This window comes from Sphaerisporangium sp. B11E5 (assembly GCF_039871875.1).
Classification (GTDB): Bacteria; Actinomycetota; Actinomycetes; order Streptosporangiales; family Streptosporangiaceae; genus Sphaerisporangium.
The window spans coordinates 230437-288107 of sequence record NZ_JBDPMD010000006.1 but is presented as its reverse complement, the minus strand read 5'-3'; the positions used below and the strand labels follow the sequence as shown (position 1 = coordinate 288107).

51 protein-coding genes and 1 pseudogene (2 of these 52 only partly in view) are annotated in these 57671 nt (G+C 73.2%); 17 read left to right on the top strand and 35 right to left on the bottom strand.

Annotated features, from left to right (window positions below):
- A protein-coding gene (locus tag ABGB17_RS09125) for a DUF349 domain-containing protein (protein WP_347627380.1) crosses the window boundary here: on the top strand, nucleotides 1-5 show its 3' portion. Its footprint begins 1240 nt before the window's first position; 5 of the gene's 1245 nt are visible here — the last part of the coding sequence; the start codon falls outside the window, past its left edge; the stop codon is at nucleotides 3-5.
- Nucleotides 6-192: 187 nt separating this feature from the next.
- On the opposite strand, the gene ABGB17_RS09120 is transcribed toward ABGB17_RS09125, so the two are convergent.
- From ABGB17_RS09120 to ABGB17_RS09055, 14 genes and pseudogenes are all read right to left on the bottom strand, one after another.
- A complete protein-coding gene (locus tag ABGB17_RS09120) occupies nucleotides 193-2379 on the bottom strand; it encodes a bifunctional (p)ppGpp synthetase/guanosine-3',5'-bis(diphosphate) 3'-pyrophosphohydrolase (RefSeq protein ID WP_347627379.1) in 2187 nt (728 codons plus the stop codon).
- Between the two features lie 239 nt (nucleotides 2380-2618).
- The gene (locus ABGB17_RS09115) at nucleotides 2619-3137 is read right to left on the bottom strand and encodes an adenine phosphoribosyltransferase (RefSeq protein ID WP_347627378.1); all 519 of its coding nucleotides are present in this window, start codon (nucleotides 3135-3137) and stop codon (nucleotides 2619-2621) included.
- Nucleotides 3138-3210: 73 nt separating this feature from the next.
- Nucleotides 3211-4278: a protein translocase subunit SecF gene (gene secF, locus ABGB17_RS09110; RefSeq protein WP_347627377.1), complete on the bottom strand. Its 1068-nt coding sequence runs from the start codon at nucleotides 4276-4278 to the stop codon at nucleotides 3211-3213.
- Entirely contained in the window at nucleotides 4278-6038 is a 1761-nt protein-coding gene (gene secD, locus ABGB17_RS09105; protein WP_347627376.1) for a protein translocase subunit SecD, read from the bottom strand. Before secD ends, secF begins: the two co-directional genes overlap by 1 nt.
- A 42-nt stretch (nucleotides 6039-6080) precedes the next feature.
- Nucleotides 6081-6431 carry a preprotein translocase subunit YajC gene (gene yajC, locus ABGB17_RS09100; RefSeq protein ID WP_347627375.1) on the bottom strand — a complete coding sequence of 117 codons (351 nt, stop codon included), beginning with the start codon at nucleotides 6429-6431 and terminating at the stop codon, nucleotides 6081-6083.
- A gap of 381 nt (nucleotides 6432-6812) precedes the next feature.
- Nucleotides 6813-7862, bottom strand: coding sequence for a Holliday junction branch migration DNA helicase RuvB (gene ruvB, locus ABGB17_RS09095; protein WP_347627374.1), 1050 nt, complete (start codon nucleotides 7860-7862; stop codon nucleotides 6813-6815).
- Nucleotides 7863-7869: 7 nt separating this feature from the next.
- Entirely contained in the window at nucleotides 7870-8490 is a 621-nt protein-coding gene (gene ruvA / locus ABGB17_RS09090; RefSeq protein WP_347627373.1) for a Holliday junction branch migration protein RuvA, read from the bottom strand.
- Nucleotides 8491-8750: 260 nt separating this feature from the next.
- Nucleotides 8751-9245: pseudogene (gene ruvC, locus ABGB17_RS09085) on the bottom strand (crossover junction endodeoxyribonuclease RuvC); the annotation flags it as partial.
- Between the two features lie 118 nt (nucleotides 9246-9363).
- Nucleotides 9364-10539: a GNAT family N-acetyltransferase gene (locus ABGB17_RS09080; RefSeq protein WP_347627372.1), complete on the bottom strand. Its 1176-nt coding sequence runs from the start codon at nucleotides 10537-10539 to the stop codon at nucleotides 9364-9366.
- Nucleotides 10540-10613: 74 nt separating this feature from the next.
- Nucleotides 10614-11363, bottom strand: coding sequence for a YebC/PmpR family DNA-binding transcriptional regulator (locus ABGB17_RS09075; RefSeq protein ID WP_347627371.1), 750 nt, complete (start codon nucleotides 11361-11363; stop codon nucleotides 10614-10616).
- Nucleotides 11364-11366: 3 nt separating this feature from the next.
- Nucleotides 11367-11957 (bottom strand): pyridoxal 5'-phosphate synthase glutaminase subunit PdxT, encoded by a 591-nt coding sequence (gene pdxT, locus ABGB17_RS09070; RefSeq protein ID WP_347627370.1) that lies wholly within the window; start codon nucleotides 11955-11957, stop codon nucleotides 11367-11369.
- 65 nt (nucleotides 11958-12022) lie between these two features.
- Nucleotides 12023-13525, bottom strand: coding sequence for an alkaline phosphatase D family protein (locus ABGB17_RS09065; protein WP_347627369.1), 1503 nt, complete (start codon nucleotides 13523-13525; stop codon nucleotides 12023-12025).
- Between the two features lie 484 nt (nucleotides 13526-14009).
- Nucleotides 14010-14924: a pyridoxal 5'-phosphate synthase lyase subunit PdxS gene (gene pdxS, locus ABGB17_RS09060; protein WP_347627368.1), complete on the bottom strand. Its 915-nt coding sequence runs from the start codon at nucleotides 14922-14924 to the stop codon at nucleotides 14010-14012.
- 156 nt (nucleotides 14925-15080) lie between these two features.
- Nucleotides 15081-16094: a DUF3048 domain-containing protein gene (locus ABGB17_RS09055; RefSeq protein WP_347627367.1), complete on the bottom strand. Its 1014-nt coding sequence runs from the start codon at nucleotides 16092-16094 to the stop codon at nucleotides 15081-15083.
- A 164-nt stretch (nucleotides 16095-16258) separates the two neighbouring features.
- On the opposite strand from ABGB17_RS09055, the gene ABGB17_RS09050 reads away from it, so the two are divergent.
- Entirely contained in the window at nucleotides 16259-17191 is a 933-nt protein-coding gene (locus ABGB17_RS09050; protein WP_347627366.1) for an SDR family NAD(P)-dependent oxidoreductase, read from the top strand.
- Here ABGB17_RS09050 and ABGB17_RS09045 read toward each other — a convergent pair.
- Together ABGB17_RS09045 and ABGB17_RS09040 are read right to left on the bottom strand one after the other, a co-directional pair.
- On the bottom strand, nucleotides 17188-18612 hold the full coding sequence (locus ABGB17_RS09045; protein WP_347627365.1) for a M20/M25/M40 family metallo-hydrolase: 1425 nt from the start codon (nucleotides 18610-18612) through the stop codon (nucleotides 17188-17190). The genes ABGB17_RS09050 and ABGB17_RS09045 overlap by 4 nt on opposite strands.
- A gap of 65 nt (nucleotides 18613-18677) precedes the next feature.
- Nucleotides 18678-19421, bottom strand: a complete 744-nt coding sequence (locus tag ABGB17_RS09040) for a hypothetical protein (protein ID WP_347627364.1) — start codon at nucleotides 19419-19421, stop codon at nucleotides 18678-18680.
- Nucleotides 19422-19896: 475 nt separating this feature from the next.
- Here ABGB17_RS09040 and ABGB17_RS09035 point away from each other — a divergent pair, with 475 nt between their 5' ends.
- The 5 genes from ABGB17_RS09035 (at nucleotide 19897) to ABGB17_RS09015 (ending at nucleotide 25966) form a co-directional block, all read left to right on the top strand.
- Nucleotides 19897-20433 carry an ATP-binding protein gene (locus ABGB17_RS09035; RefSeq protein WP_347627363.1) on the top strand — a complete coding sequence of 179 codons (537 nt, stop codon included), beginning with the start codon at nucleotides 19897-19899 and terminating at the stop codon, nucleotides 20431-20433.
- Nucleotides 20434-20523: 90 nt separating this feature from the next.
- Nucleotides 20524-21228 carry a carbon-nitrogen hydrolase family protein gene (locus ABGB17_RS09030; RefSeq protein WP_347627362.1) on the top strand — a complete coding sequence of 235 codons (705 nt, stop codon included), beginning with the start codon at nucleotides 20524-20526 and terminating at the stop codon, nucleotides 21226-21228.
- Nucleotides 21229-21381: 153 nt separating this feature from the next.
- The gene (locus tag ABGB17_RS09025) at nucleotides 21382-24234 is read left to right on the top strand and encodes an AAA family ATPase (protein WP_347627361.1); all 2853 of its coding nucleotides are present in this window, start codon (nucleotides 21382-21384) and stop codon (nucleotides 24232-24234) included.
- 95 nt (nucleotides 24235-24329) lie between these two features.
- Nucleotides 24330-25160 carry an alpha/beta hydrolase gene (locus tag ABGB17_RS09020; protein ID WP_347627360.1) on the top strand — a complete coding sequence of 277 codons (831 nt, stop codon included), beginning with the start codon at nucleotides 24330-24332 and terminating at the stop codon, nucleotides 25158-25160.
- A gap of 14 nt (nucleotides 25161-25174) precedes the next feature.
- Nucleotides 25175-25966 (top strand): MBL fold metallo-hydrolase, encoded by a 792-nt coding sequence (locus ABGB17_RS09015; protein WP_347627359.1) that lies wholly within the window; start codon nucleotides 25175-25177, stop codon nucleotides 25964-25966.
- Here the strand turns inward: ABGB17_RS09015 and ABGB17_RS09010 are convergent.
- The 10 genes from ABGB17_RS09010 to pgsA all read right to left on the bottom strand — a co-directional run bounded on the left by ABGB17_RS09010 (nucleotide 25956) and on the right by pgsA (nucleotide 34549).
- Nucleotides 25956-26897: a hypothetical protein gene (locus tag ABGB17_RS09010; protein ID WP_347627358.1), complete on the bottom strand. Its 942-nt coding sequence runs from the start codon at nucleotides 26895-26897 to the stop codon at nucleotides 25956-25958. The two genes, ABGB17_RS09015 and ABGB17_RS09010, sit on opposite strands and share 11 nt — an antisense overlap.
- On the bottom strand, nucleotides 26894-27385 hold the full coding sequence (locus tag ABGB17_RS09005) for a hypothetical protein (RefSeq protein ID WP_347627357.1): 492 nt from the start codon (nucleotides 27383-27385) through the stop codon (nucleotides 26894-26896). Before ABGB17_RS09005 ends, ABGB17_RS09010 begins: the two co-directional genes overlap by 4 nt.
- A gap of 3 nt (nucleotides 27386-27388) precedes the next feature.
- Nucleotides 27389-28603: a macrolide family glycosyltransferase gene (locus ABGB17_RS09000; protein WP_347627356.1), complete on the bottom strand. Its 1215-nt coding sequence runs from the start codon at nucleotides 28601-28603 to the stop codon at nucleotides 27389-27391.
- A complete protein-coding gene (locus ABGB17_RS08995) occupies nucleotides 28600-29466 on the bottom strand; it encodes a patatin-like phospholipase family protein (protein ID WP_347627355.1) in 867 nt (288 codons plus the stop codon). The genes ABGB17_RS09000 and ABGB17_RS08995 overlap by 4 nt, the downstream gene beginning before the upstream one ends.
- Before the next feature lie 282 nt (nucleotides 29467-29748).
- Nucleotides 29749-30513 (bottom strand): nitroreductase, encoded by a 765-nt coding sequence (locus ABGB17_RS08990; protein WP_347627354.1) that lies wholly within the window; start codon nucleotides 30511-30513, stop codon nucleotides 29749-29751.
- Between the two features lie 133 nt (nucleotides 30514-30646).
- Nucleotides 30647-31132: a MarR family transcriptional regulator gene (locus tag ABGB17_RS08985; protein WP_347627353.1), complete on the bottom strand. Its 486-nt coding sequence runs from the start codon at nucleotides 31130-31132 to the stop codon at nucleotides 30647-30649.
- A gap of 87 nt (nucleotides 31133-31219) precedes the next feature.
- A complete protein-coding gene (locus ABGB17_RS08980) occupies nucleotides 31220-31762 on the bottom strand; it encodes a hypothetical protein (RefSeq protein ID WP_347627352.1) in 543 nt (180 codons plus the stop codon).
- Nucleotides 31759-32976, bottom strand: a complete 1218-nt coding sequence (locus ABGB17_RS08975) for a glycosyltransferase family 4 protein (RefSeq protein ID WP_347627351.1) — start codon at nucleotides 32974-32976, stop codon at nucleotides 31759-31761. Before ABGB17_RS08975 ends, ABGB17_RS08980 begins: the two co-directional genes overlap by 4 nt.
- A gap of 7 nt (nucleotides 32977-32983) precedes the next feature.
- Nucleotides 32984-33886, bottom strand: coding sequence for a phosphatidylinositol mannoside acyltransferase (locus ABGB17_RS08970; protein ID WP_347627350.1), 903 nt, complete (start codon nucleotides 33884-33886; stop codon nucleotides 32984-32986).
- A gap of 63 nt (nucleotides 33887-33949) precedes the next feature.
- A complete protein-coding gene (pgsA, locus tag ABGB17_RS08965) occupies nucleotides 33950-34549 on the bottom strand; it encodes a phosphatidylinositol phosphate synthase (protein ID WP_347627349.1) in 600 nt (199 codons plus the stop codon).
- A gap of 289 nt (nucleotides 34550-34838) precedes the next feature.
- Between pgsA and ABGB17_RS08960 the strand changes: the two genes are divergently transcribed.
- From ABGB17_RS08960 to ABGB17_RS08950, 3 genes are all read left to right on the top strand, one after another.
- On the top strand, nucleotides 34839-36998 hold the full coding sequence (locus ABGB17_RS08960) for an elongation factor G-like protein EF-G2 (protein ID WP_347627348.1): 2160 nt from the start codon (nucleotides 34839-34841) through the stop codon (nucleotides 36996-36998).
- A 181-nt stretch (nucleotides 36999-37179) separates the two neighbouring features.
- The gene (locus tag ABGB17_RS08955; protein ID WP_347627347.1) at nucleotides 37180-38757 is read left to right on the top strand and encodes a family 10 glycosylhydrolase; all 1578 of its coding nucleotides are present in this window, start codon (nucleotides 37180-37182) and stop codon (nucleotides 38755-38757) included.
- A 135-nt stretch (nucleotides 38758-38892) separates the two neighbouring features.
- Nucleotides 38893-41043 (top strand): hypothetical protein, encoded by a 2151-nt coding sequence (locus ABGB17_RS08950; protein WP_347627346.1) that lies wholly within the window; start codon nucleotides 38893-38895, stop codon nucleotides 41041-41043.
- Here the strand turns inward: ABGB17_RS08950 and ABGB17_RS08945 are convergent, their stop codons facing one another.
- From ABGB17_RS08945 to ABGB17_RS08935, 3 genes are all read right to left on the bottom strand, one after another.
- Complete coding sequence (locus tag ABGB17_RS08945; RefSeq protein ID WP_347627345.1) at nucleotides 41044-41586, bottom strand: HIT domain-containing protein; 543 nt, start codon at nucleotides 41584-41586, stop codon at nucleotides 41044-41046.
- Nucleotides 41587-41721: 135 nt separating this feature from the next.
- Nucleotides 41722-43689 carry a threonine--tRNA ligase gene (gene thrS / locus ABGB17_RS08940; RefSeq protein WP_347627344.1) on the bottom strand — a complete coding sequence of 656 codons (1968 nt, stop codon included), beginning with the start codon at nucleotides 43687-43689 and terminating at the stop codon, nucleotides 41722-41724.
- 125 nt (nucleotides 43690-43814) lie between these two features.
- The gene (locus ABGB17_RS08935; RefSeq protein WP_347627343.1) at nucleotides 43815-44423 is read right to left on the bottom strand and encodes a glycoside hydrolase family 25 protein; all 609 of its coding nucleotides are present in this window, start codon (nucleotides 44421-44423) and stop codon (nucleotides 43815-43817) included.
- Between the two features lie 254 nt (nucleotides 44424-44677).
- On the opposite strand from ABGB17_RS08935, the gene ABGB17_RS08930 reads away from it, so the two are divergent.
- Nucleotides 44678-46267 (top strand): bis-aminopropyl spermidine synthase family protein, encoded by a 1590-nt coding sequence (locus ABGB17_RS08930; protein WP_347627342.1) that lies wholly within the window; start codon nucleotides 44678-44680, stop codon nucleotides 46265-46267.
- Nucleotides 46268-46298: 31 nt separating this feature from the next.
- On the top strand, nucleotides 46299-46559 hold the full coding sequence (locus ABGB17_RS08925; RefSeq protein WP_347627341.1) for a dsRBD fold-containing protein: 261 nt from the start codon (nucleotides 46299-46301) through the stop codon (nucleotides 46557-46559).
- A 432-nt stretch (nucleotides 46560-46991) separates the two neighbouring features.
- Here the strand turns inward: ABGB17_RS08925 and ABGB17_RS08920 are convergent, their stop codons facing one another.
- Both ABGB17_RS08920 and ABGB17_RS08915 read right to left on the bottom strand, forming a co-directional pair.
- Entirely contained in the window at nucleotides 46992-47816 is an 825-nt protein-coding gene (locus tag ABGB17_RS08920) for a universal stress protein (RefSeq protein WP_347627340.1), read from the bottom strand.
- A gap of 21 nt (nucleotides 47817-47837) precedes the next feature.
- The gene (locus tag ABGB17_RS08915) at nucleotides 47838-48512 is read right to left on the bottom strand and encodes a CBS domain-containing protein (RefSeq protein WP_347627339.1); all 675 of its coding nucleotides are present in this window, start codon (nucleotides 48510-48512) and stop codon (nucleotides 47838-47840) included.
- Between the two features lie 183 nt (nucleotides 48513-48695).
- On the opposite strand from ABGB17_RS08915, the gene ABGB17_RS08910 reads away from it, so the two are divergent.
- Together ABGB17_RS08910 and ABGB17_RS08905 are read left to right on the top strand one after the other, a co-directional pair.
- Entirely contained in the window at nucleotides 48696-49142 is a 447-nt protein-coding gene (locus ABGB17_RS08910; RefSeq protein ID WP_347627338.1) for an Hsp20/alpha crystallin family protein, read from the top strand.
- 80 nt (nucleotides 49143-49222) lie between these two features.
- Entirely contained in the window at nucleotides 49223-49549 is a 327-nt protein-coding gene (locus tag ABGB17_RS08905; protein WP_347627337.1) for a MerR family transcriptional regulator, read from the top strand.
- A gap of 46 nt (nucleotides 49550-49595) precedes the next feature.
- Here ABGB17_RS08905 and ABGB17_RS08900 read toward each other — a convergent pair whose 3' ends face one another.
- The 4 genes from ABGB17_RS08900 to ABGB17_RS08885 all read right to left on the bottom strand — a co-directional run bounded on the left by ABGB17_RS08900 (nucleotide 49596) and on the right by ABGB17_RS08885 (nucleotide 55225).
- On the bottom strand, nucleotides 49596-50759 hold the full coding sequence (locus ABGB17_RS08900; protein WP_347627336.1) for a zinc-dependent alcohol dehydrogenase: 1164 nt from the start codon (nucleotides 50757-50759) through the stop codon (nucleotides 49596-49598).
- Nucleotides 50756-51223 (bottom strand): hypothetical protein, encoded by a 468-nt coding sequence (locus ABGB17_RS08895; protein WP_347627335.1) that lies wholly within the window; start codon nucleotides 51221-51223, stop codon nucleotides 50756-50758. Before ABGB17_RS08895 ends, ABGB17_RS08900 begins: the two co-directional genes overlap by 4 nt.
- 121 nt (nucleotides 51224-51344) lie before the next feature.
- Nucleotides 51345-52451, bottom strand: a complete 1107-nt coding sequence (locus ABGB17_RS08890; RefSeq protein WP_347627334.1) for a M12 family metallopeptidase — start codon at nucleotides 52449-52451, stop codon at nucleotides 51345-51347.
- Nucleotides 52452-52555: 104 nt separating this feature from the next.
- On the bottom strand, nucleotides 52556-55225 hold the full coding sequence (locus ABGB17_RS08885) for a CHAT domain-containing tetratricopeptide repeat protein (RefSeq protein ID WP_347627333.1): 2670 nt from the start codon (nucleotides 55223-55225) through the stop codon (nucleotides 52556-52558).
- Between the two features lie 110 nt (nucleotides 55226-55335).
- Here ABGB17_RS08885 and ABGB17_RS08880 point away from each other — a divergent pair, with 110 nt between their 5' ends.
- The 3 genes from ABGB17_RS08880 to ABGB17_RS08870 all read left to right on the top strand — a co-directional run.
- The gene (locus tag ABGB17_RS08880) at nucleotides 55336-56874 is read left to right on the top strand and encodes a S8/S53 family peptidase (protein WP_347627332.1); all 1539 of its coding nucleotides are present in this window, start codon (nucleotides 55336-55338) and stop codon (nucleotides 56872-56874) included.
- An 86-nt stretch (nucleotides 56875-56960) separates the two neighbouring features.
- Nucleotides 56961-57536: a sigma-70 family RNA polymerase sigma factor gene (locus tag ABGB17_RS08875; protein WP_347627331.1), complete on the top strand. Its 576-nt coding sequence runs from the start codon at nucleotides 56961-56963 to the stop codon at nucleotides 57534-57536.
- Nucleotides 57533-57671, top strand: partial view of a hypothetical protein gene (locus tag ABGB17_RS08870; RefSeq protein ID WP_347627330.1) — the start only. The gene runs 368 nt beyond the window's last position; only the first 139 of its 507 coding nucleotides appear in the window; the start codon lies at nucleotides 57533-57535; its stop codon lies beyond the right edge, outside the window. Before ABGB17_RS08875 ends, ABGB17_RS08870 begins: the two co-directional genes overlap by 4 nt.

Here is a 57671-nt window from a genome sequence, read left to right as displayed (position 1 = left end):
CCTGACGCCCCCTCGGCACGGCACCCGCCGTGCCGAGGCCGCGTCGTCACGCCTGCGCCGCGCCATCGATACGCCGGCCGTACGCCGGTGTCTCGCCAGTGCCGGGCCGCACGCGCCGGTACGCGGGCGGCGCGACGGCGGCCACGATCGGTGCCGCGGCGGGGCGTGACCTGATCGCCGGCGGCGGGTGTCTCAGTTGGTGACGCGGTACACGTCGTAGACGCCCGGGATGTTGCGTACGGCCTTCAGGACGTGGCCGAGGTGCTTGGGGTCGCCCATCTCGAACGTGAACTTGCTGACGGCCGTGCGGTCGCGTGAGGTGGTGACCGACGCCGACAGGATGTTGACGTGCTGGTCGGACAGGGTGCGGGTGACGTCGGAGAGCAGGCGCGGACGGTCGAGCGCCTCCACCTGGATGGCGACCAGGAACACCGAGTCGTCGCTCGGGGACCAGTTGACCTCGACCAGGCGGTCGGGCTCGGCCCTGAGCTGCTCGATGTTGGGGCAGTTGGTGCGGTGCACCGACACCCCGTGGCCGCGGGTGACGAACCCCACGATGTCGTCACCGGGCACCGGCGTGCAGCACCGCGACAGGCGCACCCACACGTCGGAGTCGCCCGCCACGATCACCCCGGCGTTGGTGCCGCTGCGCGGCCGGCCGCGCAGCCGCGTGGGGACGGCGGCCTCGGCGATGTCCTCCTCGGCGCCCTCCACCCCGCCGAGGGACTGCACGAGCTTCTCGACGACCGACTGCGCGCCCATGTGGCCTTCTCCGACGGCCGCGTACAACGCGGAGACGTCGGGGTAGCGAAGGTCCCTGGCGAGGGCCAGAAGGCTCTCTCCGGACATCAGGCGCTGCAACGGCAGGCCCTGCTTGCGCATGGCCCGGCCGATGGCCTCCTTGCCCGCCTCGATGGCGGTCTCGCGGCGCTCCTTGGAGAACCACTGCCTGATCTTGTTGCGGGCCCGGCCGCTCTTGACGAACTTCAGCCAGTCGCGGGACGGCCCGGCGTCCGGGGACTTGGAGGTGAAGATCTCGACCGCGTCGCCGTTGCTCAGCCGCGACTCGAGAGGCACCAGGCGGCCGTTCACCCGCGCCCCGATGCACCGGTGACCCACCTCGGTGTGCACGGCGTAGGCGAAGTCCACGGGCGTGGCGCCCTCGGGCAGCGCGATGACCTGGCCGCGCGGGGTGAAGACGAAGACCTCCGACACCGACAGGTCGAACCGCAGCGACTCCAGGAACTCCCCCGGGTCGGACGTCTCCTTCTGCCAGTCGAGGAGCTGGCGCAGCCACGCCATGTCGCCCGCGGCCTTCATGCGCACCCCGGCGGGGCCGCTCGCGCCCATCTCCTCCTTGTACTTCCAGTGGGCCGCGACGCCGTACTCGGCGCGGTGGTGCATGGCGCGGGTGCGGATCTGCAGCTCGACCGGCTTGCCCTCGGGACCGATCACCGTGGTGTGCAGCGACTGGTACATGTTGAACTTGGGCATCGCGATGTAGTCCTTGAACCGGCCGGGGACCGGGTTCCACCGCGCGTGGATCGTGCCGAGCGCGGCGTAGCAGTCGCGGACCGTGTCGACCAGCACCCGGATGCCCACCAGGTCGTAGATGTCGTCGAACGCGACCTCGCGCGCGATCATCTTCTGGTAGATCGAGTAGTAGTGCTTGGGGCGGCCCTTCACCATGGCGCGGATCTTGGCCTCGCGCAGGTCGGCGTGGACCTTCTCGATGACCTCCTGCAGGAACAGGTCGCGGCGGGGGGCGCGCTCGGACACCATGCGGGCGATCTCGTCGTACCGCTTGGGGTAGAGCATGCCGAACGCGAGGTCCTCGAGCTCCCACTTGATGGTGTTCATGCCGAGCCGGTGGGCCAGCGGCGCGAAGATCTCCAGCGTCTCGCGGGCCTTCTGCTCCTGCTTGTGCCGCGGGAGGTAGCGCAGGGTGCGCATGTTGTGCAGACGGTCGGCGAGCTTGATGACCAGCACCCGGATGTCGCGGGACATCGCGACGACCATCTTGCGTACGGTCTCGGCCTGGGCCGCGTCGCCGAACTTGACCTTGTCCAGCTTGGTGACGCCGTCCACCAGCAGGGCGATGTTCTCGCCGAAGTCGTTGCCGAGCTCGTCCAGGCCGTAGGCGGTGTCCTCGACGGTGTCGTGGAGCAGCGCGGCGCACAACGTCTCGTCGTCGGTGCCGAGCTCGGCGAGGATGGTGGCGACCGCGAGGGGGTGGGTGATGTACGGGTCGCCGCTCTTCCGCTTCTGGTCGCGGTGGTGGTAGGCCGCGACGTCGTAGGCGCGCTCGATCAGCCGTAGGTCCGCTTTGGGGTGGGTGGCACGGACTGTCTTGAACAGTGGTTCCAGGACCGGATTCATCGCGCCACCCCACTGGCCCCCGAACCGGGACAACCTGCGGCGTACGGCAGGCGCCGGTTTTTCCTCCGTGCTCGCGGACATGGCCGTACCCGTGTCGCCCGCTGGCGCGGAAACCGGCTCAGGGGTGTCGGTCACATCGGGCACGGTCATGTCACGGGGCACTCAGACTCCCTCACGTCGAGTCCAGATCCCCCAGTGTATCCACGCCGGGGGTACCGGACTCCCGGGCGGGGAGTCGTTCAGACGACCACCAGCGCCCGCAGGCCGGCGTGGCCGAGCCGCTCACGGCCCTTCAGGAAGCCGAGTTCCATGAGCACGGACACGCCCACCACTTCGGCGCCCGCGCGGCCGATCAGCTCCACGGTGGCCTCGGCGGTGCCGCCGGTGGCCAGCACGTCGTCCACGATGAGCACGCGGTCGCCCGGTGCGAAGGCGTCGCGGTGCACCTCGATGACGGCGGAGCCGTACTCCAGATCGTAGGAGGCCTCCAGCGTCTCCGCGGGCAGTTTGCCCTTCTTGCGGACCGGGACGAACCCGGCGCCGGCCCGAAGGGCCACCGGGGCGGCCAGGATGAAGCCCCGGGCCTCGATGCCCACGACCTTGTCGACGTCCAGGCCGTCCGCCAGCGCCTCCACCACGGCCGTGAAGACCTCGTGGTCGCCGAGCAGCGGCGTGATGTCCTTGAACATGATGCCGGGCTTGGGGTAGTCCGGCACGTCGCGGATCCGGGAGAGGATCAGCGCGGAGAGGTCCTGCATGGGGGTTCCTTCCCGGCACCGCGAAGCGCCCCCGCGATCCTGACGGATCACGAGGGCGCCGCGGGTGACTCGGCTAGCGCTTCTTCCGTTTGGCCGTGGCGACCGTACCGCCCCCGCCCTTGGCGGAGGAAGCGGCGGTGGCCGGGACCTTGCGCTTGGCTACCGCGTCCTGCACGGCCGCGCCGCGCTGGGCGGCGAGCCGCTTGGCGATGGCCGCGTACTTCGGCTCCCGCTCCTTGAGCAGGACCAGCAGCGGCGTCGCGACGCACAGCGAGGAGTAGGTGCCGACGATCATGCCGACGAACAGCGCCAGCGACAGGTCCTTCAGCGTGCCCGCGCCGAACAGCGTGGTGCCGATGAACAGGATCGCGGCCACCGGGAGGATGGCGACCAGCGAGGTGTTCAGGGACCGGATCAGCGTGTGGTTGAGCGCGTTGTTGGCGGCCTCGGTGTAGGTCATCTTGGAGGCCGTGCCGAGCTTGGCCGTGACCTCCTTGATCATGTCGAACACCACGACCGCGTCGTACAGCGAATATCCGAGGATCGTCAGGAAGCCCAGCATGGTGGCCGGGGTGACCTCGAAGCCCGACCAGGCGTACACGCCCGCGGTGATGACCAGGTCGTGGAACAGCGCGACCACCGCGGCCAGCGCCATCTTCCACTCGAAGGCCATGGTGAGGTACAGGATGATCGCGATCATGAACACGATCAGGCCGATGATGGCCTTGTTCAGCACCTCACCGCCCCAGGTGGCACCGATGATCTGCTTGTCGACCTGGTTGCCCGGGATGCCGAACTCCGCCGAGATGGCGTTCTGCACCCGGGTCACCTCGGAGGTCGGCATGGTCTCGGTGGTGACCCGCCAGCGGGAACCGGTCTCCTGCACGATGACCTGGTGGACCCCGGCTTCCTCGAACGTCGACCGCACGTGCTCGATGGTGGACGCCGGCGGCTTGGTGAAGCTGAAGACGGACCCGCCCTTGAACTCGACGCCGAGGTTCAGGCCCTGGATCACCAGGCCGAGCACCGAGATCAGCAGCAGCGCGCCGGACAGGATGGACCACAGCTTGTACCGCCCGACGAAGTCGATGTCGACCTCGCCGCGGTACAGGCGGCGCCCAAGTCTTCCGATGGCCGACATCAGCCCTCCTGCGAGACGGTCGTGCGGGCGGTGACGGGAGCGTTCTGGCTCATGCGCTCGGCGTCCAGGCCGGAGAGCTTGTGGCCCTTGGCGAAGAACTGCAGACGGGCGAGCACCGCCACGAACGGCTTCGTGAACAGGAAGACCACCGCGATGTCGATCAGCGTGGTGAGACCCATGGCGAAGGCGAAGCCCGCGACGCCGCCCACGGCCAGGAAGTACAGCACGACGGCCGCGATGAACATGACCGCGTCGGCGATCAGGATCGTGCGGCGGGCGCGCACCCAGGCCACCTCGACGGCGACCCGCAACGAGCGCCTGCCCTCCTTCATCTCGTCACGCATGCGTTCGAAGTAGACGATGAAGGAGTCCGCCGTGATCCCGATCGACACCACCAGGCCGATGATGTGCGGCAGCGACAGGCGGAAGTTGGCGTTGTGGCCGAGGATGACCACCGCCTGGTAGGTCAGGATGGTCGCCACCACGAGGCTCGCCACCGCGACCAGGCCGAGCCCGCGGTAGTAGAGCAGACAGTAGATGACCACGAGGGCCAGGCCGATCGCGCCGGCGAGCAGGCCGCCGCGCAACTGGTCGGCGCCGAGGATCGAGGACACCTCCTCGATCGAGCTCTGGATGAACTTCAGCGGCAGCGCGCCGTACTTGAGCTGGTTGGCCAGGTCGGTCGCGGTCTTCTGGGTGAAGCTGCCGGAGATGCGCGCCTGGCCGCCCGGGATGGGCTCCTCGATGACCGGGGCGGAGATGACCAGGCCGTCCAGCACCATCGCGAGCTGGTTGCGCGGCTGGGGCTGGCTGGTGATGGCGCCGGTGATCTGGGAGAACTGGCTGGCGCCCTTGCTCTTGAACGTGACCTGGACGATCCACTCGCCGGTGGTGGAGTCGACGCCGGCGCTGGCCCCGGACACCTCGGTGCCCTTCACCGCGGCCTTGTCGAGGATGTACTTGGCCGAGCCGTCGTCGCTGCAGGCGACGAACTGCTTGTCCGGGTTGTCCTGCACGCCCTGGCCGCGGTCCTTCTTGGTGCAGTCCAGGGTGCGGAACTGCTCGATGACGGCGGGGTCCACGCCGGTGGTGTCGACCCCGGCGAGGGGGTCCTGCTCGGCGGGCGGCGCGCTGCCGGACGCCGACGCGCTCGGCGCCGGGGTCGCCTCACCCGAAGCGGAGGCGGAGGCCGACGGCGAGGACGCGGGGCTCGGGCTGGTCAGCGCCGAGGACAGCGCGCGGCCCGCCGGGGTGGAGCTCGGCGCGGGCTCGGCGGTCGACGACGGCTTGCCTGACGGCTTCGCGGTCGAGGACGGCGCCGGCGTGCCGGACGCTCCCGGCGTGGCCGGCGCGGTCGGCATCTTGCCGGGCACCGCGGTGGCCGCCGCCACGCCGAGCACCTGGCGGAAACGGAGCTCGGCGGTGGTGCCGACCCGCTTCACGACCTCGTCCTGGCCCGCTCCCGGCACGGAGATGAGGATGTTGTCGCCCGACTTGGCGACCTCGGCGTCGGAGATGCCGCTGCCGTTCACCCGCTCGCGGATGATGCTCACGGCCAGGTCGAGACTCTCCTGGGAGGGAGTCTGGCCGCTCTGGGTGACCGGTGAGAGGGTCACCGTGGTGCCGCCGGCGAGGTCGAGGCCGTACTTGGGGACGAGTGCCTTCTGCAGGAACATCGCCGCGCCCATGGCGAGGATGAGCACCAGCAGCGCCAGGAGCGTGCGTCCCGGCCTGCTTTGGCTACTGGTCGATCGGGCCACTGGAGGTCAGTTCTTTCGTCAAGGGGTTTGCGATGATCCTAGTCAGGACTTCTTGTCGGTCGAACCCTCGTTCGCGCCGCGGTCGGCGTCCACGACAGGCTCGCCGAGCGCGGTGTCCTGTACAGCGTCACCATTGTCCACCGTCTCCTCCTCGACCGGCGTCAGCACGCGGCCGATGGCGCCCTTGACCCAGCGGGTCTCGACGCCGGGGGCGACCTCAAGGACGACGTCGTCGTCCTCGATCGCGGTGACCGTGGCGAACAGGCCGGTGGTGGTCACGACGCGCGTGCCCGGCACCAGGCTGTTCTGCATCTGGAGCTGCTCTTGCTGCCGCTTGCGCTGCGGGCGGATGAGCAGGAAGTAGAAGACCACGACCAACAAGATCAGTGGCAAGAAAGATCCAAGGCCCTGCACGGGGGCTTCCTTCCGGTTAAAGAACTGACCGGCCTGCGACCGGAGGTCTGGCGGCGAGCGGCACATGCGCCGAGCGTCTCAGCGTACACATGCAGCCAAGCCACGGAGTTTAGGCGAGCTTGTCAAAGCCCGGCAACGACCCCACGAACCGGCACACGGGAAAGTTCCCGTTGTCACCGATCTGTGACCGGTCCCTGCGGTTGATTTGAAAGTTTCAGTTCGAGCCCCTCCACCTGCACACGTACCCACTTCGGAGCCCTTACCACAAACCTTCCGGATATCTTCACAGGTCCCGGCGCCCCCCTGTGCAACGACCGTCCCGGAGGCCGCTGTAAACCCGCCTGTCAGGACGCGGAGCGCTCACGGGGCCGGGTCGTCGAACAACGAGGGGGCCGCGCCGAAGGCGTCCGGGGGCGGGGTGAGGCCGAGATGGGCCCACGCGGCGGCGGTGGCGACCCGGCCGCGCGGGGTGCGGGCGAGCAGGCCCTGGCGCACCAGGAAGGGCTCGGCGACCACCTCGACGGTCTCGGGCTCCTCCCCCACGGCGACCGCGAGGGTGGACAGGCCGACCGGGCCGCCGCCGAACTTGCGCAGCAGCGCGCCGAGCACGGCGCGGTCCAGGCGGTCCAGGCCCTCGCCGTCCACCTCGTACAGGTCGAGGGCGGCGGAGGCGACCTCACGGGTGATGACGCCGCCGGTGCGGACCTCGGCGAAGTCGCGCACGCGGCGCAGCAGGCGGTTGGCGATGCGGGGCGTGCCCCGGGAGCGGCGGGCGATCTCGGTGGCGGCCTCGGGGGGCAGATCGAGCGCCAGCAGGCGGGAGGAGCGGCGCAGCACCTGCTCCAGCTCCTCCACCTCGTAGAAGTCCATGTGGGCGACGAACCCGAAGCGGTCGCGCAGCGGCGCGGGCAGCAGGCCGGCCCGCGTGGTGGCGCCCACAAGCGTGAACGGCGCGATCTCCAGGGGGATCGCGGTGGCGCCCGGGCCCTTGCCGACCACGATGTCGACCCGGAAGTCCTCCATGGCGAGGTACAGCATCTCCTCGGCGGGGCGGGCCATGCGGTGGATCTCGTCCACGAACAGCACCTCGCCCTCCGACAGCGTGGAGAGGATCGCCGCGAGGTCTCCCGCCCGCTCCAGCGCGGGCCCCGAGGTGAGCCGCAGCGGCGCCCCGAGCTCCGCCGCGATGATCATGGCGAGGGTGGTCTTGCCCAGCCCCGGTGCCCCGCTCATCAGCACGTGGTCGGGCGACCGCTCCCGCCGCACCGCGCTCTCCAGCACCAGCGACAACTGCTCGCGCACCCGCCCCTGGCCGATGAACTCGCCGAGCCGCTTCGGCCGCAGCGCCGACTCGATCGCCTGCTCGTCCCCCTCGGCGTCCGGCGACACCAGATCGCGTCCCAGGCTCATCGCTCCCCTATCTCACGCTCAGGGCCCGCAGAGCGGACTTCAGCAGGACGGCGACGGCGGGGACACGGCCGGCGGCGGTCTCGGCGTCGGCCTCGGCGGAGACGACGGCGACGGCCTCGTCGGCGTCCCTGACGGAGTAGCCGAGGCCGACCAGGGCGGTGTGGACCTGGTCGCGCCACGGGGCGGGCCCTGGACGGCCGTTCAGGGCGGCGTCCACGGCTTCCGCGGGAGTGCCGAGTTTGTCCTTCAGCTCCAGGATGATGCGCTGCGCGCCCTTCTGGCCGATGCCGGGCACCATGGTGAGGGCCTTGACGTCGGCGCTCGCCACGGCGACCCGCAGGGCGTTCGGGGTGTGCACGGCGAGCATGGCGAGGGCGAGCCTCGGGCCGACGCCGGAGGCGGTCTGCAGCATCTCGAAGATGAGGCGCTCGTCGTCGGTGGCGAAGCCGTACAGCGTGAGCGACTCCTCGCGGACGACGAGGGACGTGGCGAGGCTCCCCTGCTCCCCCACCCGCAGCGTGGCGAGGGTGCCGGGTGCGCAGTGCACGAGCACGCCGACGCCGCCGACCTCCACCACGGCCGAGTCGGGCCCGAGCGCCGCCACCCGGCCCGCGACGGACGCGATCATCCGGTCACCTCTTCCCCGCTCCGGGCGCCTTCGCGGGCCTCTCGCCCGGCGCCGAGTACTTCGCCGGGCTCGTCCCCGGCCAAGAGCGCCTCCGCGGCCCTCTGCCCGGCGACGAGCGCCTCCGCGGCGTCCCGCCCGGCGGCGAGCGCCTCCGCGGCCTCTGCCCCGGCGCCGGGCGTCTCCGCTTCCCTGGCGCCGGGCGCTTCGCCGATGCCGGGGACCACGGCAGGCAGGCCGCCGCGGGAGCGGGCCTTGGCGAGTGCCTCGGCGAGGCGGTTCTGGGTGCCGCCGCGCCAGATGTGGCAGATGGCGAGGGCCAGGGCGTCCGCGGCGTCGGCGGGCTTGGGCATGGCGGGGAGGCGCAGCAGGCGGGTCACCATGGCGCCGATCTGCGCCTTGTCGGCGTTGCCGTAGCCGGTGATGGCGGCCTTGACCTCGGACGGCGTGTGCAGCGCGACGGGCAGGCCGCGGCGGGCGGCGCAGACGATGGCGACGGCGGACGCCTGGGCGGTGCCCATGACCGTGCGCAGGTTGCTCTGGCTGAAGACCCGCTCGACGGCGACGGCGTGCGGCCGGACCTCGTCCAGCCAGCGCTCGATCTCGGCCTCGATGGCCACCAGGCGCGCCCCGATGTCGTCGCCCGCCGGGGTGCGCGCCACGCCGACCTTCACCAGCGTGAGCGGCGCGCCGGCCCGCCCCTCGACGGCGCCGAGGCCGCACCGCGTCAGCCCGGGATCGACCCCCATCACCCGCAGCACCGGCAGCCGCACCAGCCCGCCTCCCGCCCGCCGAACACCTGTTCGGCGCATGACTGTACCCCCATCCGCCGCCCCGCGCACGCACCGCCTCCCGGCGCGGCACGGGCCGCCCGGATCAGAAGTAGTCGATCAGATAGGGCTTGGCGGCGAACAGGGCCGCGAGGGTCTCGTCGGTCTGCGGGGTGCCGCCGGCGAGCAGGCCGGTGCGGCGCAGGGTGGAGATCGGGACGCCGGCGAACAGGGCGGACAGGCCGTTGGCCGTGAGGCGGGGCGTGGCGTGGCCCTCGGGGGGCGCGGGGACGCGGGTGGCGGCGCCGGTGCCGCCGGAGGCGGACAGCAGCCAGGTGCCGGAGTTGGCGGGGCGCTCGGGGTCGTCCACCTCGACGACGGTCTCGGCGGTCACCGGCCCGGGGTAGCCGCGGGCGGCGATCGCCGCCGGGAGGTCGACGACGCGGAACATCCAGCGGGTGACGGAGATGTGGTCGTCCTTGCGTTCGCGCAGCAGCCACAGCAGCGGGTCGTCGGGCTCGACGGTGGCGGTCACCGAGCGGGCGACCGACGAGGAGGAGCCGACCAGCGACCACAGGGCCCGGGCGGTCGCCTCGGAGCCGGCGACGAGGTTGTCGACGTCCAGGTCGCCGCGGTCCCAGCGGTACACCAGGTAGCCGTCGTCGGCGAGGTAGCCGTACTCGGAGTCGTCCTCCAGCCAGTGGCGGATCAGCCGCTCCTCCCACGCGAGCGGGCCGGAGGCGCGGGTGGCGCCGTAGACGCGTTCGAGGACCTTGCCGATCTCGGGGGCGTCGCCGGGGGTGATCCTGCGCACCGCGACCCCCGGGGCGGAGCGGTCGCGCAGCAGCGACCGCAGGGCCTCGGTGGGGAGGGTGACGCGGTGCCTGGCGCCGGCGTGTTCCCAGCCGAGGCTCCGGTACAGCGGCGTGGTGGCCGGGTAGAGCACGGAGACGGCGTGACCGAGGTCGGCGCACCGGCCCAGCAGCCCCCGCATGAGCGTCCGGCCGACGCCCCGGCCCCGGTCCTCGGGCGCCACGGTGACGCCCGCGATGCCGCCCATGGAGATCGGCCGGCCGTGCCACCACTGGACGTACTTGTTGATCCTGCCCGCCCCCGTGAGGCGGGTGCCGTCGAAGACGCCGAGGTAGCGGCCCTCGGCGAGCAGTGGCGTGACAATGGCGCGCCAGGACTTGACGTCGTCCCCCGACAACTGCCCGAACGCGCGGGTACGGCAGTCGAGGACGGCGTCGAGGTCGTCCTCGGTCACGTCGCGAATCTCCACGACCGCACAACCTACGGGCAGCCGCCGGGCCGGGTCCACTGGTTTTCACCGCGTCCCGGCCGAGGCGGCCGCGGTCAGTCGAGCTTGGCGAGGACCTCGTCGCTGACGTCGAAGTTGGCGTAGACGTTCTGCACGTCGTCGCTGTCCTCCAGCGCCTCGATCAGGCGGAACACCTTGCGGGCGGCGTCCTCGTCCAGCGGCACGCTGAGGGTGGGCAGGAAGCTGCTCTCGGCGGAGTCGTAGTCGATGCCGGCGTCCTGCAGGGCCTTGCGTACCGGCACCAGGTCGCCGGCCTCGGAGACCACCTCGAACGACTCGCCGAGGTCGTTGACCTCCTCGGCGCCGGCGTCGAGGACGGCTACCAGCACGTCGTCCTCACCGAGGCCGCCCTTCGGGACGATGACGACGCCCTTGCGGTTGAACATGTAGGACACCGAGCCGGGGTCGGCCATCGAGCCGCCGTTGCGGGTCATGGCGACGCGGACCTCGGACGCCGCGCGGTTGCGGTTGTCGGTGAGGCACTCGATCAGCACCGCGACGCCGCCGGGGGCGTAGCCCTCGTACATGATGGTCTGCCAGTCGGAGCCGCCGGCCTCGAGGCCGCCGCCGCGCTTGCGTGCCCGCTCGATGTTCTCGACGGGCACGGAGCTCTTGCGGGCCTTCTGGATGGCGTCGTACAGCGTGGGGTTGCCGTCCGGGTCGGGTCCACCGGTCCGGGCCGCCACCTCGATGTTCTTGATGAGCTTGGCGAAAAGCTTGCCGCGCTTGGCATCGAGCGCGGCCTTCTTGTGCTTCGTCGTCGCCCATTTGGAGTGGCCGGACATCGGCTAGTGCTCCCTCACCATCTCGACGAAATAAGAATGAACCCGCGTGTCCCCGGTCAGCTCGGGGTGGAAGGACGTCGCGAGCAGCGGTCCCTGCCGGACCGCGACGATCCTATCCCCCGGTTCGGCCACACCCAGCACCTGAACGTCCGCGCCGACGGATTCGACCCAGGGGGCGCGGATGAAAACGGTGCGGACCAGGCCGCGTCCGGCGAAATCGAGGGTGGTCTCGAACGAGTCGACCTGCCGCCCGAAGGCGTTGCGGCGCACCACCATGTCGATGCCGCCGATGGTCTGCTGGCCCGCGATGCCGCCCTCGATGCGGTCGGCGAGCATGATCATGCCGGCGCAGGACCCGAAGGTCGGCATGCCGGACTTGATGCGGATACGCAGGGGCTCCAGCATCTCGAACGCCTCGGCGAGTTTCCACATGGTGGTCGACTCGCCGCCGGGCACCACCAGCGCGTCCACGGCCTCCAGCTCGGCGGGCCTGCGGACGGCGACGGCCCGCGCGCCGGCGCTCTGGAGGGAACGGGCGTGTTCACGCACATCGCCCTGCAGGGCTAGTACGCCGATGGTCGGCGCGGTCGTCACCGGTGGTTCCTCTCGATCGTTGTGCCAAAAAGCGTACGGCCAAGCCGTACGTCACCCCAAACCGGTCACGTCTGGCGGACGAGGCCCGGGGTCCGGTCGGCGATCACGAAGGTGCCCGCGGTGGTGACGGGCGCGCCGGGCAACCGCACGTAGGGCAGGGTCCTGAAGTGCGCGGTGAGCGCGGCGGCGTCGATCCTGAGGAGGATGTAGCCGCGGCGGCGCAGGTGGAACCGCAGGTGCGGGTTGCGGGCCAGCAGGGCGTCGCGCTCCTTCTCCCCGCCGTGGCCGTCGCCGCCGCTGGTGACGGACGTCACGGCGAGCTCGGTGCCGATCACCCGCGAGCCGGGGTCGTCGTAGTCGAGGGCGAGGTCCCCGGCCCAGTGCGAGTGCACGTCGCCGGTGAGCACCACCGCGTTGCGCACCCCGGCCTCCATCCAGCCCCGGGTGACGCGGGTGCGGGAGCCGGAGTAGCCGTCCCAGGCGTCCTGGCGCACCACCTCCCCGGCGATGTCGCGGCCCCTGCCGCGGTGGCCGAAGAACACCTGCTGGCCGATGAGGTCCCAGCGGGCCCTCGAACCGCGGAAGCCGTCCAGCAGCCATTTCTCCTGCTCGGCGCCGGTGATGGTGCGGTCCTTGCTGGTGGCCTCCGGGCAGTCAAGGAAGCCGGGGCCGCAGGGCAGGGGGTCGCGGTACTGGCGGGTGTCCAGCATGTGCAGGGTCAGCAGGCCGCCCCAGCGCACGCGGCGGTAGAGACGGATCTCCGGGCCCTTCGGGCGGGCATCGGCGCGCAGCGGCATGTGCTCGTAGTAGGCGCGGAACGCCGCGGCGCGCCGGGCCGACGGCACCAGGCCCATCCAGTTGTTGGTGACCTCGTGGTCGTCCATCACCGACACCCAGGGCGCCACCGCGTGCGCGGCCCGCAGGTCAGGGTCGGTCTTGTACAGGGCGTGCCTGCGGCGGTAGTCGGCGAGCGTGCGGGACTCGGGGCCCTCGTGGTCGCGGACGTTGCCGCCGGGGCAGGCGTGCTCCCCCTTGGCGTACTCGTAGATGTAGTCGCCGAGGTGCACGATCAGGTCGGGGCGCTCCTCGGCGACCCTGGCGTAGGCGGTGAAGTAGCCGTGCTGGTAGTTGGCGCAGGAGGTGATGGCGACGGTGATCGCGGCGGCGGGGGTCCCGTGGGCGGGGGCGGTGCGGGCATGGCCCACCTCGGACACGTGCGGCCCGGTCCTGAAGCGGTACCAGTACTCGCGGCCGGCGTCGAGGCCGGCGACCTCGGCGTGCACGCTGTGCGCCCAGTCGCGGACGGCGTCCTCACTGCCGCGCCGCACCACCCGCTCGAACGACGGGTCGGCGGCGACCTCCCATGCGACGGGCACGGTCTTGTCCGGCATGCCGCCGTGGCCGTCCTCGGCCATGGGCACCGGGGCGAGGCGCGTCCACAACACGAAGCCGTCGGGGGCGGGGTCGCCGCTGGCGACACCGAGCGTGAACGGATCGGCAGGCGGCACTCGCCGGGGCGGCATCCCCGACACCAGCCCCAGCACGAAGAACGATCGCCTGTCGATCACATAACGATCATCAACTATCCACCGCAAACCCCAGGTATAGCGACACCCAGGTCACTGAGGGTATTTCCGGACGATACCCCCATGTCTTCCGGGATGCCGGAAATGTCCGGCAGCACCGGCCGCGACGGCCCGTCCAGCCCGGACCCGCCGCCCCCGGCGGTCACCCACCGTAACGGTGCCGCCGGCCACGGAGCACCGCTCTGTCCGGGTGCCGGCATCCCCGCCGTCCGCCGCAGTCACGCCGTCCGCCGCTTCCCCGCCGTCCGCCGCAGTCACGGCGTCCGCCGCAGTGACGGGGTGACACCCGTCACGGCGAACGGCCCCGTCGGCGTCGCGTACCCGGCTGTGCGGCGCCGACGCGGTGGGACGTGGGGCCGGTTCCGGCGTCGCCGTACGGCGGGTCACCGGCCCTCTCCGAGGCCCGGTGCCCCGGTCACGTGGCGGGCGACGTCGTGCCACCTCACCCCGCGCCGGTGGGGCCGTGTCACCAGCCGCGGGTGGCCAGCCGCTCGGTGTCGGGCAGGGTGGCGACGTTGATGCCGACCATGGCCTCGCCGAGGCCGCGGGAGACCTTGGCGATGACGTCGGGGTCGTCGTGGAAGGTGGTGGCCTTCACGATCGCCGCCGCGCGCTTGGCCGGGTCGCCGGACTTGAAGATGCCGGAGCCGACGAACACGCCCTCGGCGCCGAGCTGCATCATCATGGCGGCGTCGGCCGGGGTGGCGATGCCGCCCGCGGTGAACAGCACGACCGGCAGCTTGCCCGCCTTGGCGACCTCGGCCACCAGCTCGTACGGGGCGCGCAGCTCCTTGGCGGCGGCGTACAGCTCGGCCTCGTCCAGCGCGGCGAGCCGCTTGATGTCGCCGCGGATCTGGCGCATGTGGCGGGTGGCCTCGACGACGTTGCCGGTGCCGGCCTCGCCCTTGGAGCGGATCATCGCGGCGCCTTCGGCGATGCGGCGCAGGGCCTCGCCGAGGTTGGTGGCGCCGCAGACGAACGGCACGGTGAAGGCCCACTTGTCGATGTGGTTGGCCTCGTCGGCCGGGGTCAGCACCTCGGACTCGTCGACGTAGTCGACGCCGATGGCCTGGAGCACCTTGGCCTCGACGAAGTGCCCGATGCGAGCCTTGGCCATGACCGGGATCGAGACGGCCTCGATGATGCCGTCGATCATGTCGGGGTCGCTCATGCGGGACACGCCGCCCTCGGCGCGGATGTCGGCCGGCACGCGCTCCAGCGCCATGACGGCGACCGCGCCGGCGTCCTCGGCGATCTTGGCTTGGTCCGGCGTGACGACGTCCATGATGACGCCGCCCTTCAGCATCTCCGCCATCCCCCGCTTCACGCGGGCGGTGCCGGTGACGGGGGCGTCGTTGACTTCGGGGGTGTGGCTGGACACGGGGCATACCTCACGAGCACGACGATGGTTTCAGCCCCATCGTAGGCGCTTTCCGGGCCGCCCCCCGACCACCGGAACGGCACACCGGGTGTCGTGCTTTGGACATAACGGTGCGCCGGGGCTCATCCGGCCGGGATTGCTCTGGATTCGCGGGGGTCAGGGCTGCACGGGCTTGGGCGCGGCGAGCACGACCCAGACCTGGCCGCGGCTGAACGTCATCGGCTCGCCGGCGGTCGTGGTGAACGTGGTGCCGTCCTCCTCGGACTTGCGCGTCCACTTGGCGTTGAACGCCTGCCCGTCCCGCAGCACGACGGCCTTGCCGGTGCCGGTGGACTTGATCAGGGGGGTGTAGCTGCCGGTGAAGTCGTGGAACTGCGACCGGGTGGTCTTGGCGTACTGCACCACGATGGTGGGTGCGCCGAGCTGGCCGCCCTCGGCGGCCATGTTCCGCTTGCCGTCCTGGAAGATCAGCCAGCGCTTCTGCGCGGCGGACCAGGTGAAGGTGAACGACGCGGCCGGGTAGCGCACGGAAAAGGACTTCTTCGGCACCCCCCCGACCGGCGGGTCCCCGAACTCGAACCCGATGTCCTTGGCCTTGCTGGCCTTCGGCGCGTCCGCGAGCAGCTTGCGGGTCTCGGCGAACAGGTTGTACGGCGCCACCCGCCCCGGCTGGCGGAAGTACGCGCCCGGCGCCGCGCTGTCGGACACGTCGAACAGCGACGCCTCGCGCACCAGCGGGATCATCTTGGTCTGCACGCCCGAGTAGGCGAGCGCGGGCTTGCCGTACATCGGCAGCAGATGCAGGTCGGAGATCCGGGCGCTGCGCACCGGCCCGACCTTCGGCGGGATCCTGGAGGAGAAGATCGCCATGAGGCGGGTCAGCCCGCCCTCCACCTGCTCGACGTACACCACGTCCGCGCTGCGCAGCCCGAGCTGCGGCTTCCCCGCGGCGGTGTTCTCGATCTTGACCGCGAGCACCGGCTTGCGGGAGGCCACCGGCTGCCCCGTGAACGGATGCTCCGGCGGCGCCGAGGGCGTGGCCGAGACCCCGGGCGCCTGCGACTCCCCCTGGCTCGCGGGCGCGCCGCCCCCCGACGACGAACAGGCCACCACGGGCCCCAGCAGTGCCGTTCCCGCCACCACGGCACCGATCACCCGTTTTACGTGCACGGCACGACTCCTCCAGATATGCCGGAAATCGCCATGAGCTTACCGATGCCTGTCAAGCATCATCCCTGCTCTTCACGAAGTTCTTCCGATCTTCTTCGACTTGGGCGAGTCGGGCACGCCGGGGTCACCATGGAGGCCAGAGCCTCGACGAAAGGGACCGGCCGATGGAATCGTTCGCGGGAAAGCTGGCCGTGGTCACCGGCGGCGGCACGGGGATGGGCCGGGAACTGGTGGCGCTGCTGGCCGCCGAGGGCTGCTCGGTCGCGGCGTGCGACCTCAACCCGGACACGCTGGCCGCCACGGTGGAACAGGCGAGGCGGGGCGCGCCGGTGGGGGTGCGCGTCACGGGGCACCGCTGCGACGTCGCGGACGAGGAGCAGGTGGCCGGGTTCAGGGACGAGGTCGTCGCGGCGCACGGCGCCGGCCACATCGAGCTGTTGTTCAACAACGCCGGGGTCGCGGGCGGCGGGAGCTTCGTCGCCGGGCCGCGTGTGGCGTGGGACCGCACGTTCGCCGTCAACTGGGGCGGTGTGTACAACTGCGCCCGCGCGTTCGTCCCCCTGCTCGTCGCGAGCGACGAGGCCGTCCTGGTGAACGTCAGCAGCGTCAACGGCTTCTGGGCCTCCATGGGGCCGGGTTTTCCCCACACCGCGTACAGCACCGCGAAGTTCGCCGTGAAGGGCTTCACCGAGGCCCTGATCGAGGACTTCCGCGTCAACGCCCCGCACGTCCGCGTCGCGCTGGTGATGCCCGGCCACGTGGGGACCGACATCGCCCTCAACGCCCGCCTCGTCCACGGCGAGATGGCCGCCGAGGAGGTGGAGCGCCTGCGCGCCTTCATGATCGCCACCGGCACCCCGGCCGGCGAGGCCACCGACGACGCCGTCCGCTCCACCGCGCGGGCCTGGGCGGAGAGTTTCCGCGACGACGCCCCGCTCACCGCCGCCGAGGCCGCCGCGCAGATCCTGGACGGCGTCCGCGCGGGTACCTGGCGCATCCTCGTGGGCGCCGACGCCCACGCGCTGGACGCCGCCGTCCGCGCCGACCCGGTGGCCGTCTACACCGCGGACGGCCCGGCCCTGCTGCCGCCGGGTTAGGAGCCGCCGCGGGCGTGCGCGTCGAGGATGTACGCGACGGCCTCGGTCACCCGCTCGGCGAACGGGATGTTCAGCCACTCGTCGGGCACGTGCATGTTGGAGTCGGCCCCGAGCGCGCCCGTGACGACGAACTGCGCGTCCGGGTACCGCCGGCCCAGCATCTCCATGAACGGAATGCCCCCGCCCAGGCCGAAGCCACGGCACCGCGCGCCGAACACCCGCTCCCCGACGTCCTCCAGCGCCCCGGCCAGCCAGGGCGCGGTCACCGGGGCCTGCCAGCCGTTCAGCACCAGGAAGTCCCCCACCTCGACCTGCGCCCCGTACGGCACGTCGGTCGTCAGGATTCTCACGAGCGCGTCCCGCGCCACCTCGGCGTCGACCGTCGGCGGCGTACGGAAACTCAGCCGCAGCGACGTCGAGGCGCGCAGCACGGCCCCCGCCACCGCCGGGTCGGGAAGCCCCGCCGCACCGATCACCGACAACGCCGGCCGCCACGTGTTGTTGAGAATGAGCTCGACGTCGTCATCGGAGACCACGCGCGTCCCGCCGGCGAGCGGGAACCGCCGCACGGCCTCCCCCGGCTGCGACGCGGCGAGCGCCTCGGCCTCGGCCCGCCGCTCCGCGGGGATCGGCACGTTCATCTCAGGCACGGTGACCTCGCCGGTCTCCGCGTCCTCCACCCGATCGAGCAACAGCCGCATGACCCGGAAGGAACTCGGCACGATGCCACTGGCGACCCCGGAATGCGCGCCTCTCTCAAGCACCCGCACCGTGACCGTCGCCTGCACCACGCCCCGCAAGCTCTCGGTCAGCCACAGCCGCTCGTAGTCGCCGCCACCCCCGTCCAGGCAGACCACCAGGGACACCTCCCCGAGCCGCCCGGCCAGGTGCTCCAGGTACACCGGCAGGTCGGGACTGCCGGACTCCTCCTCTGTCTCCAGCAGCAGCACCGCCCGCGCGTGCTCCCCGCCCGCCGCGCGGACGGCCGCCAGCGCCGTCACCGCCGCGTACCCCGAGTACCCGTCGTCGACCGCCCCCCGCCCGTACAGCCGCCCGTCCCGCGCCACCGCCCGCCACGGGTCCAGCCCCTCCGACCAGTCCCCGAGCGGCGGCTGCTTGTCGAGGTGCCCGTAGAGCAGCACGGTCCCCCGCGCCACCGCACCCCCGGTCGCCGGCACGTCCGCCAACAGCAGCGGAGCACGCCCGGCAACCTGAACGACCTCACACCGGGCCCCCGGCAGCCCACGCGCCATGATCCAGTCCCGCACGTGATCGACGGCGGCACGCAGATGCCCGTTCCGCTCCCATCCGGCGTCGAAAGCCGGCGACAACGCGGGGATCTCCACCAGCCCGCACAAACTGGGCAGAACGTACTCGTTCCAGTCCTTGACCACCAGTTCGTGAACTCTTCCGTACTCCATCCACGAATCATCCCAGCCACCACCACCGAGGCCGGGCCGGGCCGTGCCGGCGGGTGGTGCGGGGGTCAGGGGGCGGTTCGCCGCCAGGTGGTCTGGCCGTTGGTCCACCACCAGTGGGGCAAGGGCTTGGTGGGGGTGGTGCGGAAGTCGTGGCCGGAGGCGTCGATCTTGAGGGTGCCCTGGCGGCCGGAGTGGGACCAGGTGAGGAGGAGGTGCCAGGAGCAGTCGCAGGCGCGGGTGGATGCCTGGAAGACGAAGATCTCGGGGTCGGTGTCGGAGATCTTGTAGGGGAAGTCGACGGCGGGGATGTCGATCTCATCGCCGTCGGCGTCGACGTCCTTGCCGGGCACGGGGACGACGTGCGGCGGGGTGCGGTCCAGGTCGGCGGTGAATCTTCTCGGGGTCATGCCTCCACCGCACTCGCCGCCGCGGTACGCGGCTCCGACGCGGACAGGGGGGCGGCGGGCGGTGACGACCACTTCGAGGTCGTGCAGGACGACGGCCTTGGCGGAGTCGCCCTGCGGGAGGATCTCGACGGTGGACTCGTCGCCGTCCACCGCTCCCAGGCCCTTCCACCACGCGTCGGGCTGGATCTCCTCGCCGGGGGCGTCCGGGAGGGGCATGGTGCCCGGGGTGCGGGGGACCACGTAGTTCTGGCCGCAGGACCAGTCCCCCGAGTTCAGGCGTGTGGTCACGGAGAACGGGGTCTCGGGCTCGCCCATCCACGCCACACCACCGTGCAGGGCGTCCACGGCCACCGTGCCGAGGACCGTGGTGAGGACGGCGGTGAGAATTCCAGCGATCCACACGCGATGGGTTTTCCACCAATTCCGGAAAGTGCCAGGTTTTCTGGATTCCTCCGTGGAACGCCCGATGTCAGGAGGTGTGACCATACGTTCTCCATGCGTCTGGGCGTCGGAGGCCACGCCAGATTAGAAGAACGGGGGTGGAGGACGACCCATGATCGCGCAACTCCCCGGATTACGGGCGGGCCGCCGGCAGGCACCCGGTAGTGAAAATCCGGCCATGTCCGCTCTTTGTGGTTTTCCGCATGACGGGCAGCGGCCGTCGGGACGCGGGCGGGCACGCTGGTCACGGGCGAGGGCGCGGGCATCGGGAACGCCCGGGGGCAGTCCTTTGCCAAGGAAGAGGCATGGCGTGTGCTGGGTGGGCAGTGTCAATCGCAGATCGCCGCTAGGTCATGGAGAGGGAGGTGCAACCGACGTGTGGCCCAGATCCCGCCGACCGGCGGACGCGCCCCGCGTCACGGGCAGGCGCCCGGCCGTGCCGGCGGTTCCCCGGCAACGCACCGCGGAGGGGTACGTGGACGTCGGCATGCTGGTGGCGGCGCCGTCGCCCGGGTCGCTCGTGGGGAGGGCCCGCACGCTGGTACGGGGAGTGCTCCAGGAGCGGGACATCCCCGAGGAGGAGGTGGCGGACGCCGAGCTGGCGGTGGCCGAGCTCGCCGTCAACGCCGAGCGGTACGGGCGGTTGCCGTACGAGGTGAGGATCTTCGAGGTGGCCGGCGTGCCCGTGTGGTGCGAGGTGGTCGACGGGGACCCCGACCTGTGCTGGATCCCGGCCATGCTGGACCGCGACCCGGCGCTGACCGTGGCCGACCTGTTCGCCGAGAGCGGGCGGGGGTTGCTGCTGGTCCGGGCGTTGTCCGAGGGCTACTGCCGGGCGTACCGGACGACGACCTTCACCACCGCCGCCCCGGCCAAGACGGTCGCGTTCGCGCTGCCCACCCCGTCGGGGACCCGGCTCACCTACCCGCCGCTGTTCGACCTGGCGCAGCACCGGGCCCGCCTGCTGCGCTGACCGCTTTCACACTCCTTCCCGCGGCGCCGTGATCATGGGGACCGTACGATACCCCCATCCGCAGGTGAAGCCAGGGAAATGGGGTGTTTCATGCGCGGGCCGTTGACCATCGCCGTCGCGCAGCCGCCGTGCGCCGTCCGCGACGTCGCGGCGAACGCGGCGGCCCACGCGGAGGCGGTACGCGCGGCGCGGGCGCGGGTGGTGGTGTTCCCCGAGCTGTCGCTGACGGGCTACGAGCTCGGCGCGCCCCTCGTCTCCCCTGACGACCCCCGGCTGGCAGCGTTGATCGAGGCCTGCGCCGAGACGGGCACGGTGGCGCTGGCCGGGGCGCCGGTGGGCGGGGAGGGCGGCGCCGCGTACATCGCGATGCTCGCCGTGGACGGCCTGGGCGTCACGGTGGCGTACCGCAAGATGTTCCTCGGTGGCGCCGAGCCGGGGCGTTTCACCCCCGGCGGTGAGCCCGCGGTGCTGGAGGTGGACGGCCGGCGGCTCGGGCTCGCCATCTGCAAGGACACCGGCGTGCCCGAGCACGCCGCGAAGACCGCCGCGCTGGGCGTCGACGTCTACGCCGCCGGGGTCTGCGAGCACGAGCGGGACGCCGCCGTCCCGGACGAACGCGCCCGGAGGATCATCGCCGAGCACGGGGTGGCGGTGGCCGTCGCCGGCTTCGCCGGACCCGCCGGGGGCGAGTACACGCGCACACCCGGCCGTTCGAGCATCAGGGCCTGTGACGGAACCGTGCTCGCCCAGGCCGGGCCGGAGCCCGGCGCCGTCGTCCGCGCGACGCTCGGCTGACGGCGGGACGGACCGATGACGACGGCAGGGCCGGACGACCGGATGACGGCGCGCGGGCAGGACAAGCGGTCCCTACCGGACGGGATCGTGGCTGCGCGCGGGCATGGCGGACCGGCTGCACCGGACGGGCGGGCGGCGATGCGTGGGGGGCGCGTGGCGCCGCTCGGGCGGGGGGAGGAGTGCGCGGCGCTCGACGGGCTGGTCGAGGCGCTGCGCGGGGGGATGAGCGGGGTGACGGTGCTGCGGGGGGACGCGGGCATCGGGAAGACGACGTTGCTGGAGTACGCGGCGGAGGCGGGGCGGGATCTTCGGGTGCTGCGGGTGGCGGGGGTGGAGGCCGAGGCGGGGTTCCCGTTCGCGGGGCTGCACCGGCTGCTGGTGCCGCTGCTGGGGGACGCGCACCGGCTGCCGCACGGGCGGTACGCGGCGCTGCTGGTGGCGTGCGGGATGGCCGGGGGGCCGCCGCCGGACCGGTTCGCCGTGGGGCTGGCGGCGTTGCGGCTGCTGGCCGGGACGGCGGAGCGCGGCCCGGTGTTGTGCTGCGTGGACGACGCCCAGTGGCTGGACGAGGAGTCGGCCGGCGTGCTGGCGTTCGTGGCGCGGCGGCTGCACGCCGAGGGTGTCGGCATGGTGTTCGCGGTGCGCGAGGGCGTGCCGTTCACGGCGCTGGACGGGCTGCCGGTGACCGGGGTGGCGGGCCTGGCCGGCGGGGACGCCGCCGAACTGCTGCGGTCGGTGGTGGACGGGCCGCTGGACACCCGGGTCGCCGCGCGGGTCGTGGCCGCGACGGGCGGCAATCCCCTCGCGCTTTCCGATCTCGGGCGGGAGCTGACCGCCGACCAGCTCAGCGGCGGCGCGTCGCTGCCCGAGCCGCTGCCGCTCGGCGGACGGCTGGAGGCCCACTACCTGCGGCGGGTCCGTACCCTGCCGCAGGACACCCGGACGTGGCTGCTGCTCGCCGCCGCCGAGCCGTCCGGGGACATCGGGTACGTCACCGGGGCCGCCGCGCTGCTCGGCGTCTCCCCCGACGCCAGCGGCCCGGCGGAGGCCGAGGGCCTGGTCGCGCTGCGGCCGGGTGCGGTGTTCCGGCACCCGCTGGTCCGCTCGGCGATGTACGGCGGGGCGACCAGCGTGGAGCGGCGGCGGGCTCACGCGGCGCTCGCCGAGGCCACCACGCGGGCGGACGACACCGACCGCAGGTCGTGGCACCGCGCGGCGGCGACCCTCGGGCCGGACGAGGACGTCGCCGCCGAGCTGGAACGAAGCGCGGACCGGGCGGGCAGGCGCGGCGGCTACGCGGGCCGCACCACGTTCCTGGCCAGGGCCGCCGAGCTGACGCCGGAGGGGCCCGCCCGCGACGAACGGCTGCTGGCCGCCGCCGAGGCCGCCTTCACCGCCGGGGCGCCGCTCCAGGCCCGGTCGCTGCTGGAAGCCCTCGGCACCCCCCGGCTCGGCGACGCCGGCCGCGGGCGGGCCCTGACGGTGCGGGCCGGCGTGGGGGTGGCCCTCGGCGTTCCCGGCGGCTTCGCCGACGCACCCGCCCTGCGCCTCGCCGCCGCGTCCGCCTTCGCCGAGGGCGCGCCGGACCTGGCCCCCGACGCCCTGCTCGACGCGGTGGCGAGCGCCGTGTCCGCCGAGCACCTGATGCGGGACCTGACCCCGGCCGAGATGGCCCGCACGATCACCGCCACCCTGCCGCGTGTCCCCTCCCCCGGGCCCGCCGACGTGACAGGGCCGCTGCTGCGCGCGTTCACGACGCTGGTGGACGAGGGATACGAGGCGGCCGTGCCGCACCTGCGGCGGGCGACCATGATGCTGCTGGCCCCCGAGACCCCCGCCGAGGTGGTGCTGCGGCGCTACGTGATGGGCGTCACCTTCAGCATGATGACGTGGGACGCCGAGACGCAGGAGGCGGTGATCCGGCGGGCGGTGGAGGTGGCGCGGGCCACGGGGGCGCTCTGGCACATGGACTCCGCGTTGTTCTGCTGGTCGATGCTGGAGGCCAACCTCGGGAACCTGGCGGCGGCGGACGCCCTGATGACGGAGAACCACCAGATCAAGTCGGCGATCGGCGCCACGGACGACATGTGGGACATCTACCGGTATCCCGAGCTGCTGGCCTGGCGGGAGACCGGTGAACGGCTGGAGGGGGCGCTGCGCGCGTCCCAGGAGGCGGCGGTCGTGCTCGGGATCGGCGCGATGGAGTCGATCGCGCGGATCGGCACGGTCATCGCGGCCATGGGGCGGGGCGACTACGCCACGGCGTGCGCGACCGCGCGCCATCTGGTGGACGGGGACGTCCTCGGGGTGCACACACGGCTGCTGCCCGAGTTGGTGGAGGCGGCCGTGCGGTCCGGGGACCGCGTGCTGGCCGCGTCGGCGCTGCGCACCCAGACCGCGCGGGCCACGGCGAGCGGCACGGCCTGGGCGCGCGGGCTGCTGACGCGCTCCGAGGCCCTGCTCGCCCACGGCGACCACGCCGAGGGGCTGTACCGGGAGGCGATCGCCACGCTGGCCCGCTCCCCCGGCCGCGCCGACCTGGCCAGGGCCCGTCTGCTGTACGGCGAGTGGCTGCGGCGGCGCAAAAGGCGCAGGGACGCCCGGGAGCAGCTCCGCGCCGCGCTGGAGTTCTTCGAGGGGGCGGGCGCGACGGCGTTCGCGGGCCGGGCCAGGCAGGAGCTGCTCGCCACCGGCGAGCGGCCCGCCGGACCGGCGTACCCGCGTGAGGACGCCGGCACCGGTCTGACGCAGGAGGCCCCCGGCCCCCCTGCGTCCCCGCGGGACACCCCCGGCGCCCGTTCCCGTCCATGGGAGGCCAGGTTCCCCGGCCTGACCCCGCAGGAGGCCGCCGTCGCGCGGCTCGCCGGACGCGGGGCCACCAACGCCGAGATCGCGGCCCACCTGTTCATCAGCGCGAACACCGTGGACTACCACCTGCGCAAGGTGTTCAGGAAGCTCGGTGTCACCTCACGGCGGCAGCTCGCCGGGGACACGCCCCCGCCATGACCGGGTCGTGACTACGTGTTCCACGGGATTCGGGGCGCGCACGCGCCCGGCCACGATGCGACGGCCGGAACGATCCCTATGACGTGGAGCGCCGCATGTCTTTCGTCACCGCCGCGGACGGAGCGAAGATCTACTACAAGGACTGGGGCGAGGGGCGCCCCGTCGTGCTCAGCCACGGCTGGCCGCTCAGCTCCGACGCCTGGGAGGCCCAGATGCTGCACCTGGCGGCGGCCGGCTTCCGGGTCGTCGCGCACGACCGGCGCGGCCACGGGCGCTCCGACCAGACCTGGCACGGCAACGACATGAACACCTACGCCGACGACCTCGCCACGCTGATCGAGACCCTCGACCTGCGGGACGCCACGCTGGTGGGGTTCTCGACCGGCGGCGGGGAGGTGGCCCGGTACGTCGGGCGGTACGGCACCCGGCGGCTGCGGCGGATCGCGCTGGTGGCCGCGGTGCCGCCGTTCATGCTGAGGACCGAGGACAACCCGGGCGGGGTGCCGGGCGAGGTGTTCGACGCGCTGCGGGCCGGGTCGCTGGCCGACCGCTCCCAGTTGTACCGTGACCTCGCCGACGGGCCGTTCTTCGGCGGCAACCGGCCGGGGGCCGACCCCTCGCAGGGCATGCGGGACGCGTTCTGGGCGCAGGGCATGCGGGCCGGGCACCGCAACGCGTACGAGTGCATCGCGGCGTTCTCCGCCACCGACTTCCGGCCGGACCTTTCGGGCTTCGACGTGCCCACCCTGGTGATCCACGGCGACGACGACCAGGTGGTGCCGTTCGAGGTGGGCGGCAAGGCGTCGGCGGCGCGCATCAAGGACGCCACCCTCACGGTCTACGCCGGCGCGCCGCACGGCATCACCGACACCCACAAGGAACGGCTGAACGCCGACCTGCTCGACTTCGCCCGCAGCACCCCGTGAAAGGGACCTGTCCGATGACCGACGTCCGCATCACCCATATCGGCGGCCCCACCGCCCTGATCGAGGCGGGCGGGTGGCGGATCCTGACCGACCCGACGTTCGACCCGCCCGGCCGCCTCTACAGGTTCGGCTGGGGCACGTCCTCCCACAAGCTGACCGGGCCCGCCCTCCCGGCGGGCGACCTGCCGCCGATCGACGCGGTGCTGCTCACCCACGAGCACCACGACGACAACCTGGACACCGCGGGGCGTGCGCTGCTGCCCTCCGCGGGGGTGGTGGTGACCACCCGGTCGGGGGCCAGGCGCCTCGGGAACGGCGCCCGTCCCCTCGGTCCGTGGGAGTCCACCGTGCTGAGCGCGCCGGGGCGGCCCGACATCGAGGTGACGGCCACACCCGCGCGGCACGGGCCGCCGCTGTCCGGCCCGATCACCGGGGAGGTGGTGGGGTTCGCACTGAGGTGGGAGGGACAGCGGCACGGCGTGTTGTGGATCTCCGGGGACACGGTGCTGTACCCCGGGGTGCGCGAGGTGGCCGACCGGCTCCGGGTGGGCACCGCGCTGTTGCACCTCGGCGGCGTGCGTTTCCCCGTGACCGGCCCCCTGCGGTACACGATGACCGCCGCGCAGGCCGTGGAGCTGTGCGCCCTGCTGCGGCCCCGCGTCGCGCTGCCGGTGCACTACGAGGGCTGGCAGCACTTCGCGGAGGGCCGCGAGGCGGTGGAGCGCGAGCTGGCGGCGGCGCCCGCCGAGGTGCGGGAACGCTTCCGCTGGCTGCCCATCGGCGAGGGAACCGAGATCACTGTCTGACGCGCGTGGCGGCCTCCGTCGCGGCGCCGCAGTGGGCACGGATGAGTGCGATCACCGTGTCGGCGGTGCGGTCGAGGTGGCTGCGGCCGTCGGGCAGCAGCGCCTCCGGGCTGATGTAACTGCGCGGACCGACGTGGGTGGCCGGGTCGAGCGGATGCACGGTGATCTTCCCGGCGCGGACGGCCCGGTTCCATCCGCTGCGGCGGGACAGCCGCCAGCGCTGCGGGAAGATCCAGGTGCCGACCCGCTCGATCCGGTCGCCGCCACTGGTGAGCCGATGCAGGTGACGGGCGTGGGTGAGATCGTTGGCGCCGTTGTGGAAACCGCCGAGAGTGATCAGCAGGAGCGGGGCACCCAGCTGCGTGTCCAGCTCGCCGACCGCGCCGGTGGCGACCTGGGCGCCGCCGCTGTAGCTGAGCAGCACCACGGGTGTGCCGCTGCCGGGACGGTATCCGGCATGCCGCAACTGGTGCGCGATCTGGGCGCCTACCGCGCGGTTGTACAGAGGACGGTACCGGTGGTCGGCGGCGACGAAGATCTGCATGACGTTGTGCAGGAACAGCAGGAGCCCGACGTGGTGGCGGAGCCACTCCCACACGGGCCGGTCGACGAGCGGGTGGGCCAGCGGGGAGTAGGGCTGCACCTGCCCCAGCACGCGCAGCTCCGGCGCTCCGGCGATGAGGGCCGTGACGAGCCGGCCGCCGTCGCGGGTGTCGCGGAAGCGACGTTTCCCGATGCCGTCCAGGTAGACCACGTAGGCGTCCGGAGGGCGGCCGGGGTCCGCGCCCCGGGCGTAGGGCATGCCCTGCGGGAGCCCGGTGGCGGGAGTCCGCCAGCCGGCGGTGTAGGTCATCAGCTCGTGGCGGGCGAGCAGGGCTTCGGCGAGCAGGACCGGGCCGAGCAGCAGAGCGAGGAGGGGGAACCCGTTCACGTGAGCTGCTTCCGCGTCCCGGTGGCCATGATCCTCACGACCAGGCGCCGGACGAGCTCGACGGCGGCGGCGAGCCCGGTTCCCGCGACGGCCACGCAGCCCGCGGCCGCCCACCAGCCGAGCCCCGTCGCCGCGGCGAGCGGGGTGACGAGACCGGCCCCCGCGCCCACCAGGAGCAGCAGGTGCAGCAGGGGCCCGAGCAGCGGGAACGCGATGACGGCCGCGAGAAGCAGCGGGGCGATCCGGCCGGGTGTCCACGTCAACGCGTCGCCGCCCGGCACCGGGCCGGACGGCAGCAACCCGGCGAGGGTCCACGCGGTCAGCGGCCACAGCGCGATCACGGCGCTCTCGACCACGGCACCGGTCAGCAGCAGCCCGGCCGCGGCGGACCGCGACACGCCGGACCGTGCGGCCACCAAGGGCAGGATCCGCCCGGCGGACTCGGACAGTCCCGCGGACAGCAGCAGGACGACGACGGCGGGTGACATCGCTCAGCGCTCCCGTGACGCGTCCACGGGCACGGGCCGGCCGCCCCGGTGCAGGTGACGCTCCAGTTCGTCGGCGGCACGCGCGTAGCCGCCGGCCTCGCGCTGGGCGACCCGCAGGGTCGCCGCCGCGGTCCGGAAGCGCGGCTCGTCGAGCAGGCGCCGGGCGAGGGCGTTCACGGTCTGCGCGGCGGCGTCCCGCGGGCGGATCGCCAGGCCGGCGCCGAGCTCGGCCACCCGCCGCGCCACCAGCGGCTGGTCCGCGCCCTGGGGGACCACCAGCATCGGAACCCCGGCGTACATGGCCTCGTTGACGCTGTTCATCCCCCCATGTGTGACGAACAGCGCGGCCCGAGCCAGCACCTCGGGCTGCGGCACGTGGCGGCGGGCGAGCACGCCGGCCGGCAGCGGATCCAGCGCCGCGGGATCGGTCCGCCCGGTGGAGACGACCACGGTGCCGCCCAGCGGCGCGAGCGCGGTGGCGATCTGACGCAGCAGTCGCGGGCCGCCGTCGAACACCGTGCCCAGCGACGCGTACAGCACCGGGTCACGCAGGCGATCGAGCGGGAACGACGGGTCGGGAGGACGGGCGCCGAGGCTGGGGCCGACGAACCGGTACGACGGGCCGAACCCGTCGGCGCCGGGCTGGAACGCGCGCGAGGTGAACACCAGGTTGAGCGGCTGGCGCAGGTTCGCCAGGTCGAGCGGTGGCAACCCACGGGTGTCGTAGCGGCGCGACAGCTCCCGGCGCGACCGCAGGTAGCCCCGGACGTCGCGGGGCCGGGTCATGGCCGCGGCCAGCAGCTCCCACGAGGCGCGGGTCGGGCTGGCCACCTGCCGGTTGAACGCGAACGTGGTGAACAACGCCGCCGCCGGCACATCGAGTTCGCGGGCGGCGACCGCGCCCCAGGGGCAGGCGGCACCGTGGACGATCAGGTCGGGCCGCACACGACGCAGATCGGAGAGCACAGCCGGCAGCAGGTCGACGGCGGTGCGGGCCAGCCCGTGCAGCATCGTGACCGGCATCGGCGGATCGGCGAGCGGCCGGCCGCCCTCAGGGTAGAGGCGCACGGTCGCACCGGTGGCCTCGATCTCCTGGGCGAACGCGGGCGAGGTGTGACAGGTGACGGAGTGGCCACGACGGACGAGCTCGGCCACGACCGGAAGCGTCGGGTTGACGTGCCCGTGCATGGCGATGTTGAGGAACGCGAAGGTGCTCATCGGCCGGCCTCCCCTACGGCGGTCCGCGACATGCTCAGGGCGGGTGACGTCACGGGAGGACCGCCGGCCCGGTACAGGCCGGGGCCGTCGACGCGCAGCCCGTCGAGAAAGCGGCCCGCGGCGCGGGAAGCCGTGTGGATCAGCCGCCGGGAATGGCTGAAGTCCCACGGAGCGGGCCAGGTCTCGATGCCGGTCGGCAGCACGACGGTGGGGATCTGTTCGGCTACCTCCCGCAGGTCGCGCTCGATCTGATGCTGCAACAGCAGCAGACCTGCCCGGCCGGCGACCGCGCGGGCCCGCCAGGGCGTGACGGCGGGGCGCGGCGGCCCGCTCGACGGCCCGGTCGACAGCACCACCACGCTGGCCGCCCCGGCCCGCAGAGCCGCCAGGACCGGGACGAAAGCGATCACTCCGCCGTCCACGAGTGTCCGGCCCTCCCGGTCCACCGGGGGCAGGACCCCGGGGATGGCCGCGCTGGCCAGCAGCGCGGACTCCAGGTCGCCGTGGTCGAGCAGCACCTGGGCGCCGGTGACCAGATCCATGGCCACCGCGGTGAAGGGGATCGCCAGGTCTTCGATCCGCCGCGGCAGCCCGGCCTCGGCGATCAGCCGGCGCAGGCCGTGATCGGCGAAGAGGCTGGCCCGCGAGGACAGGTAGCCGAGCGGGAACACCTCACGGCGACGCGCATGGGTCCACACACGATCCAGCCGCCGTGCGGCCCGGCCGGGGTGGGTGGCCGCGATGGCGCCGTTGAGGGCGCCCACCGAGGTCCCGATGATCATGTCGGGGACGAACCCGCGCTGCTCCAGCGCGTATCCGACACCGACGTGCGCGGCCCCGAGCACGCCTCCGCCCCCTACCACCGCCGCCACGGGACGAGGAAGGGCACGCAGGCCCGCCGACCACGGGCCCTCGTCCGGCCGGCCCGGTGACGAGTGACACGTCCAGGCGCCCCCCGTCACGGCGTGACGCCGTTCGTCACCGTGACCACCCGGCCGGTTGTCCTCGCCGACGCGGTCGCGAGCCCCGGAGACCGATCTCCGGCGATGTCTCACACTCATGATCCGTCCTCTCTCCCCAGGACAGCGAAATCGGATTCGTCTCTCGGCCGGCGCGGGGGCGGCCACGCGGCGGCGTGCGGCGGCTCAGCGTCCGCGTGGTGCTCGTCCAGCCGGCGACAGGGCCGGGCGACGACAGCCGCTCCGGACGGGAGACGCCGGGGTCACGCCGCGCGGGACCGTCGTCGAGCTCGGGACGAACGTGACCGTCTCCTTGAGCGGCGCCCGGCCGGTACGGACGTGACCCACCGTGACGTCCTCGAACCCGATGGACATGCCGCAGAAGAGGATGAGCCCCTCCGGGGGTGACAGGATCTCCGCGACGGTCCTGTGGTACACCGACCACGCCATCTGCGGGCAACTGTGCAGCCCCTCGGCGCGCAGCAGCAGCATGACGGTCTGCAGGTACATGCCGACGTCGGCCCATTGGGGCGGGTCCATGTCGCGGTCGATGTAGCAGAACAGGGCGGCGGGCGCGCCGAAACAGTCCCAGTTCGCGGACGCGGCCCTCTGGCGGGCCTCCCAGTCCTCGCGTGCGATGCCCAGTGCGCCGTAGCGCTCCCGGCCGAAGGCGGATCGGCGCTCGCAGTACGGGGACTTCAGTGCGGGCGGATACATCTCGTACTCCCGCTCGTCCCAGGGGTCGCCCGCGGCCACGCGCTCGAGCGCGCGTTTCTTCAGCTCGGCCAGCGGCCCGCCGGTCAGTACGTAGACGTGCCAGGGTTGGAGGTTCGACCCGGACGGCGCCCAGGCCGCGGCGGACAGCACACGCTCCAGCACCTCCACCGGGACAGGCCGGCCGGTGAATCCGCGCACAGCCCTCCGGCTCGTGACCGCCTCGTAGACGTCCACGATCGCCACCTCCCGTCTTGACGTGGCGAGTTCCGTTACATCTACGACGGTATCATTCGCGATGGTATCAATCAATACTATCTGGCGTCCGCGAGCATCCCCTGAAGGTGACTCTCGTCACGCGCGGCCGGGCCTACGCCTCGCCGCCCGGAGGGTAGGCGAACCGGGTCAGCAGATCCATCAGTTGCTCGGGCTCGCCCGGCGCGAGCTGGGCGACCAGACGCTCAGCCAGCGGCTCCGCCGCCACATAGGCCGCATCGAGGAGCTCGGCACCCTGGGGCGTGATCTCCACCGCCCGCACCCGCCGGTCCCCCGGAACGGGCTTGCGCACGGCCAGCCCCATCCGTTCCAGATCGTCCACGACCCGCATGATCCCGGCCTTGTCCGACCCCGTGGCCGCCGCCAGGTCCCGCTGCACCGTGGCCCCGCGGTCGATCAGCACGATCAGCACGGCGAAATGCCGCAACTCTATGCCGAGCGGGCGAAGCGCCTCCGTCATCACCGCGGCCGCGCGCCAGTGCGCCTGGCGCAGCAGCAGGCCGAGAGCGAAAGGCGTGGTGCCCCCGGGGCGATCGGCCCGGCGCGAGGCACCGGTCGGGTGAGGACTGTCAGCGGTCATGAGAACATGTTAGCCGCTACCTTTTCATTCGATACAGTATCGTCTGAAACTAAGCATCCGGCGAGAGGGCCGGCGTCGTCAGCGGCGTCAGCGTTCGGCGAAGGTCGCGGGCTCGGCGTCGTCGATCTCGAAGTACGACGGGTACTCGGTGTGGCCGGCCAGGCGCAGGGTGCGGGCCAGCCAGCGGCGCTGGGCCTGGCGGGTGACGCCGACGGCGTTGTTGTAGAAGCGCCGGGAGTAGATGACCTTGGTGACCGCGGAGTCAAGCTCGGCCATCAGCTCCGGCCCTGCGGGGGTCTCGGCGAGCCGTTCCCTGAAGCGCTCCTGGTCCACGACGGCCCGCAGCGCGCGGGACAGGTCGCTCTCGGCGTGCTCGCGCTCCTCGGGCCCGGCGGTCCGGGCCTCGTGGGTGGCCGCGGCGAGCAGCAGGCTGGTCGCCGGGTCCAGGATGCGGGACGCCGCGAGCTCCATGCACACCGCCGCGCGGCGCACCAGCGCGGCGTCCAGGGCCTCCCGTGCGCTCTCCAGGCGGATGTGCAGGCGGTCCAGCCGCCCGGCCCGCCAGGAGATGTACACGGCGACGAGCACAACGGCGACGCCGATCACCAGCAGGATCATGGAGGTGGTCACGAGCCGCCGCCGAGACGGGAGCGCACGGTGTCACGGACGCGGGCACCGGTGCCGGCGAGCCAGCCGGGGCCCTCACGTCCCCGGGGCGGCTCGTCGGCGACGACGCCGGTGGTGCCCTCGGTGACGGTCTCGTAGACCCGCACCACGTCGCGGGCGACCGTGGACCAGTCGTAGGCGCGGACGGCCTGCCGGGCCTGCTCCGACAGCTCGCCACGGCGGGCGGGGTCGTCGAGCAGGGCGGCGGCGCCGTCCGCCAGGGACACCGGGTCGCCGGTGGTGAACAGCGCGCCGGCGCGGCCCTCCCCGAGGACCTTGCGGAAGGCGGGGATGTCGCTGGCCAGGATGGCGGCCCCGGCGGCCATGGCCTCGGCGAGCACGATGCCGAAGCTCTCGCCGCCGGTGTTGGGGGCGCAGAACACGTCCACCGAGTGGTAGGCGCGGACCTTGTCCTCCTCGCTGACCATGCCGAGCACGCCGACCCGGTCGCGCAGCGCCGCGGGGACCTTGCCGAGCACCTCGTCGGCGTCGCCCGGCCCGGCGATCAGCAACCGCAGGCCCGGACGCCCGGGGGCGAGCCGGGTGAACGCGTCGAGCAGCACGGGCAGGCCCTTGCGTGGCTCGTCCATGCGGCCGAGGAACCCGATCACGCCGCCGTCCGGGCCCCACCCGGGCAGCGGCTCGGCCTCGGCGTACCGGCCCACGGTGACGCCGTTGGGGATCAGCACGGCGTCCCCGCCGATGTGCTCCACCAGGGTCTTGCGCGCCGCGTCGGACACCGCGATCCGCCCGGTGATCTTCTCAAGGGCGGTCTGCAGCACCGGCGCGGACACCGACAGCGCCCGCGAGCGCGGGAACGACGCGTGGAACGTCGCGACGATCGGCCCCTGCGCCGCCCAGCAGGCCAGCAGGCCCACCGACGGCACCGAGGGCTCGTGCACGTGCAGCACGTCGAACCGCCCCTCGGCGAGCCACCGCCGCACCCGGCCGGCGGACAGGAACCCGAAGGCGAGCCTGGCCACCGACCCGTTGTAGGGCACGGGGACCGCGCGCCCCGCGCTGGTGACGTAGTACGGCAGTTGCGCGTCCTCGGCGGCGGGGGCCATGACCGACACCTGGTGGCCGTCCTCGATCAGCGCCTCGGTGAGGTCGCGGACGTGCGCCATGACGCCGCCGGGGACGTCCCAGGAGTACGGGCAGACCATGCCCACCCTCATGGCGCGATCACCGCGGGTCCAGGTCGTCGAGCCAGATGCGCTGGAGCATGTGCCAGTCCTCCGGGTGCTCGGCGATGCCCTCCTCGAAGGCGCGGGCCATGGCCTGGGTCATGACGGTGACCTTCTCCTGCCGGGAGCCCTCGGCGGGGATGGGGATCTCCGGGTGGATGCGTATGCCCCAGCCGTCGCCGTCGAACCAGAGGCTGGCCGGGTGCAGGGGCGCGCCGGTCTGCAGGGACAGCAGGGCGGGCCCGGCCACCATGCGGGTGGCGGAGCCGAAGAAGTCGACCTGCACGCCCCGCTCGGTGAGGTCGCGCTCGGCCGGCAGGCAGATGGCCCGGCCGGCGCGCAGCCGCTGGGCGAGCACGCCGAACGCGTGGGCGGTGCCGCCGCCCTTGGCGGTGAGCGGCAGGACCTCCATGCCGAGGCTCTCGCGGAAGGCCACGAACCGGTCGAACAGCGACTCGGGCTTGAGCCGCTCCATCACCGTGGTGAACGGGTAGCCCTTGTGGATGAGCCAGGCGCCCGCGAGGTCCCAGTTGCCCATGTGGGGCAGGGCCAGCACGATGCCGCGCCCGGAGTCGACGGCGGCGAAGATCTGCTCACCGCCGATGGCGCGGGTGCCGGTGAGGATGCGCTCCTTGCCGATGACGGGAAGCCGCAGCGCCTCCATCCAGTAGCGGAAGTAGGACCGGAGCCCGGCCCTGCTGAGGTCGCGGACGGACGGGTCGGCGGCGTCCTTGCCGGTCACCCGGGCGAGGTTGGACTCCAGACGCAGCACGGACCGGCCCCGCCGCCGCCACATCACGTCGGCGATGCCGCGGAACGCCCACATGGCCAGCCTCTCGGGCAGCTTGGGCACGAGCAGCCAGCCGAGGTGGTAGGCCCAGGCCACGAGCCTGTCGGACAACGCGAGGTCACCCCCGGTAGATAAGGAACGGTCTGTGACGTGAAAAGGCTCAGCGTCTTACGTTCATGTTGGCACCGTCTGGCGGTAGACGTGAAGAATCCGTTGCCCGGCGGTGAACGCGCTGGCGGCGGCCAGCAGCCACAGCCCCGCGGGCAGGACGAAGGGCACGCCGAGCCCGGCCAGCCCGGCCGCGACCAGCACCACCAGCAGCCGCTCGGACCGCTCGGCGAGCCCGACGTCGCAGGTCAGCCCGAGGCCCTCGGCCCGCGCCTTGGCGTACGACACCACGGCCCCCGCGACCAGGCAGAACAGCGCGACGCCCGCCAGCAGCCGCTCGCCGGTCCCCATGAAGTAGAGGATCAGGCCGGAGAAGATGGCGGCGTCGCCGACGCGGTCCAGCGTGGAGTCCAGGAACGCCCCCCACGTGCTGCCGGCGCCGACCATGCGGGCCAGCACGCCGTCCAGCAGGTCGGCGAGCACGAACACCGTGATGGCCACCGAGCCCCACCACAGATGACCGAGGGGGTAGAGGACCAGGGCGCTCAGGGCCACGCCGAGCGTGCCGATCGCGGTGATGACGTTGGGGCTGACGCCGCGCCGGGCCAGCGCCCGGCCGATCGGGGTCAGCACGCGGGTGACGGCGGGACGCAGCAGCTTCAACATCGCGCTCCGATCGTAGGCCACAGAAGGGCACGGCGTTGTCACGGGTCATCCCGGCGACCACCTGGTGCGATATGCCACCTAACGGGTAAGGGAGGGACGAGAGGGACAAACAAGGCTGACCGGATCGGCGTCCGGCGCCTTGTTGCCGAGCACTTTTGCCTTTCGCCTCTTGTGATCCGCGCGGCGGAGGTAAAGGGTGTAGTGCACCGCGCTCTATCGGGCGGCGGGCGCGGCGGCGGACGATGTGGCCGCGCGCGGCCGCATCTCACGGCGAGACGCGGGAGGCGACGTGCCGGACAGGAACACGGGCCACACTTCGGGAGCCGCGGGCAGAGCACCCTCGGCCGACCGGCCGGATTTGGTGCGCAATGTCGTGCTGGTCGGCCACTCCGGAGCCGGGAAGACCACCCTGGTCGAGGCGCTGCTGGCCGCGACGGGCACCGTACAGCGCGCGGGGCGCGTCGAGGACGGCTCCACGGTCTGCGACTTCGACGAAGTGGAGGTGCGGCAGCAGCGCTCGGTCAATCTCTGCGTGGCGCCGCTGACGTACAACGGCATCAAGATCAACCTGCTGGACACCCCCGGGTACGCCGACTTCGTCGGCGACCTGCGGGCGGGCCTGCGCGCGGCCGACGCGGCGCTGTTCGTCGTGTCGGCGGCCGAGGGCGTGGACGGCCTGACGCGCATGCTCTGGGAGGAGTGCGCCTCGGTCGGCATGCCCCGCGCGGTGGTGGTCACCAAGATCGACCACCAGCGCGCCGACTTCGACGACGTGGTGGCCACGTGCCAGGACGTCTTCGGCGACGGCGTGGCGCCGCTGTACCTGCCCGTGGTGACCAACGGGCACGTGAACGGCCTGATCGGGCTGCTGTCGCAGAAGTACTTCAACTACGCGACCGGCAGCCGTAGCGAGAACGACCCCGGACCGGCGTACCAGGACCAGATCGACACCTACCGGGGCTCGCTGATCGAGGGGATCATCCAGGAGAGCGAGGACGAGTCCCTCATGGACCGTTACCTCTCCGGCGAGGAGATCGACACCAAGATCCTCATCGAGGACCTGGAGAAGGCGGTCGCGCGGGGCGGCTTCTACCCCCTGCTCGCCACCTGCGCCGCACCCGGGTCCGGGCCCGTGGTGGGCATGCAGGAACTCCTGGAGATCATGACGCAGGGGTTCCCCTCGCCGATGGAGCACCCCCTGCCCGAGATCACCACCATCGACGGCCGGCCCGCCAGGGCGCTGACCTGCGACCCGGACGGCCCCCTGGTCGCCGAGATCGTCAAGACCACCAGCGACCCGTACGTCGGGCGCATCAGCCTGGTGCGCGTCTTCTCCGGCACCCTGCGGCCCGACATGACGGTGCACGTGTCCGGGCACGGCCTCGCCGACCGGGGCCACGAGGACCACGACCTGGACGAGCGCATCGGCTCGCTGTCCTCGCCGCTCGGCAAGAACCAGCGCACCACGGCCAAGTGCATCGCGGGCGACATCTGCGCGGTCGCCAAGCTCGGCAGGGCCGAGACCGGCGACACCCTGTCCGACAAGGACAACCCGCTGCTGGTGACCTCCTGGACGATGCCCGAGCCGCTGCTGCCGGTCGCCATCAGGGCAAGGTCCAAGGCCGACGAGGACAAGCTGTCGCAGGCCCTCGGGCGGCTGGTCGCCGAGGACCCGACGCTGCGGCTGGAGAACAACCCCGAGACGCGGCAACTCGTGCTGTGGTGCATGGGCGAGGCGCACGCCGACGTGCTGCTCGACCACCTGTCCAGGCGGCACGGCGTCGAGGTGGAGCGCATCGACCTGCGGGTGCCGCTGCGCGAGACGTTCGGCGGCAAGGCGCAGGGCATGGGCCGCAACGTCAAGCAGACCGGCGGGCACGGGCAGTACGCCATCTGCCACGTCGAGGTGGAGCCGCTGCCGTCCGGCGGCGGGTTCGAGTTCGTGGACAAGATCGTGGGCGGCGTCGTGCCGAGGCAGTTCATCCCCTCGGTGGAGAAGGGCGTGCGCGCGCAGATGGAGCGCGGCGTCCTCGCCGGGTACCCCGTGGTCGACATCCGGGTGACGCTGTACGACGGCAAGGCGCACTCGGTGGACTCCTCCGACATGGCCTTCCAGATCGCGGGGCAGCTCGCGCTGAAGGAGGCGGCGGCCAAGGTGCCCGCGCTGCTGCTCGAACCGGTGGACGAGGTGTCGGTGCTCGTGGAGGACGAGCACGTCGGCGCGGTCATGTCGGACCTGTCGTCCCGGCGCGGCCGCGTGCTCGGCACCGAGCCGGTGGGCGTCGGGCGCACGCTGGTGCGGGCCGAGGTCCCCGAGCTGGAGATCACCCGGTACGCCATCGACCTGCGCTCCATGTCCCACGGCACCGGCACCTTCAGCCGGTCCTTCCTGCGGTACGAGCCGCTGCCGTCCCACCTGGCCGACAAGCTCAGGGCGGCAGGCGACTGACGCCCGCCCGGACGCGGCGCGCCGGCCAGTCACCGTACCGGCCGGCGCGGCGCGCCATGGCAGGCATGGCGACATCATGGGTCACGGCAGTCACAGGAACCACTAAGGTAACGGTGGCATCACAGAACGATTTCGGTTTTTCGCCCTTACCATTCCTTTGCCGATGCCAGACTGAGGTCCCATGCGAAACGGACTTCGGCCCTTGCTCGCCGCCGCCGGGCTGGCGGTGGCCACCACGAGCGTCGCGTACACCTTCGGACACCGCCCGGCGCCGGCGGACGGCGAGGCCGCCCCGGCGGCGCGGCAGGCCGTCTCCGCCTCCTCCGCCAGGGCGTGCCAGGTGAACGCGGCCCCCGCCAAGCGGCAGCTCCGCGGCGTCTGGATCGCGACCGTGCACAACCTCGACTGGCCGTCCAAGCCGGGGCTGACCCAGGCCAGGCAGCGCTCCGAGTACGTCAAGATCCTCGACACCGCCGTGCGGCGCAACCTCAACGCGGTGTTCGTCCAGGTGCGCCCGGCCTCCGACGCCCTCTACGCCTCGCCGCACGAGCCGTGGTCGCAGTGGCTCACCGGCACCCCCGGCGGGAACCCCGGGTGGGACCCGCTGCCGTTCCTCGTCGACGAGGCGCACAAGCGGGGACTGGAGTTCCACGCCTGGTTCAACCCGTACCGGGCCGCCGCCACGGCCGACCTGTCGAAGCTGCCGGCGTCGCATCCGGCGCGGCAGCACCCCTCGTGGGTCGTGAAATATCAGGGCAAGGCGTATTACAACCCGGGGCTACCGGAGGTCCGCCGGCACACCGTCAAGATCGTCGACGACGTGGTGCGGCGCTACGACGTGGACGGCGTGCATTTCGACGACTACTTCTACCCCTATCCGGTGGCGGGCGTGCCGTTCTCCGACAAGGCCGCCTTTACAAAGTACGGCAAGGGCAAGTCGCTGGCCGCCTGGCGGCGCGACAACGTCAACAAGCTGATCGCCGAGGTGGGGCAGGCCGTGCACACGGCCAAGCCGTACGTGAAGTTCGGCGTCAGCCCGTTCGGCATCTGGCGCAACAAGTCCGACGACCCCGCGGGGTCGGACACCAAGGGGCTGTCGGCCTACGACGCGATCTACTCCGACGCGCGGACGTGGATCAGGGCCCGGTCGGTCGACTACATCATGCCCCAGCTCTACTGGCCGCGCGGCTTCGCCGTCGCCGACTACGCCAAGCTGCTGCCGTGGTGGGCCGACCAGGTCCGGGGCACCGGCGTCCACCTGTACATCGGGCAGGCCCTCTACCGCGTCGGCACCAAGGACACCCCCGCGTGGACCAAGCCCGGCGAGCTGCCGTCCCACCTCACCCTCAACCGCAAGCGGCCCGAGGTGATGGGCGACGTCTACTTCAGCGCCGCCCAGGTGCTGAAGAACCCCCTCGGCGTCCTCGACCGCATCGCCGAGGACCACTACGCCAAGCCCGCCCTGCTGCCGCTGATGGCCGCGCGCGGCGGCAAGGCGCCCGGCGCCCCCACCGGCCTGAGGCTGGCCGCCGGCACGCTGTCGTGGAACCCGGTGCCCGGCGCCCGCTCCTACGCCGTCTACCGCGTCGCCGACGCCGTCTCCGCGCCGTGCGCCGCCGCCGACCCCCGCAACCTCGTGGCGCTGCTCCCCTCCCCCCGGGGCTCCGCCATGAGCGCCAAGCAGCCGGGCACCTACGTGGTGACGGCCGTGGACCGCCTGGGCAACGAGGGCCTTCCCTCCGTCGCCACCCTCACCTGACGGCCGCGCATCCCCCGGCCCCTGCCGGGCAGGGGGCGGTTTCCCGGGGTGTTCATCGGGGTTTTCTGGACCGGCCACGGGGGTTTCCCGTACGGTTCCAGGGATTCGCGGTGGTCAGGTCGCAGGAGGTCAGTGGTGAGGCGGGCGTTGGTCGCGGTGGCCGTGGTCCTGGTGGGGCTCGTCGGCGTCCCAGCCCCTGCGGCGCTCGCCGCGGAGGGGGGACCGGTCGCGCTGATCGGCGTCCCCGGGCTGCGGTGGGACGACGTGAGCGCCACCGACACGCCGAACCTCTGGCGGCTGGCGGGCGGCGGCGCCGCCGGGTCGCTGTCGGTGCGGTCGGTGGGGCGGATCACCTGCCCCTACGACGGGTGGCTGACCGTCTCGTCCGGCGTGCGGTCCTCGGTGGGGTCCCGCTGCGGGCCGCCGCCCCGGTTCGACCGTGAGGGGGACGGCGCGGTCATCCCGCACTTCGACTGGTTGTGGACGGTGCGCGACGCCGCGTACGCGGGCACCCTCGGCGAGGCGGCGCACGCCGCGGGGCGGTGCACCACCGCGGTGGGGCGGGGCGCGGTGCTGGCGCTCGCCGACCGCGCGGGACGGGTGGACCGGTACGCCGAGACGCCCGCCGGGCTGGCCGACTGGTCCGCGTGCCCGGTCATCGCCGTGGACGTCGACAACCTGATCCGGCCCTACCTCGACGGCGAGCGGCTGTCCCCGCTGCCGGAGAAGCTCACCCCCGACGCCCGCAGGCAGGCACTGCGGGCCGCCGACGCGACCGCCGGCACCGTGCTGTCCAAGCTGCCGCCCGGCACGACCGTGCTCGTGGCGGGCCTCTCCGACCACGGCTCCGACCCGCACCTGCGGGTCGCCATGTGGCACACCGCGGACGGGCGGGCCGTGGGGCGCTACCTCGGGGCGGCGTCCACCCACCGGGACGACATGGTGATCCTGCCGGACGTCACGGCCACCATGCTCGACGCGGCCGGGATCGCCGTGCCCGCCACGGTGATCGGGGTGCCGTGGCGGGCGGGACCGGCCGCCGGCCTCGAAGGCCGCGTGGACGCGCTGCGCCGCGCCGACGTCGCCGGGCAGAGCGTGCGGGTGGCCGGCGGCGGGTTCTTCTCCACGCTGGCCGTGCTCCAGGTGCTGTTCTACGTGATCGCGTTCCTGCTGCTGCGGCGGCGGCGCGGCCTCGGCGTCATCAGGGTCTCGGCGCTGGCGCTCGCCTCGCTGCCGGTGTCCACGTTCCTCGTCAACCTCACGCCGTGGGACCGGGCGGCCACGCCCGTCGCGGCGATGGTCGGCGGCATCCTCGCCTGCGCGGCCGTGCTGACCTGCGCCGCGCTGACCCTCCCGGCGCTGTGGGCGCGCCTGCGGGGACGGCCGCGCGCGTCCGGGGTGCTCGGTGCGTCCGCCGTGGTGGCGGCGGTGACGGCGGCCGTGCTGCTGGCGGACCTGCTGACCGGCACGCCGTTGCAGCTCGACAGCATGATGGGGTACACCGGCGTGGTCGGGGCGCGCTACTACGGCCTCGGCAACATCCCGTTCGCGCTGCTCGCCACGGCCGTGCTGCTGCTGACCACCGTGGCCGCCGACGGGCTGGTGCGGGCCGGGCACCGCACGGCCGCGGTGGCGCTGGTGGCGGGGCTCGGCGGGTTCGCGATGATCCTGGACGGCTGGCCGGGGGTCGGCAGCGACTTCGGCGGCGTGATCGCGTTCGTGCCGGGCATCGCGGTGGCGGCGCTGCTGGTGGCGGGCAAGCGGGTGTCGGTGGTGAAGCTCGGGGCGTTCTGCGTGGCCGGGGGCGTCACGGTGATGGGCGTCGCGTTCCTGGACCGCCTGCGGCCGCCCGCGTCCCAGACCCACCTCGGGCGGTTCGCCGGTCAGGTGGTGGACGGCACGTTCCTGCCGGTGATCGGGCGCAAGCTCGCGGCCATGCTGAGCACGCTCCTCTCCCCCAACCTGATGCCGATCGTCATCGCGGCGCTCGCGTTCCTGATCTTCGCCGTGCTGCGTCCCGGCGCGGCCAGCGCGGGGCTGCTGCCCGCCGTGTTCGAGCGCGCCCCGATGTTGCGGGCGGGCCTGATCGGGGCGCTGGTCAGCGGCGTCGTCGGCATGCTGGTCAACGACTCGGGCGCCGCGGTGCTGTCCATGGCCCTCGCCCTGGCCGTCCCCCTGGTCCTCGCGGCCGGCGTGCGCGCCCTCGGCCCGGCGCCCGCGGTGAGCGGCCCCGCCGTCCCGCAGCCGGTCACCGCCGCCCCCGGGCGGTCCCCGGCGGGCACCTGATCACGAGGGCCAGGCGCCGGCGAGCATCTCCCTGGTGTCCTTGAGGAGCTGGGGCAGGACCTTGGTGTGGCCGACCACGGGCATGAAGTTGGTGTCGCCGCCCCAGCGGGGCACCACGTGCTGGTGCAGGTGGCCCGCGATGCCGGCGCCGGCCACGTGGCCCTGGTTCATGCCGATGTTGAAGCCCTGGGCGCCGCTGGCCTTGCGCAGGCAGAGCATGGCGCGCTTGGTGAAGTCGGCCAGCTCGGCGGTCTCCGGCTCGTCGAGGTCCACGTAGTCGGCCACGTGGCGGTAGGGGCAGACCATCAGGTGGCCGGAGTTGTACGGGTAGAGGTTGAGGACGGCGAACACGGAGGAGCCGCGGGCGACGATCAGGCCGTCCTGGTCGGACATCGTGGGGATGGCACAGAAGGGGCACCCCTCCCCCGGGCCGGTCCCCGTGGGCTTGCCCTCACCCTTGATGTACGCCATGCGGTGGGGGGTCCACAGCCGCTGGAAGTTGTCGGGATCCCCCGCACCTGACTGTTCGATCGGCTCCTGCATGCCTTGCAGCATAGGACGGCGAGCCCGGCGGCACCGCCCCTGGGGGACGGTGCCGCGCGGGGCGCGGGCGCAGGTGCCGTCGCCGGCCGCGCGGGCCGGGCCCGGCGGGCGGGCGACGGCCACGGCGGCCGCGGGTCAGACCTGGAGGCGGCGCTCCACGGCGTCGGCGATCTCGTTCACGGCGTCGTCGACCGGCACGCCGTTCTTCTGCTCGCCGCTGCGGTAGCGGAACGAGACCGCGCCCTGGGACACGTCGTCGTCCCCGGCGAGCAGCATGTAGGGGACCTTGGACTTCTGGGCGTTGCGGATCTTCTTCTGCATGCGGTCGGCCGAGGCGTCGATCTCGACCCGGATGCCGCGCTCACGCAGCCGCTTGGCCACGTCGTTGAGGTACGGCACGTGGGAGTCGGAGATCGGGATGCCGACCACCTGCACCGGGGCGAGCCACGGAGGGAACGCGCCGGCGTAGTGCTCGACCAGCACGCCGAAGAACCGCTCGACCGAGCCGAACAGCGCCCGGTGGATCATGACGGGCCGCTGCCGCGACCCGTCGTCCCCCTGGAACTCCAGCTCGAACAGCTCGGGCAGGTTGAGGTCGACCTGGATGGTGGACATCTGCCAGCTCCGCCCGATGGCGTCCTTCACCTGCACCGAGATCTTCGGCCCGTAGAACGCCGCGCCGCCCTCGTCCAGCACCAGATCGAGGTTCTCCGACTCGGCGGCCGCCCGCAGCGCGTCGGTGGCCTCGGCCCACACCTCGTCGGTGCCGATGGACTTCTCCGGGTCGCGGGTGGACAGCTCCAGGTAGAAGTCCTCCAGACCGTAGTCGCGCAGCAGGCCGAGCACGAACCGCAGCAGGCTCTTCAGCTCGCCCTGCATCTGGTCGCGGGTGCAGTAGATGTGGGCGTCGTCCTGGGTCATGCCGCGCACGCGGGTCAGGCCGTGCACGACGCCGGACTTCTCGTAGCGGTACACGCTGCCGAACTCGAACAGACGCAGCGGCAGCTCGCGGTAGGACCGCCCGCGGGACCTGAAGATCAGGTTGTGCATCGGGCAGTTCATGGGCTTGAGGTAGTAGCGTGCGCCCTCCAGCTCCATGGGCGGGAACATGCCGTCGGCGTACCAGCCGAGGTGCCCGGAGAGCTGGAAGAGGTTCTCCTTGGTGATGTGCGGGGTGTTCACGAAGGAGTACCCCGCCTCCTCGTGCCGGCGCCGCGAGTAGTCCTCCATGACGCGGCGCACCACGCCGCCCTTGGGGTGGAACACCGCGAGGCCCGAGCCGAGCTCGGTGGGGAAGGAGAACAGGTCGAGCTCGGTGCCGAGCTTGCGGTGGTCGCGCTTCTCGGCCTCCTCCAGCAGGTGGAGGTACTCGTCCTGCTTGTCGCGGGACTCCCAGGCGGTGCCGTAGATGCGCTGGAGCTGGGGGTTCTTCTCGCTGCCCCGCCAGTAAGCGCCGCCCGAGCGCATCAGCTTGAACGCCGGGATGGCCCGGGTGGACGGCACGTGCGGGCCGCGGCACAGGTCCTTCCAGCACAGCTTCCCGGTGGACGGGTCGAGGTTGTCGTAGATGGTCAGCTCGCCGCCGCCCACCTCGACGCTCTCCTCGTCGGCGGCGCCGCCCTTGAGGCCGATCAGCTCCAGCTTGTACGGCTCGGCGGCGAGCTCCACGCGGGCGTCGTCGTCGGAGACCGGACGGCGGGCGAACAGCTGGCCCTGCTTGACGATCTCGCGCATGCGCTTCTCGACCCGCTTGAGATCGTCCGGGGTGAACGGCCGCTCGACGTCGAAGTCGTAGTAGAAGCCGTTCTCGACCGGCGGCCCGATGCCGAGCCTGGCCTCGGGGAACAGCTCCTGCACGGCCTGGGCCATGACGTGCGCGGTGGAGTGGCGCAGGATGGACCGCCCGTCGGCCGAGGCGATGTCGATGGCCTCGACGACGTCACCCTCCGCGACCTCGGTCGCGAGGTCGCGCGGCTCCCCGTTGACGCGGGCCGCGATGACGGTGCGGCCGTCCGCCTCGAGCGCCTGCCCGGCCGTCGTGCCGCCCGCCACCACACGCTCGGCTCCGGCGAGGGTGATGCGTACTTCGAGGGCGGCGGACACGGTGTCTCCAAGATCTAGAAGGGCTTCCCCGGATGGCTTTCCGACTATCGTGCCCGATGGTACCGCCGATTCGCCTCGGGTTATCTCCACACGCCACCCCGCCGGGTGCCCCGCGGCAGGGCCCGTCAGGCGTCACGGCGCCGGGGCTGGTAGCCGAGGGCGGCGAGCTCGGCGCGGGTGCCGCGGAAGACGTTGCGGTCGGTGGAGCCGTGCGCGTACTGGTGGATGGTCCAGCGCTCCCACGGCGCCGGGACCACGGGGCGGCCCTTGGGGTGGCTCGGGGCGGCGATCCACAGCGGGTAGTCCTGCAGGCCCTGGCAATACCCCTTCCTGGCGAAGGCCAGGAACGTGTAGATGAGCGGACGCACCCCGGTGACCACCGAGATCACCTTGCACCAGCGCCGGGCGAACGCCGACACCTCGCCCGGCGGCAGGTGCCCCGACCGTTCGAGGTCCAGCGCGATCAGGTCCCCGCGCCGCAGCCCCCCCGCCGCGTCCACCACGTCGAGGAAGTGCCGCGCCTGGTCCACCGCGTCGCCCTTGGGGTGCCCGAAGTGGTACGCCCCGCAGACGAGCCAGTTCTCCCGCATCGCGACCCAGTTGCGCGCGAACCACTTGTCGACGAACCCGGTGCCCTCGCTCGCCTTGGCGAACCCGAAATCGACCCCGTCGCCCGCGTGCTCCGCCCAGTTCACCGACCCCTGCCAGTTGGACACGTCAACACCGTGCAGCACGACCGTCCCCCCTGCATCCTTCGCGCTCTCCCCCGGCCTTCCGCGCGCCTTGGGCCCCCGGACGCGCTCCTCCGGCTCTCCGGCCTCGCACCCTTCCGGACACGCGGTGCGACGGCTCGCGCACCCTTCGTGGCGCGCCCCGGGGATTGTAGCCACGCCGGGCCCCGACGCGTGCCCGGACACGCCAGGCCGGCGTCGTCCACAGGCGCGGATCGTGACGCACGGTCGCCGGGGGGCGCCGATAGGGTTGCCGCGTGGAGTCCGAGGGTGTGGGCAAGCTGCTGGCCGAGGCCGGGGTGGACGCGCGGCGGCTGCGCGCGGCGCTCGGGCTGCTGTCGGACGGGTCGTGGTGGACACTCGCCGGCCTGGTGCGCGCGACGGCGACCTCGCGGCGCGGTGTCGAGGCGCTGCTGCGCGAGCTCGCCCCGGAGCGGTCAGGCGACCGCTTCCGGCTGCCACCGGAGCGTGCGGCGGCGTACCGCGACCTGAGCGACCCGCCGGGCGGCGGCCCCGCCGACCCGGTGGGCCACCTGCTTGACCGGCACCGCGACGTGGTGAAGCGCATGGCGGCCCTGATCGCCGAGGCGCCGCGCGGGCGGCAGGCGCTGGACCACGTGTCGGCCACGCCCGACACGGTGGTGCGCCGGGCGCTGCTCCTCGGCACGCGGTTCTGGCTTCCGGGGGCACGCGTGCTGTGCGTCGGCGACCACGACCTGACGTCGCTCGCCGTGGCGACGCTGCATCCCGAGGCCGAGGTGACGGTGGTGGACATCGACGAGCGCGTGCTCGCGTACATCGCCGCCCGCGCCGCCGAGGCGGGCCTGACGGTCCGCACCCGGTGGGCGGACCTGCGCCTGGGCCTGCCGCCCTCGGTCCGTGAGCAGGCGGACCTGGCGATCACCGACCCGCCGTACACGCCGGAAGGGGTCGGCCTGTTCGCCGCCAGAGCCGTGGAGTCGCTGCGCGACATCGGCACCGCGCGCGTCCTCCTGGCGTACGGCGCCGGGGAGCGCACCCCGATGCTCGCCTACAAGGTCCAGTCCGCCCTCCACGACCTCAACCTGGTCAGCGAGGCGATGTACCCCGACTTCAACCGCTACTTCGGCGCCGAGGCCATCGGCTCCGCCGCCGACCTGTACGTCCTGCGCCCCACCACCAAGTCCCGCCCCGCCGCCGCCACCCGCGCCGACCGCTTCGCCGCCGCCATCTACACCCACGGCCCCCAGTCGGTCGAATCCTCCGGCACGGCGACCGGCACCGCCTTCCCCGACGGCTTCGCCCCCGAGGTCCTGGTGGGCGACTGGCCGAGCGACGTCCTTCCCCGCGTCCCGAGGGTCCGCCTCTCGGTGTGGCTGGCCAAGCCCTACGCCTCCGCCCCCGCGCAGGTGGCCGTGGCCGTCCCCCGCGGCCTGGAGCCGGCCGTCCCCCGCCTGCTGCTGGCCTCGCGCGCCACCCACGTCCGCGTTCTCCTGGCGGGCCACGAGGCCGGCGAGCGCGACCTCTGGCCCGCCCTGCTGACCGGCGACGGCCCGCTGGCGGCGGTCTACAAGATCACCATGACCGGCACCACGATCGACGCCGTGCGGCAGCCCGTGCCGAAGGACGCGCCGGCCCGCGCGCTGCGGGCGATCCTCGACAACGCTCATGGAAAACTCGCCAACACCTGGCGCGAGGCCCTGATCAAGGCCCGCGAATCCCTGACGAAGCGGCAAGCACGCGCGATCGTGGCCGAGACCGCACCGTGGTCGGAGGACGTCACCCCCCTGGAGCTCCCCGCCCACCGGCTGACCGAGCTCCCCGGCCAGGTCACCGCCTCCCTGCGAGCGGCCGCGCCCCCCGGGTGAGAGAGTGGAAGCAGAACAAGGAGGTGCCGTCATGCAAGCCAAGGAGTGGGTCGTGGAGATCCACATAACCGAGGACGACAACGACGACCGCACCGTGGCCCGAGCCGTCCTGCTGACCGAGACCGGCCAACGACACGAAAGCCTGGGCCACGCCCGCCGCAACCCCGTGGACCACCCGGTCCCCGAGATAGGCGACGAACTGGCCGCCGCCCGCGCCCTGGCCGACCTCTCCGCCAAACTCTCCGGCGACGCCGCCGAAGACGTGGCCCACATGGCCGGCCACCCCACCTGACCCGGCTCACCCCAGCCGGCACCCGACCTGGAGCCCGCACATGTGGTGCGGGACGGCGACCGGTCCGGTCTCGGCGCGGCGCGCGGTCCGCGGAGTACCAGGGCGAGTCTCACGACACGCCTCCCGACCCCAGTGCTGATCGACTTCTCGGCCATGGCGGACGGACCGCCCTCGGTGGCCGCGACCTTCGCCCGTACGGGGCGGGACGCGGTGGTCGTCGGCGCGTCCGACGCCGCCGTACGGGGCGGGACGCGGTGGTCGTCGGCGCGTCCGACGCCGCCGTCCCCGCGCCGCACCGGCGTGACGCGAACATCGAGATCGGAGCAAGCCTCGCCGGTCGGGTCCACGGCCTTCTCGGAGAGATGGACGGACGGCTGCCCCGGCGCGCCCCTCCCTTGTGTCCGCGTCCGGGTGTCCGGACCGCGGGCCGGGTCAGGGTGCGGGGGGGACGATGGCGACGGGGCAGTGGGAGTGGTGGAGGGTGTGGTGGGCCACGGAGCCCAGGTGGGCGGGGCGGGCTTTGGTGTGGGAGCCGATCACCAGGAGGTCGGCCTGGTGGGAGGCCTGGATGAGGGTGAGGGCGGGGTGGCCTCTCAGGGATCTGGCGGTGATCTGGAGGCCGGGGTGGGCGGTGCGCCACGGGGTCAGCAGGGCCTGCAGGGCCTCGGTGGCGGTGGGGGAAAGGGAGGGCCTCAGGGGAAGTGCGGCGCGGACGTGGATGACACGGAGGGTCGCGTCACGGAGGCGGGCCTCGGTGGCGGCGTAGGTCAGGGCGGCCTCCGAGGCGGGGGATCCGTCGAAGCCCACGACGATCCGGCCGTGTCCGGTGGCGGGAAGGCTGCGGACCACCACCACGGGGGCGTGGGCGCGGCAGGCGACGGCGCGGCCCACCGAGCCCAGGAACAACGCGGCCAGGCCGCCGCGGCCCTCGCTGCCGAGGACCAGTTCGTCGGCGTACTCGGTCTCGGTGGTGAGGCGTTCTGTCACGGCGCCGGTGATCAGTGCGACGCTCACGTCCACGCCGGGGGTGCGGGCACGCACCCGGTCGGCGGCGGCGGCCAGGGCGGCGCGCCAGTACGACACGTGGCTGTCGCGGGACGCCGGGGCCGGTTTGAGGGGGAAATCGTAGGACCACGGCTCGCGGACGTGCACGATCTTCAGCCGGGCGTCGCCGCGGGCGGCGGCGTCGGCCGCCCAGTCCACGGCTGCCACCGCGGACGGTGACCCGTCCACTCCGACCACGATCTGCCCGTGCACGGCATCCCCCTTCACCAGGGATTATGCCCAGCGGCGCCCAGATGACGACCGGTGGGGCGTCGCGGACAAGTCATCGTGTTCGTAGGTCAGGCGCGGGTGGACCTCGATGACACCGTCCAGGGCGCGGACGCCCTCGGTGATGCGGACCGTCTGGGAGCGGCGGGGGACGTGGCCGGTCAGGGTCACCGTGCCGTCGTCGAGCACGGTGGACAGGGCCGCGGGCAGCACGCCGGACCGGCGGATCACCACGGCGATCTCGGTGGCCAGCTCCGCGGGTGAGCGGGGGAAGACCTTGAGGAGGTCGGCCTGGTGGACGGTGCCGACGATACGGCCGGTCTCGGCGTCCACCACGGGGAGCTGCCTGACGCCGTGGTCGTGCATGATCTGGGCCGCCTCCCGCACGCCGGTGCCGGCGGTGACGGTGATCGCGGGGGTGGTCATGACGCCGGACGCCGTGCGGGACGCCGGCTGCCCCTGCTCCTCACGCAGGCCGCGGGGGTGCGGGACGTCCTCGCGGGGGCCGATCTCCCGCAGCAGCAGGTCGTCGGCGGACACCACCCCGACGGGACGGCGCTCGCGGTCGACCACGGCGAGCGCGCCGATCTTGAAGCGGCGCATCGTCTCCACCAGGTCCGCGAACGACGTGTCCCACGCGACCGCGATGGCGACCTTTCCCATCACGTCGCCGACGCGCATCGCGATCACCTCCTGGCCGGGGCCTCACCCACGACCATTCCCCGCCCGCGCCGTCCTCGACATTCCCTCCTACCAGAAAGGCGAGTTGCATACGAGCACAGGAAGAGTTAACCTACAACTGCAGTTGGAGCTTTTAGCCGGCACACCAGAGCAAGGACATAGATCAGCGAGGAGGTTCCGAAGATGCTGCTCACGTCGATCGACCCCTTCGTCCAGGAGTTCGAGCGGCAGTTCGACCGGCTGACCCGCCAGGCCCTCACCTGGGGCGAGGGCGCCAGGAACGGCGTCATGCCGCTGGACGGCGTGCGGCGCAAGGACGACGTCCTGCTCCGCTTCGACCTGCCGGGCATCGACCCCGACTCCATCGAGGTGACCGTGGACCGCGGTGTGCTGTCGGTCAGCGCCCGCCGCGAGGAGGAGCTCGCCGAGGACGACCGCGTGTTCGTGCGCGAGCGCGTCATGGGCACGTTCACCCGCCGGGTCTACCTCTCCGAGCACCTCGACAGCGAGCGCATCGACGCGGCGTACCACAATGGTGTCCTGCAGATCCGCATCCCGGTTCTGGAGAAGGCCAAGCCGCGCAAGGTCGAGATCCAGCGCGGCGGCGACCCCAAGGCGATCCGCGCCTGACGGGACGCCCTCGGCGCACGCACCGGGCCGGCGCCGCCCCGCACGGGGGGGCGCCGGCCCGCCGTCACATGGAGGGACGCATGGCCCGGCTGCCGATCGACGACCACTACGCGCCGTTGTACTCCCTCGGCCAGGTCGCCGACATGCTCCGCCTGCAGCAGGCCTTCCTGCGCCGTCTCGACGAGTTCGAGGTGGTACGCCCGCACCGCTCCCCGGGTGGGCAGCGCCGCTACTCGCGGGCCGACATCGGGCTCGTGCAGTACGTCGCCGAGCTGTCGGACGAGGGCATGACGCTGATCGCGATCCGCCGCATCCTGGAGCTGGAGCAACAGGTCCGGGCCCTCCAGGAGGAGCTGGAGGCCACCCGCGGCCTGCTGCGCCGCCACGGGATCGACCCGCCGCGCTGAGGACGCGCGGCCGCGGCGGCCCCCGGCGACGGGGCCGCCGCGCCGGTCAGGCCCAGGGCCGGAAGACGGCCCGCACGCAGCCGTCCTTCTTGTTCTTGAACATGTCGTACCCCCGCGGGGCCTCGGTCAGCGGCATGGTGTGCGTCGCCAGGTGGCTGGTGCGCAGCTCGCCGCGGTCGATGAGGTCCAGCAGGCGCGGGATGAACCGCTGCCCGTGCTGCTGGGCGCCGCGCACGGTGAGCCCCTTGTTCATCATCGCGCCGAGCGGGAACCGGTCCACCGTCCCGGCGAACGCCCCGAGGACGAACACCGACCCGCCCTTGCGGCACGCGTAGATCGCCTCCCGCACGGCCGTCGGCCGCTCCCCCATCACGGCCCGCTTCTTCACCTTGCCGTACAGGCCGGGGGCGTGCGCCTGCATGCCCACCGCCTCGATGCACACGTCAGGACCCCGGCCGCCGGTGCGTTCCTTCAGCTCGGCGACGACGTCGGTGCGCGAGCAGTCGATCGTCTCGATCCCGATCTGCTGCTCGGCCATGGCCATGCGCTCGGGCAGCCGGTCGACGGCGATGACCCGGTCGGCGCCGAGCAGCACCGCCGCGCAGGCCGCCATCTGGCCGACCGCGCCGCAGCCCCACACCGCCACCACGTCACCGGGCCGCACCCCGCCGAGCTCGGCCCCCATCCACCCGGAGGGCGCGGCGTCCGAGGCGAACAGCGCGTTCATGTCGTCCACGCCGTCGGGCACGGTGAAGGCCCCGTGGTCGGCGAACGGCACACGGACGTACTCGGCGTGGCTGCCCCGGTAGCCGCCCATGGCGTGCGAGTGGCCGAAGATGCCGGCCGTGTCCCCGCCCCAGGCGGTCTCGGTGATGGCGGGCTTGAGGTTGCTGTTCTCGCACAGCGACCACATGCCGTGCTCGCACTGCCAGCACCGCCCGCAGCCGATGATCGAGGACACCACCACCCGGTCCCCCACCCGGTGCCTGCGGACCTCCGACCCGACCTCGACGATCTCGCCGAGGAACTCGTGCCCGATGACGTCCCCGGCGCGCATGGCCGGGATGTACCCGCCGAGCAGATCCAGGTCGGAACCGCACGTGGTGGTGAGCCTGACCTTGACGATCGCGTCCTGCGCGTTGACGATCCGCGGGTCGGGCACCCGCTCGACCGACAGCTCGTTGACGCCCTGCCAGCACAGCGCCCTCACCGCCGTCCCTCCCCGCCCGCGCGCTCGAACGCCGCCTCCGTCGCCCGGCCCACCGGAACGGGCCGCGGACGGAACGGCTCGGGCCGCAGCACCTCGCCGGTCTCGATCAGGCACTTGGACTCGCGCAGCGCGCGGCGCACGACCTGGCGCGGGTCCTGCCCGCCGAGGCGGGCGAGCACCTGGTCGACCCCGGTGGGCGCCGGGCTGAGCGGGCGGGCGGCGAGCTCGGTGCCCCGGTCGCCGGGCGCCTCGCGCACCTGCACCTCGATGGTGTCGCCGAGCCGGGCCAGCGGCTCGGGCAGCCGCCCGTCAGGGACGACCTCCTCGGGCCGCCGGTAGATGGTCACGGCCAGCCAGCGGGACGCCTCACGGCCGGCCCTGATCCGGGTGCGCCGCGCGGAGAACCAGCGCATCGCGCCGACGCCGCCCCCGAGCAGCATCGCCCCGACAACTCCACGTCTCATTGCCCTCTCCCCCGTCGATGGACGACTGCTCCATGGCTACCCATCCCCACCTGGGGTTACCTCGGGGGCCGCGCACTTGGGGAGGAGTTGACGCACCCCTGACCGCCGGCCCGGCGCGCCGTCACCAGTACATGATCGCCGTCTGACCCGACCCCCTCGTGGAGTACAGCCGCACCCGGGCCACGTAGCGGCGTCCCTTGACCAGCCGCGCGGTCACCGTGGAGTTGCGCTCGGTCCCGGCGTCGTCGTCGGCCCGCACGTAGCGAGGCTCGCCGTCGATCTCCTCGAACAGGCCGAGCACGGTGTCGCTCTCGCCGAACGTGGCCACGGTGTAGTCGCGGGTGCCCTCGGGCACGATGAGGTAGTCGGCCTGCTCCCCCGGCGCGAGGCCGAGCGGCACCGAGGTGAACGGCGACAACTTCGGCGGCCCGGCGGGCGGCAGGCCGGGGTACCAGTAGCGGGCGAACTCCTCGTCGGTGCCGGAGAGACCACCCGGCGGGAACAGGCCCCGGCGGAACTCCTCGGGCTCCAGGATCAGGCCGGGTCCGAAAGCGTACTCCATCACGGACCGCCAGTCGAACGGGGAACCGTCCACCTCGGAGGCGTCCAGCTTGCGGAGCACGTTGTGGAAGATCTTCGGGCGGGGCCAGTTGTTCGGCGGCCCTGAGAACTCCCGGTAGACCGCCTCCTCGTCCCACACGAGGCCGGAGAACGGGCTCTGGTGCTCGTGCGGCATGCCGATGACGTGCCCGATCTCGTGCAGCGCGGTGGTGCGCCCGTGCGGGGTGTCCAGCCGCCATCCGTAGTTGACGGTGCGCTCCCCGATCGGGATGCCGAGCGCGTCACGGCCGAGGTAGGACCACGAGCCGTTGCCCTTCATGAAGCCGATACGGATCTCGGCCTCGGCGCGGTCGGTGACCTCGGCGAACTCCAGCCCGATGCCGAGTTTCTTCCATTCATCGAAGGCGGCGCGCACCGCGGCGCGCTGGACCTGGTCCCCCACCCAGGACACGAACGCGGTGGTGCCGTCGGTCAGGGTGACCGTGGAGCCGTCCTCCTCGCGGTCGAAGAAGTAGTAGTGCAGCACGGTGCCGTTCAGCCACTTGAGCCGCCCGTTGATCAGTGCGTCCAGCCGGACGCCGCTCACGGCGGCGGCCTCGACGGGCACGGACTGCGGCGGCAACGCGCAGTGCGGGCCCTGCTCGTGTTCGTAGTCGGCGGACGTCATGGGTCCCTCCCCTGGTCGGATGTACCGACCAGGCTGGGCACCCGCCCGCGCCCGCGCATGAGTACCCCATTACCTATTTATCGGCATTCCTGAGAACATCCGGCTCACGCGGCCCCGATGGCGGTGAACGACCACCCGGTGGCCCGGTGCAGGGGGTCGCCGGGCAGGGCGCGGCGGGCGTCGCGCAGCGCCTCGGCCGTGCCGAGGCCGGCGCGCAGGCCGTCGTGCAGCGCCACCGACAGGGCCGCGGCCGCCTCGTCGTCCACCGGCACCAGGCTCGCCGCGATCCCGGCGGTGCCGAGCGGCAGCAGCGCGGCGGCGAGGCCGAGCAGCTCGTCGGCCCCCACCGGCTCCAGCCACCCCGAGTCGCACGCGGACAGCACGATGCGGTACGGGGCGCGGCCGAGGCGCTCCAGGTCGTGCACGGTGAGCCGCCCGTCGTCCATGCGCAGCGCGGAGAACATCGGGCTGTCGGCGCGGAACGTGCCGTGCGCCGCGATGTGCGCGAGCAGGCTGCCGTCGATGGCCTTGAGCACGGCGGTGACGGTGGCCGCGCCGTCGCCGAGCACGGCCGCGCCGCCGTACCGGGCGGCCAGGGCCGGCACCTCGGCCCCTCCCCCGGCGAGGCCGGGCCCCCGGACCAGCACCACCCCCGCCCCGCCCGCCGGGGGGACACCCGCCGCACCGGCCCCCGGGGGCGGCGCCACGTCACCGGCGCGCAGCCAGGCCCCCGCGGACGGCGACACGCCGACCACCCGGTCGCGCAGCGCCGGGAGCGCCGGCCACGGCACCCCGTGCAGCCTGCCGGGCGGCACGATCACCACCGGGCCCGGCCCGAGGTGGCGGGCGGCGGGGCCGAGCAGCGTCTCCTGCAGGCGGCGTGCCCCGGCCTCCACCACCGCCAGCCGCTCGGCGGCGAACCCGGCCGCCGCCCGGTACGCCAGCCGCCGCAGCCCGGCGCGCAGGTGGTCGATCTCGGCGGCGGCGTCCGCCGTGCGCCCGGCCCTGAAGGCCCGCACCCGTCCCCCGCCGCACACCAGCACGTGCGCCACGCCGCCGACGTCGGTGATCTCGACCAGGCGCCGGTCACCGAGCCGGTCCAGCAGCGCCCGGGGGTCGAACGGACGGCTCGCCCGCGCGCCAGAACCGCGGGCCCGCAGGGTGCGGGCCCGGATGGCGCGCTCCAGCCGCCGCTGCTCGCGCTCAAGCACCGGCGCGGGACGGCCGGTGGACCGCGCCGCCTCCACACGGCCGGTGACGTCGCGGTAGGCGGCGGTGTCGCGCAGCAGCCCCGGGTCGTCGGGCGGGCGGGTCGGCGGCACGGCCAGCGCGGTGGCCCGCCACCGCTCGCTCCACGCCAGCAGCCGGCGCGGGTCGCCGGACGCGAGGGCCGCCCGCTGGGCGAGCGCGGCCAGCTCCGCGCCCTGGGCGGTGGCGCGGGCGCGCAGCTCGGCGGCGCCGAGGGTGAGCCGGTGCTCGTCCAGCACGTCCAGGCCGCGGCGGCAGGCGGCGAACACGGCGGGGCGGTGCCCGGCGGCGTCCGCGCGCAGGGCGTGCGCCAGCCACCCGGCCACCCGGGCCTGGGCCGGGCCGCGGTGCCGGCCGCCGGCGGCCTCGGCCAGGTGGCGGGCCGCGTCCTCGGCCCAGCCGAGGGCGAGAGCCAGCCGCCCGGCCAGCAGGGACGCCTGCACGGCCTCCGGCGACCCGAGCTCCCTGAGACGGACGGCGAGCGCGGCGGCGTCGCGCACCTCGCGGCCCCGCGGCCGGCCCGCGGCGTGGCGGGCCTGGCACAGCACCAGCCGGGCGTGGGCCTCCCACCAGTCGCGGCGCTGGCTGACGAACAGCCGGCTCGCGAGGAGCGCGCGGGCGCTCGCGGCGGCGGGGTCGTGCGCCGCCATCGCGGCCCGCGCGGCCACGAGCAGCAGCTCGGCCCTGGTGGTGCTCTGTCCTCGGGTGCGCTCCAGCAGGGCCGCCGCCCGGTCCGCCTCGTGCTGGGCCTCCTCGGCGAGCCCGGCGGCGAGCAGCGCGAAGCACCGGTCGAGGATCAGGCCGTACCCGGGGGTGCCGAGGGCGTCGAACCGGCGGGCCGCCTCGTCGTAGTGGCGCAGCGCGGCGGGCAGGTCGCCGGACAGGAAAGCCGCCACGCCGCGGTTCCACACCGCGACACCCCGGTCGTGGTCCTGGTCGGTGCGTTCCCACAACTGCTCGGCGGCGGCGAAGTCGAGGTCGGCGTGCTCGGTGGAGCCGGAGGACAGGTGGATCAGGCCGCGCAGGGTGAGCGCGCGTGCCGTCCAGATCGTGTCGCCCGCCTCGCGCAGCACCGGGATCGCGGGCCGCAGGTCGTCCAGCGCCTCGCGGTGCCGCCCGAGCACCCACAGGATCCTGGCCCGCCGGAACCGCACCCGGGCCGAGGTGAGGCCGCCGCCCCGCGTCACCCCGGCGTTCAGGTGGGCGAGCCCCCGGCCGGTGTGCCCGGCGTGCACGACGGCGACGCCGAGCGCGGCGAGCGCGTCGGCCTCGCGGTCCGGGGAGCCGGAGCGGCGGGCCAGCGCGCGGGCGCGGCGCAGGTGGCCGAGCGCGACGGTGAGGTCGCCGAAGTCGCGCTCCCAGATGCCGATCACCTGGTGCGCGACGGAGGCGACGTACGGCGGGCCCGGCGCGGCCAGCAGGGCCCGCGCGGCGTCCACCGCCTCGCGGGGGCGCGCGAACACCAGGGACAGCAGGTCTTCCGGCCCGGGCGGCCTGGGATCGCCCGGGGTGCTTCCCCCCTCCACGGTCCAGATGTTAAACGTGGGGTCTCGGGGCGTCCACGCTGTATCAGTCCGACCTCGTCCGGCTCTACATCGGCGAAGACGGACGACGACCACGCACGGAGGAGCCCCAGATGGCGCCCGACCGATTCCAGGAGCAGCTCAAGCTGATCTCAGAGGCCATGGACCACACGCCGCTCGTCGGCGGCCCACCCGGCGAGATCCCCTTCTACGCCTTCGAGAGCGGGCACATCCTGTGCCGCGCCGAGGAGGCCCACCTGGTGGTGGACGAGCTCAACGCCACCGGCAACCGGCGGGCGGCCCCGGTGATGCTCCCCGGCTCCCGCCCGGCCTCCGGCCTGCTGCGGATCCCGGTCGCCTCGCCGGACACCGCCGCGCCCGACGGCGGAGTCGTCGGCGCGCTGCGGGACCTGGAGCGCCTGGAGGGGCGGGCGGGTAAGCAGATGGCGGGCAAGAACCACCTGATCACCATCACGCCGGGCGGGGTGAACTCCTGCCCGGCGGACGAGCCGGACGCGACCTCGGAGCAGTTCCACCCCGCGCGGCAGTTGGTCCCGGACGGGCCGGCGAACGGCGACCGGCCACCGGTGACGATCCTCGTGGTCGATACGGGCATCGTGAAGGACCTGCACACGCAGCACCCGTGGATGACGGGCGTCGTACCGCCCGCCCCGGCCGACGAGGTCGACCCGCGGGCCAAGCCCCCGATCCGTGTCTCGCCGCTCATCCCCGATCTTCCCGGGCTTCCCGGCGTCGGCGGGAGCGGCACGCGGGTCCCTCCCACCCACGACCCGAAGGGGTTCGTCCGCGAGTACGTGGGGCACGGCACGTTCATCGCCGGGCTGATCCAGGCCATCGCGCCGCACACGCGGGTCACCGTGTCCAACAAGATGAGCCGGGCCGGCTGCATGATGGAGGACCAGTTCACCGAGCGGCTGACGGAGGCGCTGGCCCCGGGCTGGCCCACCATCATCAGCCTGTCCGCAGGCGCGGCGAACGGCCTGTTCACGCCGCTCATGGGCATGGAGTGGTTCCTGGACGCCCTGAAGGAGCACCCCGGCACCCTGCTGGTGGCGGCGTCGGGCAACAACGGCAGTGACGCCCCTTTCTGGCCGGCGGCGTCCGCGCGGTACCCCGCGGAGAACGACGGGGTGGTGTCGGTGGGGGCGCTGCGCGTCGACGGCGAACAGGGCGCGTGCTTCACCGACTACGGCGAGTGGGTGCGGGTGTACGCGCCCGGGGAGCGGCTCGTGGGCGCGTTCCTCGGCGCGGACGGCCCGCAGCCGTACAGGTACCAGCACTCGACCTTCGAGCGCTGCCGCTACCTGGCCTCCTACGAGGACCCTTTCCTGTACGACTGCACCTGCGGCTTCCCTGCCAGGGTCGGCGTGCTGAGCGAGCCGGACCGGGCGCCGAGCACGGCGTCCTTCACCGGCAGGGCCAAGTGGAGCGGCACGTCGTTCTCCACTCCGATCGTCGCCGCCATGATCGCCAACCACATGGTGGCGACCGGGGAGTGGAACCCGAGGACCGCCGCGAAGGACCTGATCAGGAGCGGCGGATACCGCGCGACGGTGCGCGGCGTGCCCGTCCGCGCGTTGCGGCCTCCTGGCTGGCACCCTGCCCCGGTGACGGCGGCGCCGCGGCCGTGATCGGACGACCCGCGCGGGCCCGCCGAGGCGTCCGCGCGGGAGGCGCACGGCGTACGATGATGATCCCCACCGTAAGGATCGCCCGCGTGGACCGTGACGCGACCGGCGCCCTCTTCCGCGCCGCGGCCGAAGGTGACGCCGCCGCCTGGAAGGCTCTCGTCGAGCGGCTCGCCCCGCTGGTGTGGTCGGTCGTGCGCGCCCACGGGCTGTCGGACGCCGACGCCCACGAGGTGTTCCAGACGACGTGGTTCCGTCTCGCGCAGCACCTCACCCGCATCCGGGAGCCGGAGAAGGTCGGGTCGTGGCTGGCGAGCACGGCGCGGCACGAGTCCCTGAAGGTCATCAGGGCGGCCCGCAGGGAGTCGCCCGTCGGCGATCCGTGGCTGCTCGACGGTCCCTCCGCCGGGGGCACGCCCGAGGAGGCGGTGCTCGAGGCGGAGGAGGCGGCCACCCACGCCGAGCGGGTCCGGCGGCTGTGGGCGGCGTTCGGGGAGCTGAGCGAGGCGTGCCGGCGGCTGCTGCGTGTGCTCATGGCCACGCCCCCACCGGCCTACCAAGAGGTGTCCGCGGCGCTCGGCGTCCCGGTGGGGAGCATCGGTCCCACCCGGCTGCGCTGCCTTCGGCGCCTGCGTGCCCTGCTCTCCGAGCGGGGCGAGTCGTGACCTCCCGCGGCGCCGGGCCGGGCGGGCGGGACGACGGCGGGCCCCCGCCGGGGGGCGGGGCCGGGGGCGCGGTGGACGACGCGCTGGAGCGGGAGCTGCGGGAGGCGGCGGCGGTCCTCGACCCGGTGCCGCCCG

Coding starts and splice junctions, on each gene's coding strand:
- ABGB17_RS09120 (WP_347627379.1), bottom strand. CDS start 2,379: ATGAATCCGGTCCTGGAACCACTGTTCAAGACAGTCCGTGCCACCCAC.
- ABGB17_RS09115 (WP_347627378.1), bottom strand. CDS start 3,137: ATGCAGGACCTCTCCGCGCTGATCCTCTCCCGGATCCGCGACGTGCCG.
- secF (WP_347627377.1), bottom strand. CDS start 4,278: ATGTCGGCCATCGGAAGACTTGGGCGCCGCCTGTACCGCGGCGAGGTC.
- ruvB (WP_347627374.1), bottom strand. CDS start 7,862: ATGAGCCTGGGACGCGATCTGGTGTCGCCGGACGCCGAGGGGGACGAG.
- ruvA (WP_347627373.1), bottom strand. CDS start 8,490: ATGATCGCGTCCGTCGCGGGCCGGGTGGCGGCGCTCGGGCCCGACTCG.
- ABGB17_RS09075 (WP_347627371.1), bottom strand. CDS start 11,363: ATGTCCGGCCACTCCAAATGGGCGACGACGAAGCACAAGAAGGCCGCG.
- ABGB17_RS09050 (WP_347627366.1), top strand. CDS start 16,259: ATGGAATCGTTCGCGGGAAAGCTGGCCGTGGTCACCGGCGGCGGCACG.
- ABGB17_RS09045 (WP_347627365.1), bottom strand. CDS start 18,612: ATGGAGTACGGAAGAGTTCACGAACTGGTGGTCAAGGACTGGAACGAG.
- ABGB17_RS09030 (WP_347627362.1), top strand. CDS start 20,524: ATGCGCGGGCCGTTGACCATCGCCGTCGCGCAGCCGCCGTGCGCCGTC.
- ABGB17_RS09020 (WP_347627360.1), top strand. CDS start 24,330: ATGTCTTTCGTCACCGCCGCGGACGGAGCGAAGATCTACTACAAGGAC.
- ABGB17_RS09015 (WP_347627359.1), top strand. CDS start 25,175: ATGACCGACGTCCGCATCACCCATATCGGCGGCCCCACCGCCCTGATC.
- ABGB17_RS09005 (WP_347627357.1), bottom strand. CDS start 27,385: ATGTCACCCGCCGTCGTCGTCCTGCTGCTGTCCGCGGGACTGTCCGAG.
- ABGB17_RS09000 (WP_347627356.1), bottom strand. CDS start 28,603: ATGAGCACCTTCGCGTTCCTCAACATCGCCATGCACGGGCACGTCAAC.
- ABGB17_RS08985 (WP_347627353.1), bottom strand. CDS start 31,132: ATGACCGCTGACAGTCCTCACCCGACCGGTGCCTCGCGCCGGGCCGAT.
- ABGB17_RS08975 (WP_347627351.1), bottom strand. CDS start 32,976: ATGAGGGTGGGCATGGTCTGCCCGTACTCCTGGGACGTCCCCGGCGGC.
- pgsA (WP_347627349.1), bottom strand. CDS start 34,549: ATGTTGAAGCTGCTGCGTCCCGCCGTCACCCGCGTGCTGACCCCGATC.
- ABGB17_RS08955 (WP_347627347.1), top strand. CDS start 37,180: ATGCGAAACGGACTTCGGCCCTTGCTCGCCGCCGCCGGGCTGGCGGTG.
- ABGB17_RS08945 (WP_347627345.1), bottom strand. CDS start 41,586: ATGCAGGAGCCGATCGAACAGTCAGGTGCGGGGGATCCCGACAACTTC.
- ABGB17_RS08925 (WP_347627341.1), top strand. CDS start 46,299: ATGCAAGCCAAGGAGTGGGTCGTGGAGATCCACATAACCGAGGACGAC.
- ABGB17_RS08915 (WP_347627339.1), bottom strand. CDS start 48,512: ATGCGCGTCGGCGACGTGATGGGAAAGGTCGCCATCGCGGTCGCGTGG.
- ABGB17_RS08910 (WP_347627338.1), top strand. CDS start 48,696: ATGCTGCTCACGTCGATCGACCCCTTCGTCCAGGAGTTCGAGCGGCAG.
- ABGB17_RS08905 (WP_347627337.1), top strand. CDS start 49,223: ATGGCCCGGCTGCCGATCGACGACCACTACGCGCCGTTGTACTCCCTC.
- ABGB17_RS08895 (WP_347627335.1), bottom strand. CDS start 51,223: ATGAGACGTGGAGTTGTCGGGGCGATGCTGCTCGGGGGCGGCGTCGGC.
- ABGB17_RS08890 (WP_347627334.1), bottom strand. CDS start 52,451: ATGACGTCCGCCGACTACGAACACGAGCAGGGCCCGCACTGCGCGTTG.
- ABGB17_RS08880 (WP_347627332.1), top strand. CDS start 55,336: ATGGCGCCCGACCGATTCCAGGAGCAGCTCAAGCTGATCTCAGAGGCC.